This is a genomic window from Limnohabitans sp. (genome assembly GCF_046052765.1).
GTDB lineage: Bacteria > Pseudomonadota > Gammaproteobacteria > Burkholderiales > Burkholderiaceae_C > Limnohabitans.
The window spans coordinates 1-53,348 of record NZ_JAVLFQ010000031.1 but is presented as its reverse complement, the minus strand read 5'-3'; the positions used below and the strand labels follow the sequence as shown (position 1 = coordinate 53,348).

The 53,348-nt window shown below is 53.0% G+C and carries 55 protein-coding genes; 24 read left to right on the top strand and 31 right to left on the bottom strand.

Translation table 11 applies throughout. The features are described from left to right. Both AC9UG7_RS03915 and glnK read right to left on the bottom strand, forming a co-directional pair. Positions 1-1,451, bottom strand: a 1,451-nt coding sequence (locus tag AC9UG7_RS03915; protein WP_509584426.1) for an ammonium transporter, incomplete at its 3' end; no start/stop codon positions are given. Between the two features lie 22 nt (positions 1,452-1,473). After that, complete coding sequence (gene glnK / locus AC9UG7_RS03910) at positions 1,474-1,812, bottom strand: P-II family nitrogen regulator (RefSeq protein ID WP_509584423.1); 339 nt, start codon at positions 1,810-1,812, stop codon at positions 1,474-1,476. A 225-nt stretch (positions 1,813-2,037) separates the two neighbouring features. Here glnK and AC9UG7_RS03905 point away from each other — a divergent pair, with 225 nt between their 5' ends. The 3 genes from AC9UG7_RS03905 to AC9UG7_RS03895 all read left to right on the top strand — a co-directional run bounded on the left by AC9UG7_RS03905 (position 2,038) and on the right by AC9UG7_RS03895 (position 6,121). Next, positions 2,038-3,576 carry a YifB family Mg chelatase-like AAA ATPase gene (locus AC9UG7_RS03905; protein ID WP_509584420.1) on the top strand — a complete coding sequence of 513 codons (1,539 nt, stop codon included), beginning with the start codon at positions 2,038-2,040 and terminating at the stop codon, positions 3,574-3,576. A gap of 103 nt (positions 3,577-3,679) precedes the next feature. After that, the gene (locus AC9UG7_RS03900) at positions 3,680-4,774 is read left to right on the top strand and encodes a tartrate dehydrogenase (RefSeq protein ID WP_509584417.1); all 1,095 of its coding nucleotides are present in this window, start codon (positions 3,680-3,682) and stop codon (positions 4,772-4,774) included. A 168-nt stretch (positions 4,775-4,942) separates the two neighbouring features. Continuing rightward, positions 4,943-6,121 (top strand): glycosyltransferase, encoded by a 1,179-nt coding sequence (locus AC9UG7_RS03895; RefSeq protein WP_509584414.1) that lies wholly within the window; start codon positions 4,943-4,945, stop codon positions 6,119-6,121. 33 nt (positions 6,122-6,154) lie between these two features. Here AC9UG7_RS03895 and ssb read toward each other — a convergent pair whose 3' ends face one another. Both ssb and AC9UG7_RS03885 read right to left on the bottom strand, forming a co-directional pair. Further along, positions 6,155-6,628 (bottom strand): single-stranded DNA-binding protein, encoded by a 474-nt coding sequence (ssb, locus tag AC9UG7_RS03890; protein ID WP_509584411.1) that lies wholly within the window; start codon positions 6,626-6,628, stop codon positions 6,155-6,157. Positions 6,629-6,698: 70 nt separating this feature from the next. Then, entirely contained in the window at positions 6,699-7,898 is a 1,200-nt protein-coding gene (locus tag AC9UG7_RS03885) for an MFS transporter (protein WP_509584431.1), read from the bottom strand. 117 nt (positions 7,899-8,015) lie between these two features. Here AC9UG7_RS03885 and radA point away from each other — a divergent pair, with 117 nt between their 5' ends. The 6 genes from radA to waaF all read left to right on the top strand — a co-directional run bounded on the left by radA (position 8,016) and on the right by waaF (position 12,712). Continuing rightward, a complete protein-coding gene (gene radA / locus AC9UG7_RS03880; protein WP_509584408.1) occupies positions 8,016-9,392 on the top strand; it encodes a DNA repair protein RadA in 1,377 nt (458 codons plus the stop codon). Positions 9,393-9,546: 154 nt separating this feature from the next. Beyond that, complete coding sequence (locus tag AC9UG7_RS03875) at positions 9,547-10,020, top strand: diheme cytochrome c (RefSeq protein ID WP_509584405.1); 474 nt, start codon at positions 9,547-9,549, stop codon at positions 10,018-10,020. A 33-nt stretch (positions 10,021-10,053) separates the two neighbouring features. Further along, a complete protein-coding gene (locus AC9UG7_RS03870; protein WP_509584402.1) occupies positions 10,054-10,452 on the top strand; it encodes a glycerate kinase in 399 nt (132 codons plus the stop codon). Positions 10,453-10,512: 60 nt separating this feature from the next. Next, entirely contained in the window at positions 10,513-11,451 is a 939-nt protein-coding gene (locus AC9UG7_RS03865; protein WP_509584399.1) for a branched-chain amino acid transaminase, read from the top strand. 4 nt (positions 11,452-11,455) lie between these two features. Beyond that, a complete protein-coding gene (locus tag AC9UG7_RS03860) occupies positions 11,456-11,665 on the top strand; it encodes a zinc-finger domain-containing protein (RefSeq protein WP_509584396.1) in 210 nt (69 codons plus the stop codon). Positions 11,666-11,704: 39 nt separating this feature from the next. Beyond that, positions 11,705-12,712: a lipopolysaccharide heptosyltransferase II gene (waaF, locus tag AC9UG7_RS03855; protein WP_509584393.1), complete on the top strand. Its 1,008-nt coding sequence runs from the start codon at positions 11,705-11,707 to the stop codon at positions 12,710-12,712. 30 nt (positions 12,713-12,742) lie between these two features. On the opposite strand, the gene rfaD is transcribed toward waaF, so the two are convergent. After that, complete coding sequence (gene rfaD / locus AC9UG7_RS03850) at positions 12,743-13,705, bottom strand: ADP-glyceromanno-heptose 6-epimerase (RefSeq protein ID WP_509584390.1); 963 nt, start codon at positions 13,703-13,705, stop codon at positions 12,743-12,745. Positions 13,706-13,886: 181 nt separating this feature from the next. Here rfaD and AC9UG7_RS03845 point away from each other — a divergent pair, with 181 nt between their 5' ends. From AC9UG7_RS03845 to AC9UG7_RS03825, 5 genes are read left to right on the top strand one after another with little or no spacing between them, the layout of a single operon-like run. Next, entirely contained in the window at positions 13,887-14,459 is a 573-nt protein-coding gene (locus AC9UG7_RS03845) for a D-sedoheptulose-7-phosphate isomerase (protein WP_509584387.1), read from the top strand. 14 nt (positions 14,460-14,473) lie between these two features. Further along, positions 14,474-15,916 carry a bifunctional D-glycero-beta-D-manno-heptose-7-phosphate kinase/D-glycero-beta-D-manno-heptose 1-phosphate adenylyltransferase HldE gene (gene hldE, locus AC9UG7_RS03840; RefSeq protein ID WP_509584384.1) on the top strand — a complete coding sequence of 481 codons (1,443 nt, stop codon included), beginning with the start codon at positions 14,474-14,476 and terminating at the stop codon, positions 15,914-15,916. A 2-nt stretch (positions 15,917-15,918) separates the two neighbouring features. Beyond that, a complete protein-coding gene (locus AC9UG7_RS03835; protein ID WP_509584381.1) occupies positions 15,919-16,665 on the top strand; it encodes a glycosyltransferase family 25 protein in 747 nt (248 codons plus the stop codon). Positions 16,666-16,672: 7 nt separating this feature from the next. Continuing rightward, positions 16,673-17,893, top strand: coding sequence for an O-antigen ligase family protein (locus AC9UG7_RS03830; RefSeq protein ID WP_509584378.1), 1,221 nt, complete (start codon positions 16,673-16,675; stop codon positions 17,891-17,893). After that, entirely contained in the window at positions 17,890-18,957 is a 1,068-nt protein-coding gene (locus AC9UG7_RS03825) for a glycosyltransferase family 9 protein (protein ID WP_509584375.1), read from the top strand. Before AC9UG7_RS03830 ends, AC9UG7_RS03825 begins: the two co-directional genes overlap by 4 nt. Here AC9UG7_RS03825 and AC9UG7_RS03820 read toward each other — a convergent pair. The 3 genes from AC9UG7_RS03820 to AC9UG7_RS03810 are packed head-to-tail and all read right to left on the bottom strand — an operon-like array spanning position 18,931 to position 21,403. After that, entirely contained in the window at positions 18,931-19,698 is a 768-nt protein-coding gene (locus tag AC9UG7_RS03820) for a glycosyltransferase family 2 protein (RefSeq protein WP_509584372.1), read from the bottom strand. The two genes, AC9UG7_RS03825 and AC9UG7_RS03820, sit on opposite strands and share 27 nt — an antisense overlap. 1 nt (position 19,699) lies before the next feature. Next, positions 19,700-20,464 (bottom strand): glycosyltransferase family 2 protein, encoded by a 765-nt coding sequence (locus tag AC9UG7_RS03815; RefSeq protein WP_509584368.1) that lies wholly within the window; start codon positions 20,462-20,464, stop codon positions 19,700-19,702. Positions 20,465-20,500: 36 nt separating this feature from the next. Beyond that, positions 20,501-21,403: a DMT family transporter gene (locus AC9UG7_RS03810; RefSeq protein ID WP_509584365.1), complete on the bottom strand. Its 903-nt coding sequence runs from the start codon at positions 21,401-21,403 to the stop codon at positions 20,501-20,503. A 130-nt stretch (positions 21,404-21,533) separates the two neighbouring features. On the opposite strand from AC9UG7_RS03810, the gene uvrA reads away from it, so the two are divergent. Further along, on the top strand, positions 21,534-24,491 hold the full coding sequence (gene uvrA / locus AC9UG7_RS03805; protein ID WP_509584428.1) for an excinuclease ABC subunit UvrA: 2,958 nt from the start codon (positions 21,534-21,536) through the stop codon (positions 24,489-24,491). On the opposite strand, the gene AC9UG7_RS03800 is transcribed toward uvrA, so the two are convergent. From AC9UG7_RS03800 to AC9UG7_RS03775, 6 genes are all read right to left on the bottom strand, one after another. Continuing rightward, positions 24,488-24,844 carry a hypothetical protein gene (locus AC9UG7_RS03800; RefSeq protein ID WP_509584362.1) on the bottom strand — a complete coding sequence of 119 codons (357 nt, stop codon included), beginning with the start codon at positions 24,842-24,844 and terminating at the stop codon, positions 24,488-24,490. The genes uvrA and AC9UG7_RS03800 overlap by 4 nt on opposite strands. Before the next feature lie 131 nt (positions 24,845-24,975). Beyond that, positions 24,976-25,824 carry an orotidine-5'-phosphate decarboxylase gene (pyrF, locus tag AC9UG7_RS03795; protein ID WP_509584359.1) on the bottom strand — a complete coding sequence of 283 codons (849 nt, stop codon included), beginning with the start codon at positions 25,822-25,824 and terminating at the stop codon, positions 24,976-24,978. Between the two features lie 55 nt (positions 25,825-25,879). Further along, on the bottom strand, positions 25,880-26,761 hold the full coding sequence (locus AC9UG7_RS03790) for a uracil-DNA glycosylase (protein WP_509584356.1): 882 nt from the start codon (positions 26,759-26,761) through the stop codon (positions 25,880-25,882). A 24-nt stretch (positions 26,762-26,785) separates the two neighbouring features. After that, a complete protein-coding gene (rimI, locus tag AC9UG7_RS03785; RefSeq protein WP_509584353.1) occupies positions 26,786-27,289 on the bottom strand; it encodes a ribosomal protein S18-alanine N-acetyltransferase in 504 nt (167 codons plus the stop codon). Next, positions 27,286-27,990, bottom strand: a complete 705-nt coding sequence (gene tsaB / locus AC9UG7_RS03780; RefSeq protein ID WP_509584350.1) for a tRNA (adenosine(37)-N6)-threonylcarbamoyltransferase complex dimerization subunit type 1 TsaB — start codon at positions 27,988-27,990, stop codon at positions 27,286-27,288. Before tsaB ends, rimI begins: the two co-directional genes overlap by 4 nt. Beyond that, positions 27,987-28,961, bottom strand: a complete 975-nt coding sequence (locus tag AC9UG7_RS03775) for a DMT family transporter (RefSeq protein ID WP_509584347.1) — start codon at positions 28,959-28,961, stop codon at positions 27,987-27,989. The genes tsaB and AC9UG7_RS03775 overlap by 4 nt, the downstream gene beginning before the upstream one ends. Positions 28,962-28,971: 10 nt before the next feature. Between AC9UG7_RS03775 and dacB the strand changes: the two genes are divergently transcribed. Together dacB and AC9UG7_RS03765 are read left to right on the top strand one after the other, a co-directional pair. After that, positions 28,972-30,435, top strand: coding sequence for a D-alanyl-D-alanine carboxypeptidase/D-alanyl-D-alanine endopeptidase (gene dacB / locus AC9UG7_RS03770; RefSeq protein WP_509584344.1), 1,464 nt, complete (start codon positions 28,972-28,974; stop codon positions 30,433-30,435). A 75-nt stretch (positions 30,436-30,510) separates the two neighbouring features. Beyond that, entirely contained in the window at positions 30,511-30,975 is a 465-nt protein-coding gene (locus AC9UG7_RS03765) for a hypothetical protein (protein ID WP_509584342.1), read from the top strand. Between the two features lie 37 nt (positions 30,976-31,012). Here AC9UG7_RS03765 and AC9UG7_RS03760 read toward each other — a convergent pair whose 3' ends face one another. From AC9UG7_RS03760 to purE, 3 genes are all read right to left on the bottom strand, one after another. Further along, positions 31,013-32,023 (bottom strand): L-threonylcarbamoyladenylate synthase, encoded by a 1,011-nt coding sequence (locus AC9UG7_RS03760; protein ID WP_509584339.1) that lies wholly within the window; start codon positions 32,021-32,023, stop codon positions 31,013-31,015. Between the two features lie 70 nt (positions 32,024-32,093). Next, entirely contained in the window at positions 32,094-33,290 is a 1,197-nt protein-coding gene (locus AC9UG7_RS03755) for a 5-(carboxyamino)imidazole ribonucleotide synthase (protein ID WP_509584336.1), read from the bottom strand. Further along, positions 33,287-33,781, bottom strand: coding sequence for a 5-(carboxyamino)imidazole ribonucleotide mutase (purE, locus tag AC9UG7_RS03750; protein ID WP_509584333.1), 495 nt, complete (start codon positions 33,779-33,781; stop codon positions 33,287-33,289). Before purE ends, AC9UG7_RS03755 begins: the two co-directional genes overlap by 4 nt. A 108-nt stretch (positions 33,782-33,889) precedes the next feature. Here purE and trxA point away from each other — a divergent pair, with 108 nt between their 5' ends. Then, the gene (gene trxA, locus AC9UG7_RS03745) at positions 33,890-34,846 is read left to right on the top strand and encodes a thioredoxin (RefSeq protein WP_509584330.1); all 957 of its coding nucleotides are present in this window, start codon (positions 33,890-33,892) and stop codon (positions 34,844-34,846) included. 67 nt (positions 34,847-34,913) lie between these two features. Then, positions 34,914-35,816, top strand: coding sequence for a response regulator (locus AC9UG7_RS03740; protein ID WP_509584327.1), 903 nt, complete (start codon positions 34,914-34,916; stop codon positions 35,814-35,816). Here the strand turns inward: AC9UG7_RS03740 and AC9UG7_RS03735 are convergent. Genes AC9UG7_RS03735 through pyk form a run of 3 tightly spaced genes read right to left on the bottom strand, consistent with a single transcriptional unit; the run spans position 35,776 to position 39,210 of the window. Next, positions 35,776-36,675 carry a phosphoribosylaminoimidazolesuccinocarboxamide synthase gene (locus AC9UG7_RS03735; RefSeq protein ID WP_509584324.1) on the bottom strand — a complete coding sequence of 300 codons (900 nt, stop codon included), beginning with the start codon at positions 36,673-36,675 and terminating at the stop codon, positions 35,776-35,778. The two genes, AC9UG7_RS03740 and AC9UG7_RS03735, sit on opposite strands and share 41 nt — an antisense overlap. Further along, positions 36,672-37,736: a class II fructose-bisphosphate aldolase gene (gene fba / locus AC9UG7_RS03730; protein WP_509584322.1), complete on the bottom strand. Its 1,065-nt coding sequence runs from the start codon at positions 37,734-37,736 to the stop codon at positions 36,672-36,674. The genes AC9UG7_RS03735 and fba overlap by 4 nt, the downstream gene beginning before the upstream one ends. Positions 37,737-37,776: 40 nt before the next feature. Further along, positions 37,777-39,210, bottom strand: coding sequence for a pyruvate kinase (gene pyk, locus AC9UG7_RS03725; protein ID WP_509584319.1), 1,434 nt, complete (start codon positions 39,208-39,210; stop codon positions 37,777-37,779). A gap of 166 nt (positions 39,211-39,376) precedes the next feature. Between pyk and AC9UG7_RS03720 the strand changes: the two genes are divergently transcribed. Next, complete coding sequence (locus tag AC9UG7_RS03720; RefSeq protein ID WP_509584317.1) at positions 39,377-40,045, top strand: Crp/Fnr family transcriptional regulator; 669 nt, start codon at positions 39,377-39,379, stop codon at positions 40,043-40,045. Between the two features lie 117 nt (positions 40,046-40,162). Beyond that, on the top strand, positions 40,163-41,248 hold the full coding sequence (locus AC9UG7_RS03715) for a fatty acid desaturase (RefSeq protein WP_509584315.1): 1,086 nt from the start codon (positions 40,163-40,165) through the stop codon (positions 41,246-41,248). A gap of 100 nt (positions 41,249-41,348) precedes the next feature. Here AC9UG7_RS03715 and AC9UG7_RS03710 read toward each other — a convergent pair whose 3' ends face one another. The 5 genes from AC9UG7_RS03710 to def form a co-directional block, all read right to left on the bottom strand. After that, positions 41,349-42,542: a phosphoglycerate kinase gene (locus AC9UG7_RS03710; RefSeq protein ID WP_509584312.1), complete on the bottom strand. Its 1,194-nt coding sequence runs from the start codon at positions 42,540-42,542 to the stop codon at positions 41,349-41,351. Positions 42,543-42,698: 156 nt separating this feature from the next. Then, positions 42,699-43,037, bottom strand: coding sequence for an AzlD domain-containing protein (locus AC9UG7_RS03705; RefSeq protein WP_509584309.1), 339 nt, complete (start codon positions 43,035-43,037; stop codon positions 42,699-42,701). Next, on the bottom strand, positions 43,037-43,771 hold the full coding sequence (locus AC9UG7_RS03700; protein WP_509584306.1) for an AzlC family ABC transporter permease: 735 nt from the start codon (positions 43,769-43,771) through the stop codon (positions 43,037-43,039). The genes AC9UG7_RS03705 and AC9UG7_RS03700 overlap by 1 nt, the downstream gene beginning before the upstream one ends. Positions 43,772-43,774: 3 nt before the next feature. Then, positions 43,775-44,734, bottom strand: coding sequence for a methionyl-tRNA formyltransferase (gene fmt / locus AC9UG7_RS03695; RefSeq protein WP_509584303.1), 960 nt, complete (start codon positions 44,732-44,734; stop codon positions 43,775-43,777). 3 nt (positions 44,735-44,737) lie between these two features. Then, on the bottom strand, positions 44,738-45,247 hold the full coding sequence (gene def / locus AC9UG7_RS03690; RefSeq protein WP_509584300.1) for a peptide deformylase: 510 nt from the start codon (positions 45,245-45,247) through the stop codon (positions 44,738-44,740). Between the two features lie 126 nt (positions 45,248-45,373). Between def and dprA the strand changes: the two genes are divergently transcribed. Further along, the gene (dprA, locus tag AC9UG7_RS03685) at positions 45,374-46,537 is read left to right on the top strand and encodes a DNA-processing protein DprA (RefSeq protein ID WP_509584298.1); all 1,164 of its coding nucleotides are present in this window, start codon (positions 45,374-45,376) and stop codon (positions 46,535-46,537) included. A gap of 90 nt (positions 46,538-46,627) precedes the next feature. Continuing rightward, entirely contained in the window at positions 46,628-47,116 is a 489-nt protein-coding gene (locus tag AC9UG7_RS03680; protein WP_509584295.1) for a Smg family protein, read from the top strand. A 61-nt stretch (positions 47,117-47,177) separates the two neighbouring features. On the opposite strand, the gene secF is transcribed toward AC9UG7_RS03680, so the two are convergent. The 3 genes from secF to yajC are packed head-to-tail and all read right to left on the bottom strand — an operon-like array spanning position 47,178 to position 50,434. Further along, positions 47,178-48,137, bottom strand: a complete 960-nt coding sequence (gene secF / locus AC9UG7_RS03675) for a protein translocase subunit SecF (protein ID WP_509584292.1) — start codon at positions 48,135-48,137, stop codon at positions 47,178-47,180. Between the two features lie 56 nt (positions 48,138-48,193). Further along, positions 48,194-50,092 (bottom strand): protein translocase subunit SecD, encoded by a 1,899-nt coding sequence (gene secD, locus AC9UG7_RS03670; protein WP_509584289.1) that lies wholly within the window; start codon positions 50,090-50,092, stop codon positions 48,194-48,196. A 9-nt stretch (positions 50,093-50,101) separates the two neighbouring features. Then, positions 50,102-50,434, bottom strand: a complete 333-nt coding sequence (gene yajC / locus AC9UG7_RS03665) for a preprotein translocase subunit YajC (RefSeq protein ID WP_509584286.1) — start codon at positions 50,432-50,434, stop codon at positions 50,102-50,104. Positions 50,435-50,590: 156 nt separating this feature from the next. Between yajC and AC9UG7_RS03660 the strand changes: the two genes are divergently transcribed. Then, a complete protein-coding gene (locus AC9UG7_RS03660; RefSeq protein ID WP_509584283.1) occupies positions 50,591-50,926 on the top strand; it encodes a PDDEXK nuclease domain-containing protein in 336 nt (111 codons plus the stop codon). A 115-nt stretch (positions 50,927-51,041) separates the two neighbouring features. On the opposite strand, the gene AC9UG7_RS03655 is transcribed toward AC9UG7_RS03660, so the two are convergent. From AC9UG7_RS03655 to AC9UG7_RS03645, 3 genes are all read right to left on the bottom strand, one after another. Then, a complete protein-coding gene (locus tag AC9UG7_RS03655) occupies positions 51,042-51,668 on the bottom strand; it encodes a mobile mystery protein B (protein ID WP_509584280.1) in 627 nt (208 codons plus the stop codon). Continuing rightward, a complete protein-coding gene (locus AC9UG7_RS03650; RefSeq protein ID WP_509584277.1) occupies positions 51,640-52,098 on the bottom strand; it encodes a mobile mystery protein A in 459 nt (152 codons plus the stop codon). The genes AC9UG7_RS03655 and AC9UG7_RS03650 overlap by 29 nt, the downstream gene beginning before the upstream one ends. Positions 52,099-52,387: 289 nt before the next feature. Continuing rightward, positions 52,388-53,348, bottom strand: a 961-nt coding sequence (locus AC9UG7_RS03645) for a topoisomerase C-terminal repeat-containing protein (protein WP_509584274.1), incomplete at its 5' end; no start/stop codon positions are given.

Genomic DNA, 53,348 nt, shown 5'->3' with positions numbered 1-53,348 from the left:
TAAGCGGTTTCGCCGTGACTGCTAATGTCCAAACCTTCGCGTTCTTCTTCTTCGCTGACGCGCAGACCCAGCACCAAGTCAACCAATTTGTAAGCAATCAAAGACACCACGCCAGACCAGATGATGGTGGTGATAACGGCTTGTAACTGGATCCAGACCTGACCACCAATGGAGTAATCTGGGCTGGCAGCGTTGGCCACATAGTCATAGATGCCTGTGCCGCCGAGTGATGGTGCAGCAAACACACCGGTTAACAACGCACCGACAATACCGCCCACACCATGTACACCGAACACGTCGAGTGTGTCGTCAGCACCCAGCATGCGTTTTAAGCCATTGACACCCCATAAACACAGGAAGCCGGCAACCAGACCAATGACGATGGCGCCCATGGGACCCACAAACCCGCAAGCAGGTGTGATGGCAACCAGTCCGGCGACCGCGCCAGAAGCTGCGCCCAACATTGAGGCTTTGCCTTTGCTCAGTGCTTCACCTGCCATCCATGCCAACGTGGCCATGGCAGTTGCTACCAATGTGTTCATGAAGGCCAGTGCGGCGACACCGTTGGCTTCCAAGTTGGAGCCAGCGTTGAAACCAAACCAACCCACCCACAACAGCGCAGCACCTACCATGGTCAATGTCAGGCTGTGCGGTGCCATGGATTCTTTGCCATAGCCGATGCGTTTACCCACCATGTAAGCACCGATCAAGCCAGCGACAGCTGCATTGATGTGAACCACGGTTCCGCCGGCGAAGTCGAGTGCGCCTTTGGCCCATAACCAACCGGCAGCGGCAGTGACTTTGTCGAGCGATGCGGCGTCTGTGATGGCGTCAGGACCGTCCCAATACCAGACCATGTGAGCGACCGGTAAATAGCTGAAGGTGAACCACAGCGCACAAAATAACAGCACGGCGGAGAATTTCATACGCTCTGCGAACGATCCCACGATCAACGCGCAGGTGATGGCAGCGAAAGTTGCTTGGAAAGCCACGAAGGTCAGTTCAGGAATGACCACACCTTTGCTAAAGGTAGCAGCGACCGAGTCGGGTGTGATGCCTTTGAGGAACAGCTTGTCCAGCGAACCGAAGAACGGGTTTGACGCCGAGAACGCCAGTGTGTAGCCGTACAAAGTCCACAACACATAAATCAGTGCGGAGACGACAAACACTTGCATCAGCACGGACAACATGTTTTTCGAACGAACCAAGCCGCCGTAAAACAATGCCAGACCAGGGATGGTCATCAGAATCACCAACACAGTCGCCACCGTCATCCAAGCGGTGTCGCCTTTGTTGGGCACAGGGGCTGGCGCAGCCTCAGCCGCAGGCGCTGCCGCTGGGGCCGCCGCCGCCGCCGTCGCCGGTTGGGCGGGCGCATCTTCGGCCATGGTAGCGCCTGAGGCGAAAACCAGACCCAAGCCTAAGGCCAGAGTGGCTAAGAATTTTTTCATGGTATGTGTCCTTGTTCGTGAATCAAATGGCCGCAGTGCCGGTCTCACCGGTGCGGATGCGCACAACCTGTTCCAGGCTGGTCACAAAAATCTTGCCGTCGCCGATCTTGCCGGTGCGCGCCGAGTGTTCAATGGCTTCAATCACTTGATCGACCAGACCGGCAGCCACTGCTGCTTCAATCTTGACCTTGGGTAAAAAGTCCACCACATATTCCGCACCCCGATAAAGCTCGGTGTGTCCTTTTTGTCGACCGAAGCCTTTGACTTCAGTAACGGTAATGCCTTGTACCCCGATGGCAGACAAGGCTTCGCGTACCTCGTCGAGCTTAAAGGGTTTGATGATGGCCGTGATCAATTTCATAGGTTCTCCTAGAGTCAAGGGTCTGCGCAGTTTGAAAGCAGGAAGCCCAAAAAAACGCAGTGCACGTAACCCTTAGCAGTCTCTGTGCCAAGCAGAATTCAGGAGCGGTTCGCCCTAAATAGGGGCTTGCCACCGAGCGAAACCGATAGCAAACACTGTTTTGGTGCGAAAAGCCAAGAGCGCGCGCACGCTTTTGGTGAAAAATAAGGAATGGAAGGAAATCAGATGGCCTATGCACAGGTACACAGTTGCACTGTATTGGGCATCAAAGCCCCGACTGTCACGGTAGAGGTGCATTTGGCCAATGGACTGCCCCAATTTGCCTTGGTGGGCTTGGCTGATACAGAGGTGCGCGAAGCCCGTGAGCGGGTACGTTCAGCCATTATCAACAGCGGCTTGGAATTCCCCACCAACAAACGCATCATCGTCAATTTAGCACCGGCAGACTTGCCCAAGGAATCTGGGCGGTTTGATTTAGCTATTGCTATCGGCATCTTGGTCGCCAGCGAACAACTGGACGCCAAAGCGGTACAGCAACATATATTTGCGGGTGAATTGTCCTTGTCGGGTGAATTGCGCCCAGTGCGCGGGGCCTTGGCCATGGCACTGGGCATGCAACAGCAGATGCCCGCTTTGGCTTGGGTGCTGCCTGCGCACAGTGCCGAGGAAGCAGCATTACTGCCGGATGCCAAGGTGTTTCGTGCACTGCATTTGAAAAATGTGGTGCAGGCGTTTGCATTGCCTTCACAAACCAAGGAACTGGCCCCGCCAGACGACGGATGGGTCAGATTGCAACCAGGTTGGCAGACCACGCAATCGCAGGCGCAGACAGGACCTGAATTACAGGATGTTCGTGGTCAAGCAGGACCCAAGCGAGCGCTGGAAATAGCCGCAGCCGGTGGTCACAGCTTATTGATGATTGGTCCACCTGGCAGTGGCAAATCCATGTTGGCGCAACGCATGGCCGGTTTGTTGCCGTTACTCAGCCAAGCGCAAGCCCTTGAATCTGCAGCCATGCTCAGCTTGGCAGGGCAATTTCATCCCAGTCGCTGGGCCAAGCCGGCGTACCGACATCCGCACCACAGTGCCACCATGGCTGCGCTGGTGGGAGGAGGCGCGCCGCCCAGACCGGGCGAAATATCGCTGGCCCATCACGGGCTGCTGTTTTTAGATGAATTGCCCGAATTTTCAAGGCTCGCGTTGGAGGCTTTAAGAGAGCCGTTGGAAAACGGGCACATCAGTTTGTCGCGTGCCAGGCACCAGGCAGAGTTTCCAGCGCGGTTCCAATTGATCGCTGCGATGAACCCATGCCCCTGCGGTTATTTGGGCTCTGTTCAACCGGCATGCCGCTGTGCGCCGGAACACGTGACTCGCTACCAAAGCAAACTGAGCGGCCCATTACTGGATCGCATGGATATGTGTGTCCATGTACCTGCCATACCCGCAGAGTTGTTGATGCAAGCCTGTGAGGGAGAAAGCAGTGCGGTGGTGCAACAGCGGTGCCAGCAGGCACATGACCGCGCCATCCAAACAAGAGGTGTCAGCAACCACCGCCTGTCTGCGGCGCAGTTACAAGACTTGACCATAGATACGGCGGCCGAGCGCGTGCTGCAACAGTATGCGGCCAGACAAGCTTGGTCTGCGCGTGCGGTGCATCGGGTGCTGCGTGTGGCGCAAACCATTGCCGATTTGGCGCAATCGCAGGAAATAGAAGTCACACATGTCATGCAGGCCATGCATTTCAGAATGGCGTTGAAACAATGAATGCAAAGGATCGTACCAACGTGCAAATTTCTGGGAAGATGCGAAATTCTGAAGTGCCTGGTTCACGTTTCAATCGGGCTTTGCAATGGAAGAAGGAACAATCATGGCCCGCAAACACCGCATTGCCGTTATCGCCGGAGACGGCATAGGCACCGAAGTCATGCCCGAAGGCTTGCTGGTCATGGATGCTGCAGCAAGAAAATTTGGCATCGACTTACAGTTTGACCATTTCGATTTTTCCAGCTGGGCATATTATGAAAAGCACGGCAAGATGCTGCCTGACGATTGGAAAGACCGCATCGGCGGACACGATGCCATCTTCTTTGGCGCAGTCGGTATGCCCGACAAAATCCCTGACCATGTTTCGTTGTGGGGCTCATTGTTGATGTTCAGGCGTGAGTTCGACCAGTACATCAACCTGCGCCCGGCACGGCTCATGCCCGGCATCATCGCGCCGGTGGTGCGACGAGACGGAACGCCACGGTTACCCGGTGAGATCGACATGTACATCGTGCGCGAAAACACCGAAGGCGAATACTCCAGCATCGGCGGGCGCATGTTTCAAGGGACAGCGCGTGAAATCGTCATGCAAGAAAGCGTGATGACGCGCATCGGCGTAGACCGTGTGTTGAAGTTTGCCTTTGAGTTGGCCATGGCGCGACCCCAAAAGCACTTGACCAGCGCCACCAAATCGAATGGTATTGCGATCACCATGCCTTACTGGGACGAGCGCGTGGCTGAAATGGCCAAGGCCTATCCAGACATTCGGTTGGACAAATTCCACATTGACATTCTCACTGCCCATTTTGTTCAACGACCGGATTTCTTTGACGTGGTGGTCGCCAGCAACCTGTTCGGTGACATCTTGAGTGACCTCGGACCTGCTTGTACCGGCACGATTGGCATTGCACCGAGCGCCAACCTCAACCCTGATCGTATGTTCCCGTCATTGTTCGAACCGGTGCATGGCTCGGCACCCGACATCGCTGGCAAAGGGATTGCCAACCCTATCGGACAAATTTGGTCCGGCGCCATGATGCTTGAATTTCTCGGTCACAAAGACGCACACGACGCTGTGCTGGCGGCGATTGAAAAGGTGCTGGACCCGACAAGCGGTGCACCTAAAACGCCGGACATAGGTGGTAATGCCAAAACCACGGATGTGGGCAAAGCGATTGCGGCGGTTTTATCCATCTAACGCACTGAGGCTGTCTGAATAGAGCGTCAATTGTTCAAGACATGGTTCTGGGTATGACGCTTTTCAACTCCACATATCGGCCAAGCACAGTGACTTGATCACAAAGGGCAGGGCCATCGGTATCATCTGGGCAAATGGATCAAAGGCGTTGCTTTGAGCGACTGAATAATGAAAATAATTTTTAACACGGGCGTGTTTGGAAAAAACGGCATAGAGCACGCGTTGGTCAACTTATTACTTGAACTCGACCAAACCCATCATCAATTCATACTTCATCAAATTTATGAATTGGATGAAGACAGTCTACTTTTAGACAAAATCAAACACATGGTTGTAAAAGACTGCAGCTTGCCCAGAACCAGCTTTTGGGGGCATACACACATGCATCGAAAAAAAAGTATTTTTTACAAACTACTTGATGCATTCGGTATATTGAATATTCACCGCTTGATTGCCAACCATATCAATCAACAGCAGGCGGATATGGTGGTTGACTATGATTTATCTTTATTAAGGTCAGCGCATTTAATCACAGCCCCCAAAATAGGCTTTTTCCACTTTAGACCCAAGCGATTTAGAAATGGTGGCGTCAAAAGATTACGCCGCATTGGCAAGAGACTGAAGCACTATCAAACCCTGGTGGTGTTGTGCGACGAAATGTACCAAGAAGCATGCGATGTGTGGCCACACCTGAAAGATAAGTTAATTGTTTTGCCAAACGCTATCAATATGGGCAGCTTAATTAAAAAATCCCAAGAAACAATTCACTTGCCACCCGGCATCAATTCAGGTTCATACTTCATCTCCATTGTCAGGTTAACGCATCAAAAAAACATTGAATTGCTGCTAGCCGCCTATCAAAGAGCCAAAAACCTGGGTTGCTCATGGCCTTTGCTGGTGATAGGAGATGGTGAAGACAAAGAAAAACTGATGCAATTAAGCATAGGATTAAATATTGAAGAAAGTGTTTTCTTTTTAGGCTACCAAACCAATCCTCACCCATACTTGGCACAAGCAGGCACACTCGTGATGAGCTCTCGAGAGGAGGGATTCCCTGTTAGCTTATTAGAAGCCCTGGCCCTTGGATGCCCCATCATTTCATTAGCCTGTCCGACGGGCCCCACAGACATACTTCAACACGGCGTATTGGGCAGACTGATCCCATTCACCGAAGACAATCCGGCGGAGTTAGGTTTGGCTATGTTTGAAATGAGTGAAAACAGTCTTCTTAGAAATGCTTACACACAAAAATACGCGACAGCAATTGAAAATTACGCGGCCGACGTCATCGCTCAGCGGTTCGTGGACATTTTGCGCAATACCGCATTTGCTCAGGGATCTGAATAAAGCGTGAGGAAGATGGGATGAACCCAATGGCATTTAAAACGGGATATCGTCATCCATGTCATCAAAACCTGACTTGGCTGGTGCCGGCGCTTTGGCCGCCGCAGCAGGTGTTGATGCGCGCGGTGCACTGCGTGCGCCGCCATCTTCACTGGCAGGAGCGCCCATGCCTTCGCGTCCGCCGAGCAACTGCAATTCAGTGGCAATGATGTCCACGGTGTTTTTTTCGACGCCGGTGGTTTTGTCGGTGTAGACGCCGTATTTCAAGCGGCCTTCCACATAAATGGGGCGGCCTTTTTTCACGTACTCGCCCGCGATTTCGGCCAGACGGTCATAAAAAGTGACCCGGTGCCATTGCGTGTCTTCCACAGTTTCGCCGCTGGTTTTGTCTTTGCGCTTGGTGCTGGTGGCGATGGATACATTGGCCACGGCTTGGCCGCTGGGCAAATAGCGGACTTCGGGGTCCCGGCCGCAATTGCCGAGCAGTATGACTTTGTTGACGGATGCCATGGTGTACCTCTTGTGTGACAGTGAATAAATGAAGTCTTGAGGTGGATTATGCGTCTTGCTGACAGGCCAATCAGTGCGCCGTGCCAGTTGTAGGTGGTGCGCTACGCACGTAGCGTGTGCCCCAGGACACCGCCAACCAAACCAGCATCAGCAGGCTACTGGCCAGAAACACCCCGTGAGCGCCAACGCGTTTGACCAGCCAGCCGCCGAACGCTCCGCCGGCAAAAATGCCCAGCGACTGCAAGGTGTTGTACACGCCCAGCGCCGCGCCGCGTGAGCCTGTAGGAGCGAGTCGCGAGGCGAGGCTGGGTTGGCTGGCTTCCAGCACATTGAAACCGCAGAAAAACACAAACAGCAACACTGCCATCAGCCAAAGCTGCGGCTGACCGGCCCAGGCCATCCAACCCCAGGCGGCTTGCACCGTCAGCACCAGCGCGATGCAAGCCAGAAACAGAGGCCGCAAATGGCCTTGGCGTTCCAGCGGAAACAAGGTCATGCCCATGAACACAAAGGACAGCAGCACGGCGGGCAAATACACGTAGCCGTGGTCGGTGCTGGCCACTCCGGCTTGCACCAACAGTGCGGGAATGGCGACCCAGGAGGCAAGTTGCACCGCATACAAAGCGAACACGCCAAAATTCAATCGAATCAAATCCGTATGCACCAGCAAGCCCCACAGGCTGTGTTTTGATGTTGTGTGGTGTTGCAAAGGCATTTCAACCGGCGTCCACCAGCGAACAATCACCATACCGCCCAGCGCCAACAACAACGTCACGCCGAAGATGGCTGACAAGCCGCCCCAACCCGAGAGCACCGGCCCGAGCAACAGGGACAGCGCAAACATTAAACCGATGCTGCCGCCGACCAGCGCCATTCCCTTTGTGCGAACCGCGTCGCGGGTCTGATCGGCTAACAAAGCCGTGACCGCCGCCGAAATCGCGCCGCTGCCCTGCAGCGCACGGCCCCAGGCCAAGCCGTTGACGCTGGTGGCCATGGCGCCGATGACGCTGCCCAGCGCCAGCAAGGCCAATCCCAAGTAGATGACTCGTTTGCGGCCCCAGCGGTCAGCCGCCAAGCCGAAAGGGATTTGTAACGATGCTTGCACCAAGCCGTAAATGCCCATGGCAAAGCCCACGGCGGTCGCATCCTGTCCACCGTCGTACTGGCGCGCTTCGATCATGAAAACTGGCAGCACCATGAACAAGCCCAGCATGCGCAATGCGTAAATACTGGAGAGTGAAAACGCCGAGCGCTTTTCGGCCGGCGTCATGCGCGCGTCGGCAGGGGTGTCTGAAGAGGGAAGTGAGGACAAGAGCGGGTTACCTGTGAGAAAACCAAAGTGAACAACACACATTGTCGCCCATGACCCGCCCGTATCATGCAAGCCATGGCCAAAGACAAAACCCTCTTCAGTTGCAGCGAATGCGGCGGCACCAGCCCTAAATGGCTGGGCAAATGCCCGCATTGCGAGGCTTGGAATACCTTGGTGGAAAGCCGCGTCAGCGAGAACGCCGCAAGCAAAAACCGTTACAGCGAACGCTCCGGTTTGGCGCCTGCCTCACCAGTCATGGCGCTCAGCGACATCGAAGCGCAAGAAGTCGATCGCACACCGACCGGCCAGGACGAACTTGACAGGGTGCTGGGTGGCGGCATGGTCGAAGGCGGCGTGGTGTTGATCGGCGGTGATCCGGGTATTGGCAAATCCACTTTGTTGTTGCAGGCGCTGGATGGTTTGCAGCGCAGCGGTCAAAGCACTTTGTATGTGACCGGCGAAGAATCCGGTGCGCAAGTGGCTTTGCGTGCGCGCAGGCTGGGTTTAGACAACAGCAGGGTGAACGTGTTGGCTGAAACCCAGTTGGAAAAAATCATCAGCACTTTGCAATCGCAAGCACCGCATATCGCGGTCATCGATTCGATTCAAACGGTGTATTCAGATCAACTCACCAGCGCCCCGGGTTCGGTGGCGCAAGTACGCGAATGCGCCGCGCATTTGACGCGCTTGGCCAAGTCCAGCGGTACCGCCATTGTGCTGGTCGGTCATGTCACCAAAGAAGGTGCCTTGGCAGGCCCGCGTGTGCTCGAGCACATGGTCGACACGGTGCTGTATTTTGAAGGTGACACGCATTCCAGTTTCCGACTGGTACGCGCCATCAAAAATCGGTTTGGTGCGGTGAATGAAATCGGCGTGTTCGCCATGACCGAAAAAGGCCTCAAAGGCGTCAGTAACCCAAGTGCGATTTTTCTCAGCCAACACGCCGAACCGGTGCCAGGCAGCTGCGTCATGGTGACCTTGGAAGGTACGCGTCCGCTGTTGGTGGAAATACAGGCGCTGGTCGACAGTGGCGGGCCGTCACCGAGGCGTTTGTCCGTAGGCTTAGACCGCGACCGCCTCGCCATGTTGCTGGCAGTGTTGCACCGCCATGCGGGCGTGGCTTGCATGGACCAGGATGTGTTTGTCAATGCGGTGGGAGGCGTGCGCATCAGCGAACCGGCGGCGGATTTGGCGGTGTTACTGGCCATACAAAGCAGTTTGCGCGGCAAGCCGCTGCCTAAAGGCTTTTTGGCGTTTGGCGAAATCGGCCTGGCCGGTGAAGTGCGGCCCGCGCCGCGCGGCCAGGAGCGCTTGAAAGAAGCCGCCAAGCTGGGCTTTAGCGTGGCACTGATTCCTAAAGCGAATGCGCCTAAAAAACCCATAGAAGGCATGACAGTGCATGCGGTAGAGCGGGTTGATCAGGCGATAGCGGTGTTGCGACAGTTGGATTGAGACGGTCTACTGCGGGGTGTCATGCCGCGTACCCCAAGCATCAGCGGGCGACAGGGCCGGACAAGGCCGACAACCCATTGGTTTCTTGCGATGTATCAACATCACATGAGTATTTCATCTTGACAATGGACTTTTGTTTTGCAGAAAAGTCAAAATGTCACCTTTCCCAAAAATCGCAATACTGGCTGTTTGTCAGAGTGGCTTGATCTTGGCGCAAGCGCAGGTCAGTGTGCCTATGCCGACATTCACACCATACACGCAGCAATGCACGGTGTGCCACATCGCTTATCCGCCGGGCATGTTGTCAGACCAGGCTTGGCAGAAATTGATGGCTGACATGCCTGCACATTTTGGCGGCAGCGTCATGGTGAATGTAGACACACAACTAGAAATTTCTGATTGGTTACAAAAAAATGCGGGGACTTATGCGCCAGCACACACGCAAGACCCGCCGCAACACCGCATCACCCAATCAGACTGGTGGCAAAACATTCACCGCAGAAGTAAAAAAATCCCGGCCAGTTTCTGGAAACCCCCGGTGCGCTTAAGTGCATCCCATTGTGCGGCTTGCCACAGCCAAGCCGCATCGGGTGAATTCAGCAGCAAAACAGCCAAACTGCCTAAATAAATGAGCCAAGGCTGATTGCGTCAAAATCAGCGCATGAACTGGCGAAATATTTTTTTACCTGCTGGCCTGGCCGGCCTCTTGTATCTTTCCTTCCGCGCATGGGGCTGGTGGGGTTTTTCGCTTGTCTCTAGCGGCATCATTTTTTGGCTGTTGCAACACGTGACCCGTTTGATGAAAACCATGGAAAGCGCGGCTGAGCGCCCAACGGGTTCGTTAGACAATGCGGTGATGTTTCATGCGCAGTTGCACAAGGGACAACGCTTGCTCAAGGTCATCGGTATGGCGCAAAGTTTGGGTAATTTACAAACCGCGCAAGGCGAACAACCCGAAATTTTCGCCTGGCAAGACGCGTCTGGAGACCGGGTCGAATGCACCTTTCAAGAGGGCCGTTTGACCCATTGGAACTTGCAACGGATGGCTCATACACCCTAGCCCTTTGCGGGACGTAAAATCGTCTGCTTTGACTGCTGAACTGCCACCGAAAGGATATTCATGAGCGCCCTGCCACCCCCGATGCACGACCGAGACGGCAAAATTTGGATGGATGGCGAATTGGTTGAATGGCGTGACGCCAAAATCCACGTGCTGTCTCACACCTTGCATTACGGCTGCGGTGCTTTTGAAGGCGTACGTGCTTACGAAACCGTCAACGGTACCGCCATCTTCCGTTTGCAAGAGCACACCGAACGGTTGTTTAACAGCGCCAAAATTCTGCGCATGAAAATCCCGTTTACCCAAGACGAAGTGAACGAAGTGCAGCGTACCGTCGTGCGGGCTAACAACTTGAAAAGCGGTTATGTCCGTCCGTTGACTTGGATAGGCTCACAAAAACTCGGTGTCAGCCCCAAAGGTAACCGCATACACCTGATGGTGGCGGCTTGGACCTGGGGCGCTTACCTCGGTGAAGACGGCATGAAGCGCGGCATCCGTGTCAAGACCAGTAGCTACACACGCCACCATGTGAATATCACCATGACGCAGGCCAAAGCCGTCAGCAATTACACCAACTCCATATTGGCCAACATGGAAGCGCTGGACGATGGTTATGACGAAGCCTTGCTATTGGATGCTTCGGGTTTTGTTTCTGAAGGCGCTGGCGAGAATCTGTTCATCATCAAAGGCGGTGTCATTTATACGCCCGATTTGTCGGCCGGTGCGTTGAACGGTATTACCCGCAACACGGTGTTTCATATTGCCAAGGACTTGGGCTTGGAGATCGTGCAAAAGCGCATCACACGCGACGAAATCTATATCGCGGACGAGGCTTTTTTCACCGGCACAGCAGCTGAAGTCACCCCCATACGCGAACTCGACCGCATCGAGATCGGTATCGGCAGCCGTGGCCCGATCACAGAAAAAATCCAAAGCGCGTTCTTTGACATCGTCAACGGCCGCAACCCCAAGTACGCCCATTGGCTGACAGCCGTTTGATCACGTGAACGCCAACACCCTACCTATCGAACTCAAGGCGGCCGACTTGAACAGCCACGGCGGCGTGTTTTGCCCCAGTCCGCTGGCGCACATGAAAACCTGGAACACCCATCCCAAGGTATTTCTTGACGTGGCCCGCACTGGCGAGGCCAAGTGCCCTTATTGCTCCACGGTTTACCGCTTGAAAGACGGTGAACATGCGCACGCGCATTGAATTAAATGTTGTTGACCTAGGTGGGCGTATGGCCAAGCCATGACCCGAACATTGTTTATTGCCCCGCAATGGATTGGTGACGCGGTCATGACCGAACCGCTGCTGCGTGAATTACACCGCAGGGGCGAACAAATCACCGTTGCCGCTTTGTCCTGGGTAGCGCCTGTCTATGAGCATATGGCGTCGGTCTCTGAGGTAGTGACCTTGCCGTTCAAGCATGGCCAATTGCAATGGTCTGAACGCAGGGCTTTGGCGCGGCAATGGCGCGGTAAATTTGACAAGGCCTATGTCGCCCCCAATTCTTTCAAAAGCGCATTGATCCCATGGATGGCAGGCATTCCTGAGCGTATCGGCTACCACGGAGAGTCACGCTATGGCGTATTGACAAAGCGCTTAGCTAACCCCGACCCCAAGCAACTTGCGCCAATGGTGGCTTTTTACTTTGGCTTGGCCAGTGGCAAAGCAGAAGGTGGCAGTGGCTGGCGCCCGGTGTTGCAACGACCGACCGAAGCCGTGCGACACACACTGCAAACCTTTGCTTTGCATGCGGGAGGGTATACCGTGATAGCACCCGGTGCAGAGTATGGACCCGCCAAAATGTGGCCAGCCCATCACGTGGCCCGATTGTGTCAATTGACAAACAACCCGGTCGTGCTGCTGGCTTCCGCCAAAGAGCGTGACCTGTGTGTTTCTATTGCGGATAAAGCGGTTGGTGCTCAGGTTCAAAACCTGGCCGGCATCACCAGTTTGAGTCAAGCGCTTGATCTGATTTCTGCTGCGCATGACATGGTGAGTAACGATTCAGGATTGATGCACGTGGCCGCGGCACTCGGTGTGCCGCAGGTGGCTGTGTTTGGTTCAAGCAGTCCAAAGCATACCCCGCCGTTGAGTGATAAAGCACAGGTGGTCTGGTTGGCAGATGACCCTAATTACTCACCCGCATTGGACTGTGCACCGTGTTTTGAGCGTATTTGCCCATTAGGCCATACCCGTTGTTTGAATGATGTGAAGCCCGATCGGGTCGCGCAACTGCTACAGGCTATGTGACAACGCATCAAGCGCGTGACGACAAAATTTTCAGACGCGATTTAACCAGTCGAGATAAGCGCTGACGCCCTCGTCAACTGTCATGAATCGCTCGCCATAACCCGCTTGTCGCAATGCAGATATGTCTGCTTGCGTATAGCTTTGGTAAGCGCCTTTCAAATGGGCAGGAAACGGAATGTATTCGATGCGGTTGTCGGTTTGCCGGTGTTGCTTGTGCCAAGCGATAACAGCGTTTGCCACCTGATTGAAACTGTGAGCTTGACCGGTTCCTAAATTGAATATTCCGCTGACATGGGCATGGTCCATGAACCAAAGATTGACTTTGGCACAGTCGGCGACATAAACAAAGTCCCTCAACTGTTCTCCGTTGGCATAACCATCAGTGCCTTCAAACAAGCGGCATATTCCATCGTTTTGCAATTGTCGATTGAAATGAAAAGCAGTCGATGACATGCTGCCTTTGTGCGCTTCACGCGGTCCATACACATTGAAATAGCGCAGGCCCACCACCTGATGCCGCAAGCGCCCTTGCAGACTTCGTACATATTGATCGAATTGAAACTTCGAGTAAGCGTACATATTGATCGGCAGTTCGCAATGGCGTTGCTCAGAAAAGCCATGCTTACCCAGTCCATACACTGAGGCTGAAGACGCATAAATATAAGAGGCATTGACACGCTGGCACCAGTCCAGCAGTTGTTTGCTGTATTCAAAATTGTTGCGCATCATGAATTGCCCGTCCCATTCGGTGGTGGCGGAACACGCGCCTAAATGGAACACCGCACTCACATGACCCAAGTCTTGGTTGGCCTGAATTTTCGCCATGAAATCATCACGGTCTAGGTAATCACGGATGTGCAGATCGGCCAAGTTATGCATTTTTTGGCCGTTTTTTAAATGGTCAACAACCAGTATGTCGGTATGACCGCGCAGGTTGAGTTGCTCGATCAGGTTACTGCCGATAAGGCCGGCGCCGCCAGTGACGATGATCATCGTAGATAGGGTTCGTTAACAGGTTGAAAGAAGACATTTTGAACAACCAGCAACCAATGCAATTATTTGATGGGGTTGACAAATGACGCGTTGTAAACAAACCCTGACAGTATAATGCGATGCGAATTTAAAGAATACAAACCCATCACAATTCGACAAAAAACAAATAACAATTATTTTTATGAACCAATCAATGTTTTTGCAGCATGTGACAGAACATCAAGCCATTTGTGAGTGGGTCAAAAGCCTGGAGGACGACGTCAATCGGGTATCTCAAGTCATCTCAGCCGCGGTTAAAGACGGTGGAAAAATCATGTTGTGTGGCAACGGAGGATCAGCCGCTGACAGCCAACACATTGCTGCCGAGTTCATAGGCAGATTTACACAGGACAGAGAACCCATAGCCGCCTTGGCATTAACCACTGACACATCCGTATTAACCTGTGTTGGAAATGACTATGCGTTTGATCAGATCTTCGCCAGACAGGTTAAAGGCCTGGGGCGTCAGGGTGATGTTTTGATGGCTATTTCCACTTCAGGCCATTCGGCCAATGTCATAAATGCAGTCAAGCAAGCCAAGCTGCTGGGAATTACGACCATTGGACTCTTGGGAAAAGATGGCGGACAACTTGCCAAAGATTGCGACTTGTCGTTGGTTATTGCGCACCAGCAAACAGCGCGAATTCAGGAAATGCATATTCTCATAGGACACATTATTTGTCACAGTGTTGAAACCCAATTAGGCTTGGTCTGATTTCACCATCCATCATGATTGACCCCAACAAAGCAAGTTCTTCAGGACCCTACGACTTTTCTAAGGTCAGGGTATTGGTAGTGGGCGATGTCATGCTGGACCGCTATTGGTATGGCCAATCCAACAGAATCTCTCCAGAAGCGCCAGTTGTGGTGGTCAATATCAACCAAGAGGAAACTCGACTGGGTGGGGCTGGTAACGTGGCGGCCAATGTCGCCTCTCTCGGCGCGAATGCATTGTTAATGGGCTTGATGGGCGACGATCAGGCAGGTGTGCAATTGGAAACATTGCTGAGCCAAAAAAATATCATCTCGCATTTATTCAAGTTGCCCAACAAAACCACCATTGTGAAAAACCGGGTGATGTCAAGGCAGCAGCAAATGATCCGGCTTGATTTTGAAATGCCATATGGTGATTGGCCGCAAGATACATTTCTTGCTGAATACCAAAAGTTGCTCTCATCAGTAGACGCTGTCATATTGTCTGACTATGCAAAGGGCACGTTGGCAGACTTGAACCAACTGATTTCATTGGCTCGTCAAAAAGAAAAACCTGTTCTGATAGACACCAAGGGAAAAGATTTTGAAAAATACAAAAACGCTTCGGTCATCACGCCAAATTTAAGCGAATTTGAAACAGTAGTCGGTGTGTGTTCAAACTTATCGGAGATTGAAAGCAAGGGCGAGAAATTAAGAGAGGCATTAGGACTTGAAGCCGTATTGGTCACACGAAGCGAAAAGGGCATGAGTCTGATTTCCAAAGAGCAAATTCCTTTACATATCCCCACCGAAGCCAAAGAAGTCTTTGATGTCACAGGGGCCGGTGACACGGTGATCGCCACTTTGTCGGTGGCGATGGCATATGGTTTTCCTTTGAAACAAGCCGCGGTTCTGGCCAACAAAGCTGCAGGCGTGGTAGTTTCTAAATTGGGAACCGCCGTCATTCACATTGATGAATTGAACGAGCAAACACAATCTCATACCCAATCTGATCCTATTTACACAGCATCGCAACTGAAACTAATCATCCATAAAGCCCAGTCTGAGTCATTGTCCGTCGTGATGACTAACGGTTGCTTTGATATTTTGCATCCAGGGCATATAGATTATTTAGAAAAAGCCCGCGCCCTTGGTGACATGTTGTTTGTTGCTGTGAATGATGATGAATCTGTGAAACGTTTGAAGGGCGAAAAAAGACCCATCAATTCGTTGGCTTCGCGAATGAAAATGTTGAGTTCACTGGCTTGCGTCACAGGCGTGGTTGCATTTTCAGAAGACACCCCGGAATCGCTTTACTGTGATTTGTTGCCAGACGTGTTGGTCAAAGGGGGAGACTACAGCATTGATCAAATTGCTGGCGCAGATTGTGTATTGAAAAACAACGGCAAAGTCATGGCGCTCGACTTTGTAGATGGTTATTCGTCTTCACAGATCATCAACAAAATTAAAAACAGCTAGCCATGGAGAAACTATCAATAGATGCTGTTTTTATTTTATCGGTGAGAACGTTTGAGGACAGAATACATCATGTCAAACAACAAATGGCATTGCATGATCTTTCTTACCAATTTATCTTTGAATTTGATATACCAGTTTTACAGTCAGAAATATTAATCAATACCTTTGAGACCGAGGATGTTCTTGAAAAGCCACAGCAATCGCTGGTTTTGAAACACATACATGCTTGGCGATTGTGTGTTGAAAAAAATTATAAAAACATACTGGTATTCGAAGATGATGTCATTCTGAAAGAAAACTTCGTCACTAGACTCAATGACGCAGTCATAAATTTAGAACATAAACAGAATGCCTACTTGCTTTTTTTGGGAGGTGCAGATACGAAGGTGCCCGATGCATTTTTATTGAGTAACGATGCCATTGTGGAGCAACCCATTGCCACTGCTGAGGCTTACGTCACCAACTTATCGGCCTGCAAAAAAAGAATAGATTGGTTGGGTCAACATAAAGTCAACTTACCGGCAGATTTTTTGCTGAGGGCCATGGATCCTTTGTGTGGAATCACGCAGTATTGGCTGAAAGAGCATCTTGCCGAGCAAGGAAGTGTGACAGGCATATTTGCATCTAGCCTTGACAAACAAAGACAAAAGCATTCTTTGTTATTTAACTATCTTCGCTACCAGTGGCAAAAGATAAACAGAAAAAAACTTAGAAAATACTACGCCATTATCAAAAGCAAATTCAAATAAATAGCAAATGAAAATAGTTAAATTAGCACAATTACAATTTTTATTTACTGCGGTGATTGCGCTCAGCGTGGTTTCTCCGCCTTTGGCCAATTTATGTGAAGTGATTCTTTTTTTGGGCTTGTTTTTTTGTACTGCTGTCAATGAAAACTTGTTGCGTTATATAAAAACACCAGACTTTAAAATCCATGCCAGTTTTGTTGCGATGCTGATGGTAGGGGTGTTTTATCCCTTAGTAGATACGCAAACCTATTTGTCCAGCATTTTGAATTGGAGAAAATTTTTATTATTGCCTATAGGATTTATTTTATTTAACGAAAGTCAAAATCAAAATCAAAATCAAAAAGCACTTAAAGTAATTTTTTACTTGATACTGGCGCTGACGATTTTGAACGTAATTTATAAATCGCATCTGCTTTTCTTTTTTAATAAAGACGTCATTGCGTACCAGCTAGGAACCACATCATCTGAAGGTATGTTTGTTTCAGTTGCACTGGCAATTGTGCTGTCATCAATTTTGAAAAAACCTAAATTATGGGCGCCGCAAAACTTCATTGAAATAGTATGGGCCTGTTACTTGGTTTTATACATTGCAATATTCACAACCGGTAGAAGCGGGTATTTAGCGATGTTGGTTGTATTGATTTTTATGTCTATCAAATACATAAAAACACACGATCAAAAAATTGATATTCGGTCTTGGTTAGTGATGGCCGCAGTAGCTTTCTCGGCAATTTTTCTGCTCATCAGCAGTAAAACTTCATCGGATCGTATAGAACAAGCCGTGGTTGAATTGCAGCAATCTGAAAAAAACGCGAATAAAAATGTCGTGACTTCCATCGGACAAAGGGTCATATTTTGGAAAAATACTGTCGAAATGATCCCCCAATATTTTGTATTGGGCGCCGGAACCGGTGGATTTAAAGCGGCCTATACCAAGCAAGTGGCAGACAAAAGCGGATTAATTGCAGCAATCACGCAAGACCCACACAATCAATACTTGAAAATCTTGATAGAGCAGGGAATATTGGGTTTGATACTTTTCATCACAATGATCGTAAGGAGTTTGATGCAGACGCATAGCAAAGATGAAAATTACCTGTTAGGACCAGCTATTTTGTTTATATGGATACTGACCAGTTGCTTTAATGCGCACTTTTCGACGTTCATGGAAGGTACATTTATTTGGGGATGGATGGGTTTGATGAACAGGTTCGCGGCAAAGGTATGAAAATATTGGTCATTTGTATCCAAAGAATTGGCGACGTATTACTGACTACCCCTTTGATCCACTCGCTCAGGATGGCGTATTCACAAGCAGAAATAGATGTATTGGTGTGCCAAGATAGCGCACAAATTCTGCATGGCAATGAAGATATCAACCAGGTGATTGAGATTCAAAGAAATTCAAAAAAGTCAGAAAGACTGAAAGAAATCAAAAAACTTTGGAATCAGTATGACATGTCAATCACCACCATGCCATCTGACAGAGCCCGTATTTACGGTTGGGCAGCATCCAAGCTTCACTATGGAACCTACCTTGAAAGCGACAGTTTTCTTTTTAAAAAAATGATGTCGCATGCTGTCAAATTTGACAATACATCTATCCATACAGTTGAGATGAATTTAAAAATATGCGAGATGATTGGCATAGCAAAGCTTGAAACAGTTGTCACACCTCAATTACTCAATCACAACACTGTTCCTAAATTGGCTAAACCTTATGCGGTCATCCACCCTTACCCAAAATTTATATACAAGGAATGGCATAAAAGTGAATGGAAAAAACTCATCAAGCATTTGCTAGAGCAAGGCTTAAATATATACATCAGTGGTGGCAATGAAGCCAAAGAGATCGCATACTGTGAAGACCTTGTGCTGTCTGATAAGACCCTTAATTTGTCTGGGAAAGTCAGCTTTTCTGAGTTGGCAGAAATGATTAAAAATGCTGAAATTTACATAGGGGTGGATACATCAGTCACGCATTTGGCTGCAGCCACAGGTGTCAAAGTTATCGCTATATACGGCCCAACCAATCCTGTGAAATGGGGACCATGGCCATCGATCAGAGACGCACAAAGACCTGCGATTTGGTTGCGTCATGATCAAGTACCGCAACACCATTCAAATATCACGCTGATACAAGGCCAGCAAAGTTGCGTCCCTTGTGCCGAAGAAGGGTGTGAAAAACACATAGATAGCGAGAGCAAATGCTTGACATCACTGACAGGTGCATATGTGATCCAAGAAGTGGATAAATATTTAAGATCAAGCCGCGCGGCGTATGCGCTCTAGCAATTTGGATTTATTTTGCTCGGCCTGCGAACGGTTATTTTCGGGATGGTACAAATGCAATACCTCTGTGGCAAATGAGCCAGATTTGCGTTTTATGCCCGCAGAATGTAGGCGAAAAACCATGTCTGCGTCTTCATGGCCCCATCCTTCAAAAGTTTCGTCATAGCCGCCCACAAACTCAAAATCCTGACGCCAACAGGCAAAATTACAACCCTTGATCCCACGCCATTTAAATCCTGAATAGTAACGAACAGAAGATTGACAAAACTTGATATAAAAAGCTAAAAATTTATTGACAGATCCGTTTAAGCGTTTCCATAACAAATGGCGGCGAAAGCCAGAAATATCCCAGACTTGTTGTGCAATCAGTGATTGTGTGAATTTCTCATTCAACAGCACGCGACTGCCAGTCACCATATGCGCATCTTCGCTTAAGCAACGGTGTCTTGCGATAAAGTCAGGTTGAACAATACAGTCACCGTCTAAAAAAATAAAATACGAACCACGGCAATGCTTGACAGCCAAGTTGCGAATAGCGGCAAGACGAAACCCCAGATCTTCATGCCAAACATGTGTCAGTGGTTGCGAGAAATTTTGAATCAAAGCATCTATCAGTTGACGGGTTTCATCTTTAGAACCATCATCTGCAACCACGATCTCGAAATTGGTGTCGGTTTGCTGATTTAAAGATTGCAAAACCAAACTTAAAGCATCAGGTCGGTTGTATGTGCTGACAATCACACTAATTAGCACGGTCCACCTTTTGGTTCAAAAGCCATAATTTCAAATACCGATAATAACTACCTTCCGCATTCGACATAGACAAAGCAAGTCCATGCGAGCCATCTAAAAACCCCAATTTGAAAATATATGTTCTGATAAATGCCCACACACCATGCAAAACTGCATTCAATACACTGCTTTTTTTGCCAGCTAAAAAAGCTTGTTGTGCAGAGTCGGTTGAATACCGATCTATCTTATTCAGTACTTGGCTGAAATTGATGACGCTGTAGTGAAACATAGGTGAGTGTAATTTTTGGGCTTGCGTGTTTGTCAATAGTTTTTCGTGCACCAGATGGTCAGAAAATCGAGCGGTTCCACGTTTAAATAAACGCGTGACGTAATCAGGATTCCAACCCGAATGGTTGATCAAACGCCCACAATAAAAAGAGCGGCGCGGTATGTCGTAACAGTCGCTTAAAGGATGAGAAATAACCGATTGAATTTCATCCCGCAGTTCTTTGGATAATCTTTCATCAGCGTCAATAGACAGCACCCAATCCTGAGTGGCCAAATTTAGCGCACGATTTTTCTGCGCGCCAAAACCAGGCCAATCAGTGGGCGAAGAAATCACCGCGTTGTATGACTTGGCAATAGATAAAGTTTCATCTGTACTCGATGAATCGACAATCACAATTTCATTGGCAATCTCGCGAACCGACGACAAGCAAGCATCCAAATTGGCTTGTTCATTGCGTGTGATGACGATGACAGAAAGTGTGTGCATTGAAAAAATATCCGATAAATCAGTGAGGGGTCGAAATCATTGACGACGCAAACCCAGAAAAATGACAGCAGCTACAACGATCAGCGCACCAATGATTTGAATGGGTTCTATGCTTTGCCCCAAGATGGACCAACCCAACACCAAAGCGAACACCGGCTCCACATTCATGATGGCAGTGTTGCCAGCCACGCCAAGTTTGGGCAGCACCGTGAACATGAGTGTAAAGCCGCTGCCATAGAAGCAGGTTAAACCCAGCAAACCCAGCCAGCCGGTATCCGTTTGCGGCCAATGTGGGCCACCTTGCCAGCCGATCACCGCCAGTGCAACGCAGGCAGCGAGTAGCAAACTGAACAAGGTGCGAACCCTGCCATCAAGCCCAGTCGTTTCGTGCTGTGTCCATACCAACACCATGCCAAAACTGGCTGCAGCGGCCATGGCATAAGCCACACCTTCACCCATGACGGCCCATTGCTGCTGTGCACCCAAGCCAGATGCGGCACCCGCCACATCCAGCGCCAATGACAAACCTAGCAAAATCACCGGCATGGTCAACAGCACTTGGCGTTCAGGCGGTTGACGGTAAATCAAAAAGTTCCACCAAGCTGCCCACAGCGGGTAGGTGTTGAATGCCAGCAAGGCCAATGCCACCGGTAAGCGAGAAACAGCACCATATAACAGCTGACTTTGGGTTCCTATCATCACACCAATCATCACTAAACCGCGGATATGTTGGCGCGATAAACGCAACGGCACTCGAGCTAACAGGACCAATAAACCGACTACCAATGCCGTGGAGCCACTGCGAACGGCGACAGCAGTGGCCACGTCCAAGCCGCTATTGAAAGCCAAACGAGCAGAAATGTGATTAGCTGCCATCAACCATGCAACCAGTAACAAACTGGCAAAGCCTTGCAAAGTCAATGCTTTTGGATTATTCAATGAAAACATCTCAAGTAATGCGATGGGAATCTCAGTTGGACATGCATCTGAAATAACAGAGTGGCTATGATCGCAGGTTGCCCAAAATAAAACAGAACACGTGAATTCTCCCTCAGATGCCAATTACTTATTGAACCATGTCGGCGGACGTGGTGCGTTTGGTCAAATCAGCATACGCGGTGCGCGCACCCACAATCTGAAAAACATTGACCTGGATATTCCACGCAACCAATTGGTGGTGATCACCGGCTTGTCTGGTTCAGGCAAATCCAGTCTGGCTTTTGATACCTTGTACGCAGAAGGTCAGCGTCGTTATGTGGAGAGTTTGTCGGCTTACGCCAGACAGTTTTTGCAGCGCATGGACAAGCCCGATGTCGACTTGATCGAAGGATTGTCACCGGCGATTGCCATTGAGCAAAAAGCCACCAGCCATAACCCGCGGTCCACGGTTGGCACTGTCACTGAAATTCACGATTACCTGCGCCTGTTGTTTGCACGCGCTGGCACACCGCATTGCCCAGAGCACGGCATACCATTGCAGGCTTCCAGCGTGGCACAAATGGTGGATGCGGTGCTGGCATTGCCAGCAGACACGCGCATTCTTTTAATGGCACCTGTCGCGCGTGAACGCAAAGGCGAGTTCACCGAGGTCTTCGCCCAGATGCAGGCCCAAGGCTTTGTGCGTTTTCGGGTGGACGGCAAAGTGGTCGAATTGGCCGATTTGCCCACGCTGGTGAAAAATGAAAAACACGATATCGATGTGGTGATTGACCGCTTAAAGGTACGCCCCGACATGATGCAACGCATCGCAGAAAGCATGGAGACAGCATTGCGCTTGGCGGAAGGTCGTGCCTTGGTGCTGGACTTGGACAAGGGCGTGGAGCATGCGTTCAATGCCAAATTCGCTTGCCCGCATTGCAGCTTCGCCATTGGCGAACTCGAGCCGCGTTTGTTTTCTTTCAATTCACCCATGGGCGCATGTCCGGACTGTGAAGGCTTGGGCGAACAAAGCTTTTTCGATCCCGCGCGTATTGTTGCGTTCCCAGACATCAGCCTGGCCAGCGGCGCCATCAAAGGCTGGGACAAGCGTAACGCCTACTACTTCGCCATGCTCGAGAGTCTGGCCAAGCACTATGGCTTCGATTTGGACACACCGTTTGAACGTTTGCCGGAGAACGTCAAACAAGTGCTGTTGTTCGGCTCTGGCGAGGAAGAGATCAAATTCAGTTATGTGCTGGAGTTGGGTGCCAAGGCGGGGCGCAAAACCAGCAAGTCGCATCCGTTTGAAGGCATCGTGCACAACATGAGCCGTCGTTACCGTGACACCGATTCTTCGCTGGTGCGCGAAGAACTCTCCCGTTACCGCGGACACCGCGCTTGTTTGGCCTGCGACGGCACCCGTTTACGGACAGAGGCGCGCCATGTGCGGCTTGGCAGTGGCTTGCAAGCGCGCACATTGCATGATGTCAGTCACACTACCTTGTCAGAATGTCAGACCTATTTTCAAAACCTCAAGTTAGATGGCAACAAAGCCGATATCGCCGACAAAGTGGTGAAAGAAATCGCTAACCGGTTAAAGTTTTTAAACGATGTGGGACTGACTTACCTGAGTTTGTCGCGCAGCGCAGACACCTTGTCCGGTGGAGAAGCGCAACGCATACGGCTGGCTTCACAAATCGGCTCAGGACTCACCGGCGTGATGTATGTGCTTGACGAGCCCAGTATTGGATTGCATCAGCGCGACAACGACCGTTTGATCGACACTTTGAAACATTTGCGCGACATCGGCAACAGCGTGCTGGTGGTCGAGCATGACGAAGACATGATCCGCGCAGCAGACTTTTGCATAGACATGGGCCCGGGCGCCGGCGTACACGGCGGGCGCGTGATGGCACAAGGCACGCCTGCGCAAATCGAGGCCAACCCCGCCTCGCTCACCGGTCGTTACATGAGTGGCGATTTGTCCATAGCCATCCCTGAAAAACGCAGAAATTGGCTGGTACAGCAAACGCAAGCAGCCAAAGCCGCACCTGCCAGCAATGTATTTGGTAACCCTTTGCCGCAAGCCGCCGTCAACAGCGCCAAACAGGCGCTGACTGTCGTTGGCGCCCGAGGCCACAACCTGCAAAACGTGACGGTTGAATTCCCTGTTGGATTGTTTACCTGTGTCAGCGGCGTTTCCGGTTCGGGCAAGTCCACTCTGGTGAACGACACGTTGTATGCGGCTGTCGCCAGACAGATTCACCGTGCGCACGAAGAACCGGCCGCGCATGATGACATTCTTGGCCTCTACCATTTCGATAAAGTCATCAACGTCGATCAGTCACCGATCGGCCGTACGCCACGTTCCAACCCTGCGACCTATACCGGCTTGTTCACACCGTTGCGTGAACTGATGGCCGAAGTGCCGATGGCGCGTGAAAGAGGTTATGGCCCTGGGCGGTTTTCGTTCAATGTGGACGGCGGGCGTTGCAGTGCTTGCCAAGGTGACGGCATGGTCAAAGTGGAAATGCATTTTTTGCCAGACGTTTACGTGCCATGCGATGTATGTGTGGGACAGCGTTACAACCGCGAAACCTTGGCCGTGCAATACAAAGGCAAAAACATTGCTCAGATATTGAATATGACAGTGGAAGATGCGCTGGCCTTTTTCAAGGCAGTGCCGACGCTGGCGCGTAAATTGAACACCTTGATGGAAGTGGGCTTAGGCTACATCCGATTGGGACAGTCTGCTACGACCTTGTCTGGTGGCGAAGCGCAGCGGGTCAAGCTGGCGCTGGAACTCAGCAAGCGCGATACAGGCAGAACGCTTTATATTTTGGATGAGCCGACCACAGGTTTGCATTTTGCCGATATCAATTTGTTACTCAAAGTGCTGCGACAGTTGGTTGACGCGGGCAACACCATGGTCGTGATTGAACACAACTTGGACGTGATCAAAACCGCCGATTGGGTGATAGACATGGGGCCGCTTGGGGGCAGTGGTGGCGGGCAGGTGGTAGCTGTCGGTACCCCTGAGCAAATTGCACACAACCCTGACAGCGTGACAGGGCGTTATTTGCAGCGTTTATTGCACAAAGAGCTTTAACTCAGGCTAGCCGAATAAATCTTTGCAGCAGCATCGGCCAACGAATCTGCATAGTTCAATGCAGTAGATGTAGGAATCAGGTATTTCGTGCGCCGGTTCGTGCCTTCATACACCAGTTCGAGCAGACCTAATTGCAATAAATCATTGATCTTGCGATACAGCATGGCAGGTGAGCCTATGCTTTTCATGTTCATTGCTTGGGTGACGTTCAGGGGTTGTTTTTTTCCATGGGCAATCAATACTTGCATCAACAGAATTTGTGCATCTAAGTCGGGTAATTTGTCTTGATGTTGATGCTGAATGAGACTGACAGTTTCTAAAAAAGAAAAAAAAGGAGATCGGTTCGATGTCATATACACATTATTTTTTTAATAGCGTAACCATATCGCATAATTCGAAAACACACATTAACCTATTGATTTGAATTACTTTTTTATGAAAATAATGATTAAAAAAACAAATACGATCAATAAGCCATCCTAAATTAAGAAATAACTTCTGTGGCCAAAGCCAAGGTGTTTCTGGCTTCCATCGCTGCATGTCTGGCGGCTTGGGCAAACGTTGAATCCGCGGATGCGTACAAAATGGCGCGTGATGAATTGACGATGATGGGGCCTGTGATTTGCTTGCCTTGCTGACGCAGTCCGGCCCGCACGGTTGAAACGGGGTCGCCCCCTTGTGCACCTATACCGGGAATCAATAGCGGTAAGGTGGGTGCAAGTTCGCGAACACGTGCAATGTCTTGAGGGTAGGTGGCGCCCACCACCAAGCCCAGTTGCCCGTTGGTGTTCCACGGGCCCTGGGCCAGTAGCGCAATATGTTCAAACAAACGCGGCTCACCCGCCACATCTGCCAAGCGTTGGGTTTGCAAGTCATCACCGCCAGGGTTGGATGTGCGACACAGCAAAAAAGCACCTTTGCCATGGCGTTTTACATAGGGCTCAACAGAATCAAAACCCATGAAGGGAGACAAGGTCACCGCGTCGGCGCCGTAACGCTCGAACGCTTCAATCGCATATTGTTCGGCGGTGCTGCCGATGTCACCGCGCTTGGCATCCAAAATCACTGGCACCGCTGGCGCCACTTGGCGTATGTGAGCGATCAATTGTTCAAGTTGTGGTTCAGCACGGTGGGCTGCAAAGTAAGCGATTTGAGGTTTGAATGCACAGACCAGGTCGTGCGTGGCGTCCACAATCTGAGCGCAAAAATCAAAAATATGCGAGGACTGATGGTGAAAATGTGCGGGAAATTGAGAGGGCTCGGGGTCTAGGCCGACACACAACATAGACGCATGTGCAATGCTGGCTTGGTGTAGTTGTTCGATGAAAGTCATGGCCTTGATTGTAGGCAGTCAGCTTGTGTAGCAAGCTGACTTGTTAAACGCAGCTTCAATGGTTAGAGCCACGTAAGCGGTCCATGGCTAGGCATAAATCATTCCAGGTCTTTGCTTTGTCTGCAGGTGTTCTGAGCAGAGACGAGGGGTGGTAGGTCACCATCACCGCATGGCCGTAGGCTTGGTGAAACTGCCCGCGCAATTTGCCCAGCGGTATCTGGCTGACAGCTTCCACACTGTCATGCAGCACGGACTGAGCAGCCAATCGACCTAACACCAGAATCATGCGAGGTTGTAGCAACTCGATCTGCCTTTTCAAATAATGTCGGCATTGGGACAATTCGAAGTCGGAAGGATGGTGATGCGCTGCCGGCCGGCATTTCATGGCATTCACCAACACCACCGTTTCGTTGGCCGCTCCCATTTGTTGGCGTTTCAAACCCATGGCGTGCAGCATGGCATCAAGCAGCACACCCTCGGGACCGCTGAAAGGAATACCGCTGGCATCTTCAGCGTCATTGGGCGCATCTCCAATCACCAACCAGTCGGTCTCGCGGTTGTCACTGGCAGGCATGCCATCAGAAAACACACTTCGCTGGCGGCTATGGCAGACATCACAAGCGGTGCATTGAGCCGCAGCAGTTTGTAAATCCTGCCAACCCATTTGGGCCAGACCTGGGGGCAGCGGTTGGGCGCTTGGGCTGGCAGCAACCGCAATGGGTTCATCGCTTACCGGTTGCGATACCACCGTCTTGGGTCGGCTTGGAGGCATACGGACAGCGGGCGATGGGGTCGCTTCAAAAGCGGGTTTTGACTGCAAACGCTGCGAGTCGTTGGCTTCGGAGCTATCAGGCAAGCTTGGCGCAACAGGTTGCCAGACACGCACGCCGATTTCTGCCAGCATGGCGCGTTGTCGGGAATCTAAAAGAAGTGTCATGGTGCGTAAGTTACCACTGATGCTTCACCAATTCAGCGACATGACCACCGCGTCTTCGCGTTTCCCGTGATGGGCGGGGTAATAGCCATGGCGCACACCATCATGGACAAAGCCGAAAGCTGTGTAAATGGCGATGGCACGCTGATTACTTTGACGCACCTCTAGCCAAATGCTGTGCAAGCCTTGTGCCGAACCCCATTCACGCAAATGCGTCAGCATGGCATGCGCCAAGCCCTGGCGTTGGTAATTCGGTGAAACGGTGAAATTGAGCAGGTGTGCTTCGTCTGCGCCGCGCATGGCAACCAAATAACAGCGCAATGTCTGGTCTTGAAACCATGCGGGCATGTAATAACCGCTGATGATGGAGTCGACAAAATTTCCATGGCTCCAAGGGTGTGAATAAGCGCTTTGTTCAATACCTATCACTTGATCCAACATGTCATGTGTCATGTTGCAAGGTATGCCTGGCCCGTTGGCTGCTGCGCCATTCTCTCGGTCTTTAAATGACGGTTTGTGAAACAGATTCATGGTCTGTTTAATTTATCAGCCAAACGTTGCACTGTGGTGCGAGCAACTTCATCGCGGACATACAGTGGCGCCGCATCATGCGCAGACACCCAGTCGCCACGATCCCACGCGGCACCAGCCAAGCGCAACATGGCGCTGGCATCCGGCCATAGTTCTTGGCTGGTGTGAGGCGGCAAAAGTAAGTGCTGCAAGTCTGCCTGCAGACTGGTGACTGCATTACCGGCCAACAACGCAGAGCTGGACTGCCAATGTGAGGGCCAAGTCAGTTCATCGGGGCGGCTTAGTTGCGCTGGATACAAGCCAGTCCAACCACGCGTCGAGTATTCATAAGCAGCGTGGTACACCTGTCCCATGCGGGCATCCAATACAGCAAGCACCCGCTTATGTTCAGGTCGCGTGGCTTCTGCCATACACATCAAGGTATCAACAGGTAACAACGGAATACCCAAACCCAAGGCCAAACCCTGAGACACCGAGCAAGCGGTACGCAAACCAGTGAAAGCGCCTGGGCCACGGCCAAAAGCAATGGCTTGCAAACTGTCCAAAGACAGATGGGCTTGTTTCAATACATCCAACACCGCTTGAATCAAGCCTGCGGAGGCTTGTGCACCTGCAGCGCCTTGATGGGTGGCTATGCGTTGTCCATTTTGCGCGGCCAGCGACAACCGTTCGGTGCTGGTGTCGATAGCCAATAACTTCATGCAGGCACTTTCAACACCGAAGCGCGGGACGATTGCACACCGAATACGATGCCTAAAGTCACCAAGGACAAGCCAATCAAGACTTGCCAATTTAACGGCTCCTTTAAAAACAGCACGGCACCTAGCGCTGACAGCCCGGGCACCAGCGAGGTCAGCATGGTAGAGCGCACCGGTCCATAGGCACGGATCATTAAGTTAAAACTGATGCCAGAAAGTACCACGGAGCCACCACCTTGGAACAAGGCTTGCCAAAGCACTTCGCTCCACGGCGCGGTCCATAAATGTGTGGGTAACACACCGAACGCACACAGCAAAAGATAGGCAGGCACAAAGCTAAAAAAAGCAAAGCAGGTGATGGCGGTGGTGGCATACACCGGCTCGAGTTGGTAGCGGCGGCTGAGCACGCTGTAAGTAGACCAACAAAAACTTGCACACATGAACAAAATATCGCCCACCCAAACGGTGCCGCCGTCAAACGCATGCAGCAAGCTGCTGCCACCGACCAACAAGTCGCCGCCAATGATCATGGCCAGCCCGATCAATCGGTAGCCATGCAAGCGTTCTCCCAAAATAAAGACAGCCAGCACACTGGTCCATAGAGGCAGGCTGCCCGGCATAAGCACAGAGCCATGCGCAGCAGGCGCATAAAAGAAACCGCTGTAGGCAAACACGGCATACGCAAACCCGCCGAAAAACCCCGTGATGACCGTGATGCGCCATGGCAATGGCGACAAGCCCCCAAACGACCCCCTGTCGGGCTGGCTCAAGCGCACTTGTCGCATGTTCCACCAGGACCAAGGCAACAACAAGGCGCTTGCTCCCATGATGCGTGCCCAAGTGATATCCAACGGCAGCAATTGATGCTGTGCTGAAGCACGCGCGATGATGATGAAGGCGGTCCAAATCGATACCGTGACCACGGCAGCCCATAAACCGCTGCGGCGTGAGGCGCCACTGAGCAGTTGCTTCATGAAAGTTTGCATGGCCTCATTATCTGTGCTGCATACACAAGGGTTTGATAATGAGGGGATGAATTTCCGCCCATTGAGAAACATCTTCATCGCTGTTGCCTACAGCTTGCTTTGTGTGACCGCCTGGTCACAAGTGGCTGTAGGTTTGCCCGCGGGGGTTCAAGAGGCCCTGAAAGCCGCCCGTTTACCAGCGGATGCGTTAAGCGTGGTGGTGTTGCCGGTACAAGCGGGAAGCGCCCGCTTGCAGCACTTGGCAACGCAACCGCGCAACCCGGCCTCGCTGATGAAACTGCTCACCACCACGGCTGCCTTGGACATGCTGGGCATACCCTTTACATGGCGCACCTATGTATACATGGATGGTCCGATCCGGGACGGTGTTTTGCTGGGCAATCTTTATGTGCAAGGCAGTGGCGACCCGCGTTTGGGCGTGGAACAGCTGTGGTTGTTGATGCGCCGGCTGCAGGGGTTAGGGCTGCGTCATATCCAAGGCCAAATCGTGCTTGATCGCACCGTTTTCAATCTGCCGGCGCAAGACCCCGGTGGTTTTGACGGTGAGCCCCTGCGCCCCTACAACGCAGCGCCTGATGGCTTGCTCATCAATTTCAAATCTTTGTTGTTGCAATTCACCCCAGATCCTGTCCGTAAAGTAGCCCATGTGCATGTCGAGCCGCCGTTGGCCGGCGTCAAAGTACAAACCTCTGTGCCCTTGTCTACGGCCGAATGCGGGGATTACCGCAGCGGCTTGAAAGCGGATTTTCAAAACCCATTGAACATGGTGTTTGCAGGCAGTTATCCCTTGTCATGCGGAGAAAAAACCTGGCCCTTGGCCTACACCGACCCCGACCGATTTGCAGCACGCGCGATCCACGGTATGTGGTTACATCTGGGCGGACAACTCACCGGCAGCGTGCGTGACGGTTTGGTGCCTCAGGGTTTAAAGCCAGTCTTGTTCCATGAGTCACCGACCTTGGCCGAAGTGGTTCGTGACATCAACAAGTTCAGCAACAACGTGATGGCCGAGCAATTGTTTTTGACCTTGGCCGTGCAAAAACGCAACAGCGGCACGCCAGCCATGGCGGTGGAGGTGTTGCAAGACTGGTGGCGAGATCGCATACAAGCAGATATCCCGCAACTTGACAAAGGCTCTGGTCTGAGCCGTGAGTCGCGCATCAGTGCACAAGCCTTGGCCGCATTGTTGCAATGGGCATGGACGCAGCCGTTCATGCCGGAATTGTTGGCTTCGTTACCGCTGACAGGACAAGACGGCACGTTGAAACGCAGCAAAAGCAGTGCGGCGGCGCATTTGAAAACCGGAAGCCTGCGCGATGTCATGGGGATTGCGGGGTATGTGGATGCAGCTAACGGCCAACGCTATGTGTTGGTCGCTATGGTTAACCATGCCAACGCCTCTCAGGCGCGACCCGTCATGGAAGCCTTGATCGACTGGACTGCAGGCAAAGACAACCGCTGATACACCTGTCAAAGAAAAAAATTGAAAAATTAATCGACAAAATCGCTATGTTCGATATTACTAATGAGAAATTGAATGAATTTGATCGCTTTAAACGCCAAGCGGGTGGCCCTTACAGTGCTGCTGTGTCTGATGGGTTGTTCGGCCGTGAAAACGCCTATCAGCAGTGAGTACACGGTGGACCCTAACACTGTCTGGCAAACCGTTGAATTGACACCCGAAGGCACCCATTACGGCGTGGATTTGGACGGCGTATCTCGCAACGGACCCTTTCGCACGGTGTGGCTACAAATTCGCTCAGCCAACCATCCCTACTTGTACGATAAATTGCAAATCAATTTCAACTGTGTTGAAAAACGTTTCATGCTGATGCTGCGTACCGTGATCAAAGACAACCAAGTGATCGCTGTTCAATACGACCTGCCATTGGCCTATGTGCTTGAGCCGTCCTTGCGACCGCCATTTTTGCAATGGCGAGATGTCGAGGCCGGCAGCAGGGAAGACAAAATCATGGCCAAGGCGTGTCTGTTGGCGCAATGACGCAGCGGTGCTTGTGTGTGCTTAGTGCTTTCGAGTGTCAAGCGCTGGCGCGAAGCAAACGGTCGCGCACGCCTTCCCATTCGTCGCCCGTCGGCGGGGTTTCAACCCAGATCTGATCCACCCCCAGCGTATCAAGCGCACGCAAGGTGGCAAACAAGTCATGCGCACAAGCTGCCGCGTTGTCCGGCATGGCACCCACATGGATATGCGATGGCAAACGCGAACGGGTGCGCGCCCAGACAGCCATCGAGCCCATCCATTGGGATGCATGTTGCTCAATGTCTGATGCTGTACCCAAACAAACTTTGGCACGCGGTGCGTAGTGCGACTGCAGCATGCCGGGGGCGGCTGGTGCTGCGGCAGAAACACGTAAACCGCCATTCGAGTTAGTAGCTGAAACCGGCTCACGTTCCACCGGTTGACCGCAAGCGGCACTGAGTTGCGCGGCGCTCAACATGCCGGGGCGCAACAGCACGGGCTTAGCGCGACTGGCATCGACAATGGTGGATTCAATACCAACATCACAAGGGCCGCCATCTAACACCGCCAAATCTGGAAAGGCTTCGCGTACATGCATGGCGGTGGTGGGGCTGACGCGACCGAACACATTGGCGCTGGGTGCAGCAACTCCGGCGACGCCCAGCGCCAGCGCTTGTTTCAATACTTGTTGCGCCAACGGGTGTGACGGACTGCGCAAGGCAATCGTGTCATGCCCCCCTGCCGTCGCCTCCGCCACCCCGGCGCGGCGCTGGAGAATCAATGTCAGCGGACCGGGCCAAAAAGCATGCATCAAGGCGTAGGCAAAGGCAGGCACATCGGTGGCGAACAGTGGCACTTGCGCTGAAGAAACCAGATGGACGATCAAAGGGTGGTCTGCGGGCCGCCCCTTTGCTTGGTAGATGCCGGCCACGGCTCGTGGGTTGAGCGCATCTGCCGCCAGTCCGTAGACGGTCTCGGTAGGCAGTCCCAGCAACTCACCGCTGGCCAGCATGCGCGCAGCCAATGCAATATCTGTCGCAGCACCGGTCAAAAAGCAGGTGGCGCTCATGGGGTCATGGTCTGACATGGAAATGCGCGGCTTGAGGGGAGAAGCGCCGACATGCAATCGCCACCAAGCTTCACCATGGCGCAATGCCTAGCGAGGCTGCCGCTTCTAAGGCACGCTGACGCGCCAGCGCTATGCTGGTCGCCGTGACGCTCAGGTGTCCCATTTTGCGGCCTTTGCGAGCTTGGGTTTTGCCGTACAAATGCAAGTGTGTGCCGGGTATGCGCAGCACTTGCTGCCAATCTGGTTCCATCGATGCTTCTCCTTGGCGCAGCCACAGGTCGCCAAGCAGGTTCAACATCACGCAAGCGCTGTGCAAACGTGGCGGCAACAGGGGCAATCCAGCCATGCAGCGTACTTGCAATTCAAACTGGGAAATGTCACAACTGTTGATGCTGTGGTGTCCACTGTTGTGTGGACGCGGAGCGATTTCATTGACCACCAACGGGCCGCTCAGCTGGCTTTGCGCACCCGGTTGCAATACAAAAAATTCAACGCATAAAACCCCGTGGTAATCGAGTTCGCGTGCAATGCTGTAAGCCGAATCGATAGCCAAGCGAGCAATGTCTTGCGGCAGTGCGTCTTCATACACTTCGGTCACAGCCAGAATGCCGTCACGGTGTAAATTGCTTTGCAGGGGCAAATGCACTGTTTGGCCGTCAAAACCGCGTGCCAGCACCACCGAACATTCGCCCGCCAAGGGCAAGCGTTTTTCCAATAGACATACCACCGGCGTGGCGCCGGTTTGCAGTTGCGCAAAAGCCTGACTCAATTCGTCACGGTTGTTGACCGCGCATTGACCTTTGCCGTCATAACCCCATCGCGTGGTCTTCAAAATACCTGGCAGCAAATCGTCAGCCACTGAAGCCAGATCAGCCGCAGTGTGCAGCACGCAATGGGGTGCAACAGGAACGCCGCATTGCACAAAATGGGCTTTTTCCAACGCCCGGTCTTGGGCAATATGTACGCTTGCAGGGCCTGGGGCGCAAGCCATGTGATGTTGCAATTGCGCCAGTGCTTGGGCCGGTACGTTTTCAAATTCGGTCGTGACGGCTTGGCATTGCGCCGCCATCTGCGTCAACCCTGCGGCGTCAAGGTAGTCGCTGCGCACATGCACATGGCTGACCAGCCCGGCAGGGCTGTCTGGGTCAGGGTCCAACACGGCCGTTCGGTAGCCCAGACTTTGGGCCGCGTGCGACCACATGCGCCCCAGTTGTCCACCGCCCAACACACCCAACATCGCGCCGGGTTTCAAAGGCAATGCATTCATGCGATGGGCGGCAAAGTCATTTGTCGTGCAGCCTCGGTTTGGCGACGGCGAAATTGCTCTAGCGCCTCTTGCAAATCAGGACGATGCAAGGCCAGCATGGCAATCGCGAACAAAGCTGCATTGGCGGCGCCCGCTGCACCGATGGCAAAGGTGGCCACCGGTATCCCTTTGGGCATTTGCACCATGCTGTGCAGTGAATCCACGCCTTGTAAATGTTTGCTGGCTACCGGCACACCAAGCACAGGTACCGTGGTTTTGGCGGCCAGCATGCCAGGCAAATGGGCGGCTCCACCAGCGCCTGCGATGATGATTTGCAGCCCGCGTGACAGCGCTGATGCCGCGTAGGCGAACATGTCGTCCGGCATGCGGTGGGCAGACAATACCTGGGCATGGTGGGCGATACCGAACTCATCTAAGATTTGCGCGGCATGTTGCATGGTGTCCCAGTCGGAGCTGGAACCCATGACAACACCGACTTGAACTGAGGCCATGGTGTGGGGCAGTTGAACTGCGGGTAAGCTTACGGTTAATGAAGAGCCGGGCAAACACGACGCCCCGCCCAGAGATGTGTAGATTTTATTACTGTGGATCCAAGACCGATGATAGATGTGACTGTTGAGAATTTTGAAGCTGAAGTTATCTTGGCTTCCACCCAAACGCCAGTTTTGTTGGATTTTTGGGCGCCTTGGTGCGGCCCGTGCAAATCACTCGGGCCGGTGCTGGAAAAGCTGGAGACCGAGTATGCAGGACGATTCAAGTTGGTGAAGATCAACTCGGATGACGAGCAGCAACTCTCGCAAGCTTTTGGTATTCGCAGCATACCAACTTGTGTGCTGATGATGGACGGCAAACCCGCCGATGGGTTCATGGGCGCTTTGCCTGAGGGCAAAGTCAGAGAATTTTTGGACAAACATTTGCCAGGTGCGGATGAATTGCTGGCCGAAGAAGACTTGAATGCCGCCGAAGAACTGTTGGCCGAAGGCAATGCCGATGCAGCGCTGGCCAAATTGCAAGAAGCGCTGGCCATCAACCCGGCTAATGACGATGCCCGTTATGAGTATGTCAAGTTGTTGATGGCAACAGGTGAACTCGACAAAGCGCGAGCAGCGTTGGCGCCTGCGCTGGCACAAATCCCATTGCAATTGCGTTTTGAAGCGTTGAACCATTGGGGGCAAGCCCTGCATTTTGCCCAAACCGACGAGCGCGGTCATTGGCAAGTGGCGCAGTTCGATGCATTGATCGATAAGAACAAGCGCGACTTTGACACGCGGCTGGCAAAAGCGCGATGGTTGATGGCTGCAGCCGAGTGGACCGATGCCATGGACGAGTTGCTGGAAATCGTCATGCGCGACAAGACCTGGAACGAAGAGGCGGCGCGTAAAAACATCGTCGCTATTTTGGAATTATTGACACCGCCCAAAACCAAAGCGGAGCAACCAATTCCCGGTAAAAGTGCCGGTGGCATTGAGCTGACCGGTAAAGCCACGGCTTTAGATGACCCGCAAGCAGAACTGGTGTCGAAGTACCGCCGTAAATTGAGCATGGCATTGAACTGAGGCGCGCACCGGTTTTCGCCGGAAAAAAATGCGCGATAAAACGGTTACTCTTTGGTGTATGCCACCCATGGACCAACCGCTATTGAGACAGCATATGCACGCAGATCGCTTCATTCTTTGCATACAGCTATGTCTCACTTTGGCCTGTGTGTGGTTGGCAAGTTTGCGCCTGAGCTGGGGTATGGCTGCTTGGATGGTGGTGGTTGTGGGCTTGGGTATTGGGTGGCTTCAGCAAGCCAAGGCGGCGGCGCAGGCTTTACCAGCGCCAAGCCAACAATCAGAGGTAGCGCAGGTATCTGATCAGACCGATCTGAAGAGCCGCTTGCAAACAGAAGTGTTCGCCAAACTCAGCCATGACATTCGCACGCCCATGCACAGCATGTCTGGCGCTTTGGAATTGCTAAAACAAACCGAGTTGACCGAAAAACAGCGCAACTATGTGCAACTGGCGCAACACAGCAGCGATCAATTGCTGGCTATCCTGCAGCAAGCATCGGCCGTGCCGTGCGCCGACTCAGGTGACGCGCAACACCCGTTTTCAGGCAAAGAAGCTGGCAGCCAAGCGCTAAGCATCTTGTTGGCTGACGATCACCAGGTCAATCAAATGGTGACCCAATCGATGTTGACGCGACTCGGTCACTCGGTGGTAGTGGCGGACAACGGCCGTCAAGTGCTGGAACTGCTGGATCACGCCCACTTTGATGTTTTGATGCTGGATGTGACCATGCCGCAGATGGACGGATTGCAGGTTTTGTCAACCCTGCGCAAAGAACAAGCCCATACTGGCTTGCATCAGCGTATCGTGATGCTGACCGGACACGCCATGCCAGGCGATGAAGAGCGGTTGTTGGCGTTGGGTGCTGACGCCTATGTATCCAAACCTGTTGCTATGGCTGCGTTGAAACACACACTGCAGGCGCTGATGGCCGCTAAGCCGACTGAAGTCGAGACCAAGCCTCTTGGTATTTAGCGGCGGTCAAAGAAATCACCTCTGCGGGCAGCCCGGGCGCAGGCGCACTTTTGTTCCAATTGACACCATCGATTTGCGCTGTTTCCAGCCAATCGCGTAAGTACTGTTTGTCAAAACTCGGCGGGTTGGCACCTTCTCGGTAAGCATCTGCAGGCCAATAACGGGATGAATCGGGTGTCAGCACTTCGTCCATCAGCACCAAGGTGCCTTCGGGGCTCAGGCCGAACTCGAACTTGGTGTCGGCAATGATGATGCCTTTGGTGGCGGCAATGTCATATGCCGTTTCGTACAAAGCAATACTGACGCTGCGGATACGTTCTGCCAAATCCGCGCCGATCATTTCTGCGGTTTGCGCAAAGCTGATGTTTTCGTCATGTTCACCGACAGCAGCCTTGGCTGCGGGTGTGAAGATAGGTTCGGCTAGCCGTGAGGCATTGCGCAAACCTGCAGGCAGGGGCACACCACAGACAGAGCGGCTTTGTTGGTATTCCTTCCAGCCGCTGCCAGCCAAGTAACCACGCACCACGGCTTCCACCGGGATCGGTTGCAAGCGACGCACCAGCATCGAACGCTGAGTGACAAAAGGTCGCTCGGCATCCGTCACCACCGACTCTGGCGCATCACCGGTCAGGTGGTTGGGGCAGAGGTGGTGTAATTTGTCAAACCAAAACAAGGCCATTTGAGTGAGCAAAGCGCCTTTGCCCGGGATGGCATCGTTCATCACGACATCGAATGCGCTGATACGGTCAGACGCGACCATCAAAATGCGGTCTTCACCAACAGCATAGTTGTCACGCACTTTGCCGCGCGCCAGCAATGGCAATGAACCCAGGGTATGGGTGTGCAGCGCAATACTCAATGCACCACCTGTGCGAGCATGCCTTGCTGGTATTTGGCTGCCATCATTTGCAGCGGGGTTGGGTGGATTTTGCCGGCCTGACCTTCGCAGCCGAACTCGATATAGCGTTGTTTGCAAATGTGTTTGGCCGCCTCGCGTGCGGGCTTGAGCCATTCGCGTGCGTCGAATTTGTCCGGATTCTCAAACAAGAACTGGCGCACTGCTGCAGTCATGGCCAAACGGATATCTGTATCGATGTTGATTTTGCGCACGCCGAATTGGATGGCTTTTTGAATTTCTTCCACCGGAACACCATAGGTTTCTTTCATGTCGCCGCCGAATTGGCGAATCTTGGCCAATAAGTCTTGCGGCACGCTGGACGAACCATGCATCACCAAATGTGTGTTTGGAATGCGCTTATGGATGGCTTGGATGCGGTCGATGGCAAGAATATCGCCAGTGGGTTTGCGCGTGAATTTGTAGGCGCCGTGGCTGGTGCCGATGGCAATGGCCAATGCGTCAAGTTGGGTGCGGTTGACAAAGTCCGCGGCCTGCTCGGGATCGGTCAGCAATTGTTCGCGCGTCATGGTGGCATCGGTGCCGTGGCCGTCTTCTTTGTCACCCTTCATGGTTTCCAATGAACCCAGACAACCGAGTTCGCCTTCGACGGTGATACCCAACTTATGCGCCATTTTGACCACTTCACTGGTCACACTCACGTTGTAGTCATAGCTGGCAATGGTTTTGCCGTCGCCCTCCAAACTCCCGTCCATCATCACCGACGTAAAGCCCAAGTCGATCGCACCGCGGCACACCATCGGCGATTGCCCGTGGTCTTGGTGCATGACCAATGGCACATGCGGATACTCTTCGACGGCCGCTTGAATCAAATGTTTGATGAACGCTTCGCCGGCATATTTACGTGCACCTGCGCTGGCTTGCAAGATCACTGGTGCGCCAACTTCGTCAGCTGCCGACATCACAGCTTGTACTTGTTCCAAGTTGTTGACATTGAAAGCGGGAATGCCGTAGTTGTGGGCCGCAGCGTGGTCCAGCAGTTCGCGCATTGAGACTAAAGCCATGGTGATTTACTTTCCGGTGACAAAGAGTTAGAGCCGAAGATTATCCTACTTGGCAGATTTTCAACATATTTGTGCCGCCAGGCGATCCCATAGGCTCGCCGCAGGTGATGGCATACACATCGCCATGGTTGACAATGCCGCGCGACTTCAAGTGTTGTTCTGCTTGTTTCAGCGCAGTGTCGCGGTCGGTGCTGGTGTCCAGCAATAGCGCGTGCACGTTGCGGTAAAGCGCCATGCGGCGTTGCGTGTTTTCGCGCTTGGTCAATGCATAAATAGGGATATGGATGCGATGGCGGCTCATCCATAAAGGCGTTGAGCCCGAGTCTGTCAACGCGACGATGGCCTTGGCGCCGAGGTGGTGCGCGGTGAATAAGGCGCCCATGGCGATCGTCTGGTCTATATGGGTAAAAGTCTTGCCAGTGAAATCAGCATCTAGCGCCACTTCCTCTGCATCTTCTGCGGCGGAACAAATTTGCACCATTTGTTCCACTGTCTCCAGCGGGTATTTACCGACCGCGGTTTCGGCGCTCAGCATGACCGCGTCGGTGCCGTCGAGCACGGCATTGGCCACGTCGCTGACCTCGGCACGTGTAGGCACCGGGTTGGTGATCATGCTCTCCATCATTTGGGTAGCGGTAATAGCCACTTTGTCCATTTCACGCGCCATTTTGATCATGCGTTTTTGCAGTGCGGGCACGGCGGCGTTGCCGACTTCCACCGCCAAGTCGCCGCGTGCGACCATGATGCCGTCGGAGGCGCGCAAAATCTCCTCTAAATGGGGAATCGCCTCAAAGCGCTCGATCTTGGCGATCAAACCCGGCTTGTGTTTGAACGGTTCGGCAGCAACATTGCATAACTGCCGCGCCATTTCCATGTCGGTGGCATTTTTGGGAAAGCTAACGGCCACGTAATCGGCCTGAAAAGACATGGCAGTTTTGATGTCTTCCATGTCTTTTCCCGTCAATGCTGGCGCAGTCAGGCCCCCGCCTTGCTTGTTGATGCCTTTGTTGTTAGACAACTCGCCGCCCATTTTGACCGTGGTGAAAACCTGCTCAGCAACCACTTTGTTGACGGTCAAGACAATCAACCCGTCATTGAGCAACAGCAAATCACCCGATTTCACATCCCGAGGTAATTCTTTGTAATCCAGCCCAACGCCGTTGATATCGCCAGGTTCAGTGCGAGAGGCATCCAAAATGAAAGTCGCACCTGCTTGCAACATGACTTTGCCATCGGTGAATTTGCCCACCCTGATTTTCGGACCTTGCAAATCGGCCATGATGGCGACCACACAACCGGCGCGCTTGGCTGCTTCGCGAACCAGTTGGGCCCGCTCCACATGGTCCTGCGCTTTGCCATGGCTGAAGTTGAGCCGCACCACATTGACACCCGCTTTGATCATGGCCTCCAACATAGCAGGGTCGCTGGAAGCAGGACCCAAGGTGGCGACAATTTTGGTGGCGTGGTTTGACATGTGAGTTCCAAAAATAAGGTGAGCTATTGTCACATGTGGCATGTGCGGTCAATGTGACATTGACAAGACTGGCACTGAATTTCAAGCCACAGTTTCAAGTGATAGGCATCAATATTGTGAGTGCGGCTCACACGGTTCGCTCGCGTGTTTATCTACAGTGTGGCGGATGAACAAAAATCAGCCGACTGTCGATCATTTATGGAGCGAAACTGGCCAAGCGGGCTGGCTGGCACTGGCGCGGCAAGGGCAAGTTCGTCATTACCGCAAACATATGTTGTTGATGCAACAAGGCGACATGGGTCACCAGCTTTATTTGGTCATGGCTGGTCGTTTGCGAGAGTTCAGTGTGTCTAACGACAGCAAACCCAGGGAAATCACCTTGTCCCTGTATGGCCCTGGACAACTGGTTGGCACACCTGCCTTAGATGGTGGGCCGCATTGCGCTAGCGTCATGACTTTGACCCCGGCGGTTTGTGCCGTGGTGTCGCGCGAATCTGCCTTGGCGGTGATTCAGCACACACCATCCTTGACCATGGATTTGTTGAAAATAGCATTGCAACGGGTGCGCATGGCCACTGAAACCACACGTTTGGCCTTGTTCTCAGATGCTTACAGCCGCTTGAGTGCCTTATTGCAAGCGCAATCCGATGGCTGGAATGATCCGCATGGCCCCATGCGAAATTTACCTATGACCCATGCGCAAATCGCCCAGCAGATCGGTTGTAGCCGGGAAATGGTCAGCCGCATCATGAAAGAGCTGGTCACCGGTGGCTATGTGGTGCGTGAAACCGACCGTGTTTATCGGGTTTGTAAGCGCTTACCCGAGCGCTGGTAGGGGTAAGCGGGTTTTCAGGCTTGATTGGCTACAATATCAGGGAGAGCTGAGCAGACGCCATGAGGCCAGATGAGACTCAGTGCACTTGCCTTTTTTGGTGCCCTTTACCCTAGCCCTATGAACCCTACTGAACAACCGATTCCTCTGGAACAACCCATGCCCCACCGAAAGGTGATTCGCGAATGGTTGGTGCCGCTTTCTGAACGCGTGACTTTGCGGGCCATGCTGTTGCTGGTGATGGATTTCGCCATCTGGGCTGCCTTGCTGAGCGGCACCGTGTTGTTTGAGGCTTGGTGGGCCAAATTATTGTGCGCCGTTGCCATGGGATTCACCATTGGCCGTTTGTTCATCATTGGCCACGATGCCTGTCACCAAAGCCTGACGCCGCACCGCGGCCTCAATAAATGGATAGGCCGCATCGCCTTCTTGCCTTCACTCACCACGTTCAGCCTGTGGGATATTGGTCACAACGTAGTGCACCATGGTTACACCAATCTCAAAGGGTTTGACTTTGTCTGGGCGCCGTTGACCCGCGAAGAATTCTCCAAACTGTCGTTTGCAGGCCGCATGCTAGACCGTGCTTACCGCAGTGGATGGGCGCCCGGCCTGTATTACATGATTGAAATATGGTGGAAAAAAATGGTATTTCCTACTGCCAAGGAAATGCCGACCCGCCGCCCTATTTTCATCAAAGACAGTTGGCTGATCACTGGTTTTGCTGCGGTATGGGTGGGCGGCATGGTTGCGGCGGCTTTGGCGACAGGTCAAAACGTCGCATGGGTGTTGTTGTTTAGTGTGGCGATTCCATTTTTGTTCTGGTGCGCCATGATTGGTTTTGTGGTGTACGTCCACCATACGCATGTCAAAGTATCTTGGCATGATGACCGCAGCGCTTGGGCCAAAGCCCAGCCTTTTGTGTCCACCACCGTGCACCTGACTTTCCCGTTCAATATCGGTTCATTGATGCACCACATCATGGAGCACACTGCCCACCATGTGGACATGAGCATTCCTTTGTACCGCTTAAAGCAAGCGCAAGCTAAACTGGAAAATTTGTTGCCTGGTCGCATCATCGTGCAGCGTTTTTCATGGCGTTGGTACTTCCAGACGGCACGTTCATGCAAGCTGTACGACTTTACCCGCCAGTGCTGGACCGACTACAAAGGCCGCGCCACCAGTCAGCCTGTATTGATACCGGCTTGATGACCGGGTTGATTGCAGATGAAAAGCATGCGCTGCAATCAGATACCTACAGTGACGCACTTAAATTGGTGAAGTAGCCAACCAAAGACAACCCGACCAATCAGCCTGCAGCACGCTTCATCAATATCTCGAACGCGGGCAGGGTCTTGCCCTCGAGCACTTCCAAGAATGCGCCGCCGCCGGTAGAGATATAACCAATATCTTTGTCAATACCGTACTTGGCAATCGCCGCCAGCGTGTCGCCACCACCAGCAATGCTGAACGCCTGAGAAGTGGCAATCGCATGCGCCACCACCTTGGTGCCGTTCTCGAAAGCGGCGAACTCAAACACACCCATGGGGCCGTTCCACACAATGGTGCCGGCGGCTTTGAGTTGTGCGGCCAGGCGCGCGGCGGTGTCCGGGCCTATGTCCAAAATCAAATCATCGTCTGCCACTTCGTTGGCTGGCTTCACCGTGGCCACTGCGTCGGCGGCAAAGGTTTTGGCGCAGACCACATCGGTGGGAATCGGCACCTCGGCGCCACGCGCTTTCATGGCTTCGATCACCGCTTTGGCTTCGCCCACTAAATCGGGCTCGGCCAAGCTTTTGCCAATCTTCAAACCCGCGGCCAACATGAAGGTGTTGGCAATACCGCCGCCCACAATCAACTGGTCCACGTTGCGTGCCAGCGCTTGCAAGATGGTGAGTTTGGTGCTGACCTTGGAACCGGCGACGATGGCGGCCAGCGGGCGCTTCGGATCTGCCAGCGCTTGGCTGATAGCGTCGATTTCGGCTGACAACAAAGGACCGGCGCACGCCACAGGCGCGAACTGCGCGATGCCATATGTGGTGCCCTCGGCGCGGTGCGCGGTGCCGAAGGCGTCGTTAACATAAATGTCGCACAGCGCGGCCATTTGCTTAGCAAGTGCTTCGCTGTTTTTCTTTTCGCCGACATTGACCCGGCAGTTCTCCAGCATCACCACCTGACCGGGGGCGACAGAAACGCCGCCCAGCCAATCCGCCACCAACGGCACCTCGCGTCCCAGCAACTCGGCCAGACGTTGGGCTACCGGCGCCAGAGAGTCTTCGGGTTTGAACGCACCTTCGGTCGGGCGACCCAAGTGCGACGTGAGCATCACGGCGGCACCGGCGTCTATTGCCATTTGAATTGCGGGTAGGGATGCGCGAATGCGCGTGTCCTCGGAAATGCGGCCGTGGTCGTCAAAAGGCACGTTCAAGTCGGCGCGGATGAACACGCGTTTGCCACGGGCCAAGCCCTGTGCGCACAGATCGGCGAAGCGGATGATTTGCATGGGGTTTGTCTCCGTGTGAATGTTTTATGACATTTTAGGCAGGTGTCCTCCATCAGGTGGTCGCACATACAACAACATGATTTTGCTAAGGCATTGAAGATACAAGTTAATTGACGCTCGAGCGCAGTGCATAGTATCGAGCGCACTGAAAAAACCTCACCACCCCCAGCCGACATGCAGCGGCAAATACACCGCCATGCCCACGATGATGGTGCCCAGCACCGCCTGTCCTTTGCCACGCCTGTAAAAATAAAAGCCCGCACCTGCGGCCGCGCCAAACAGCCGTGCGTCTTGCCAAGTCGTCACCAAAGTACCTTGGCTCACCACAATCTCAGGCACAACCACCGCAGCCAGCGCGGCGATGGGTGCGTATTGCAAACCGCGTTGCGCCCAAGACGGAAACGGCAATGCACGATCGGAGATAAAGAAAAAACAGCGTGTGACCAGCGTGATCACGCCCAATCCAACGGCGGTGAAAATCTCAGACCATTCCATCAAGAGCTTGCCTCGTTGTTTGCGAGTGAGGTTTGCTCCATCACCAGGCATACAGCAACAGACGCCGCAATCGCCACCAAAATATTTAAGCGAAGCGGCAAACCGAAAGCCGCAACAGCGGCCGCGCCTGCGACTGCCAGCGAGACCACGCGCAAACGTGTGTGGCTTAGCGAACACAAAATACCGACCAGCGCCAACACACCAGCAAACCCCAGTCCCCATTGCAGCGGCACTTGCGCGGCCAGCACAATACCCAGCAGACCCGCGATTTGCCAGCCAATCCAGTTCAAAAAACAATTGCCGCTGAGGTAGGCCATTTCGCTGCGCTGCCCGTCGCTGTCTTCAGATGGTTGCGGGTAAGCATGGACAAATTGCACATAGTTCAAGTCTGCAATGAAATACCCGATAGACAAACGCTGCCAACGCGGCCAGACCATCATGTATTGGCGCAAATGCAAGCTGAAAACTGCGAAGCGCAAATTCACACAAAACGCCGTGGTCAATATCACCCACACGGGCGCGCCAGCGGCGAGCAGGGGAATGGCGGCCAGTTGAGCGCTGCCGCCATAAATGACCAAGGTCATCAAAGTGGCCATGGCCGGGCTCAAACCGGCTTGCACCATGGCCACGCCGGTCATCAAGCCCCAGGCCCAGATGCCGGGCGCGACTTTGAGGGTGTCGACCATGCCTTGGCGAAAAGCGGGATGGCGAAAATTGGCGGGGTCGAAAAACATGAATCAAGCCGCAGCCTGTCCCAATACCAAGCCAACCGTCAATGCCTGGCTGTGCAAAAACTCGGCGGCACTGATGCGCTTTCCGCCCGGGCGCTGCACTTGCGTGACGCGCAACACGCCCTCGCCTGTAGCGACATCGAACGCATCTTTGTGCATTTTCAAAACAGTGCCAGGTGCGGCGAGGCTTGTACCTTCAACAGACAAACCAGACCATAACTTCAGCACCTGTCCGTCGCATAAGGTGTGCGCGCCGGGAAACGGATCGAAAGCGCGTATGCGTTGCGACAAACGCAGCGCAGGCAAATGCCAATCGATCAGCGCTTCGTCTTTCAAAATTTTGGCGGCGTAAGTGACGCCTTCAGCGGCTTGCGTTTGAGCCTTGAGTTGCGGCAACGCAGACAGGGTGTTCTCAATGAGTCGCGAACCCAGTGCAGCGAGTTTGTCGTGCAAGCTGGCGCTGGTGTCGGTGTCGCTGATGGAGAGGCTTTCGCTCATCAACACCGCGCCGGTGTCCAGGCCCGCGTCCATTTGCATGATGCACACACCGGTGTGGTTATCACCGGCTTCGATGGCGCGTTGTATGGGCGCCGCACCACGCCAGCGCGGCAGCAAGGAAGCGTGGATATTCAAACAACCTCGGGGCACGCTGTGCAAAGCCCAGTCGGGCAACAGCAAACCGTAGGCGACAACCACCATCAATTCGGCGTTGGCGTTTGCGATGGCAAGTTGCGCTGCCAAAGCTTCATCGGGGTAGTTGCCGTCTAAACGCAAGCTGTGCGGCTGATACACGGGCATGCCATGCTCAAGTGCGTAGTGTTTAACGGCAGAGGATTGCAGTTTCATACCGCGACCAGCGGGGCGGTCGGGCTGGGTCAGTACCAATGCAATCTCGTGACCGGCGCTGTGAAGCGCAGTCAGTGCGGTACGTGCAAATTCCGGGGTGCCGGCGAACACAAGGCGCATGTATCAGCGCTCGAGTTCGCGTTGGGCTTTGAGCAATTTGCTTTTGATGCGCATGCGTTTGAGGGTCGAGAGGTATTCGACGAACACCTTGCCCATCAAATGGTCCATTTCGTGTTGAATGCATATGGCCATCAAACCTTCGGCTTCGATGGTGACGGCTTCGCCATGTTCATTCAGCGCTTGCACTTTGACGCGCTCAGGTCGCTCGACGCCATCAAAAATGCCTGGGACTGACAAACAACCTTCTTCGTTTTTGATGCGCTCTTTGCTGGCCCAAAGCAACTCAGGGTTGATCAGGACCATGGGCTGATTGTGCTCTTCGGATACATCCATCACCAACAGGCGCTCGTGCACATTGACTTGTGTGGCGGCCAAGCCGACGCCTTTGGAGTCGTACATGGTTTCGATCATGTCGGCGGCAAGCGCACGGATACGGTTGTCCACGACGGCCACGGGTTTGGCTATGGTGTGCAGGCGCGGATCAGGGTAAGAAAGAATGGGTAGTAAGGCCATGTCCGTATTGTCGCTTTTTTGTATTAACGGGGTAAAGACGCGCTTACAAAAACCCACGGTGTGACTTGACTTCATTTCAAGCCATGCAAATTACGCTGGCTGTGTGTAAATAACCATGGAAATACCATGCAAGCCTTGTCACTGACTGAGCCGGTCAACGCCACCACAGAAGACGCCATTTGGCATGACTGGTTACGTTTACAAATGACGCCCATGGTGGGACTGCAAACCCAGCATAAGCTGATCACCGTATTTGGCAGCCCAAGCGCTGTGTTCACGCAAACTGCGTCTGTGCTGCATTCCTACGTCAGCGAAGAACAAGCCCAGTCATTGTTGCGCATACCTGATGAATGGCATGCCGTTTGTGCGCGCACTCGCCAATGGCTTGAACAGTCGCTGCCAGGCATGGAGCAAGCGGTGTGGACCTGGGACCATCCCATGTACCCGTCCTCACTCAGAGACATTGATGATCCGCCGTTGGTATTGTTTGCGCAAGGACAGTTGCATCTGCCGTGCTTGCATGCGGTGGCTATTGTCGGTAGTCGCAACCCCACACCACAGGGCGCGCACAACGCCAAAAGGTTTGCCCATCAATTGCAGCAAATAGGGTGTTGCGTGGTGTCAGGACTGGCCATGGGAATAGATGCCGCAGCACACATGGGTGCGCTAGAACGCAGCTTGCCAGATCAGTGCGCCACAGTCGCTGTGGTGGGCACCGGCTTGGACCAGGTCTATCCGAGACAGCACCACGTCTTGGCTCGTCAAGTGGCCTTAAATGGTTGGTTACTCAGCGAACTGCCACCCGGCACACCGCCGCTGCCGCATCACTTCCCCAGACGCAATCGGTTGATTGCGGGATTGAGTCAAGGCGTGTTGGTGGTAGAGGCCGCTTTGAAGTCTGGCTCATTGATCACCGCAGACATGGCGTTGGCGCAGGGCAAAGAAGTGTTTGCGATTCCTGGCTCTATCCATTCTGTGTTGTCGCGCGGCTGTCATTTGCTATTGAGACAAGGCGCGAAGTTGGTGGAGAGCGTGCAAGATGTGCTCGAGGAGTTGCCGATGTTCAGCCATGCATCCATTCAGATTGACAACAAGCCAACATTGCCATTGAAAGACGTTCACCAACAAATTTTGTTGGATGCTTTAGGTCATGAACCTCACAATTTAGAGGTGTTGCTCATACGTACCGGTCTGTCTTTGGAGGCGGCCATGATGGGTATACAAGAACTGTCTGAAGCTGGAAAAATTGCGGTAATGCCCGGCGGTTTGTACCAGCAATTGTGTGATTGATATGTGCCCAAGACAACCAAAACCAGCCATGCAAAACCTTGGCATCCAAAGCAAAAATGAAGCGGTTGAAAAACAGGGTATATTGCACCCATGTTCGATGTCCTTGTTTACGTTTACGAACACTACTGGCGTGGTGACGTTTGTCCCGAATTGCCGTTACTGGGCCGCAAACTCAGTGCAGCAGGATTTGACGCCGACGAGATTGAGCAAGCTTTGTCTTGGCTGGCTGGCCTCAACAGCGCTGCACAGCATGCGGATTTGATACAAGTGCACCAACAACGCCTTCAGCCTGCCTATGTGCAGTCACCCTTGAGCATGCGCGTGTATTCCGACGCAGAGCAGCAGCATTTGGGCGCAACCTGTCTGGGCTTCATCACCTTCATGGAAAGTGCCGGCATCATGTCTGCGCAAATGCGCGAAATCGTGGTCGACCGCGCCATGGCGGTCACCGATCATCCGGTGGGTTTGGACGACTTGAAGATCATTGTGTTGATGGTGTATTGGAGCGCAGGCATTGAACCAGATGCCTTGGTGCTTGATGAATTGTGTGACGACAACGTCGGCCGCATTGCCCATTGATCAATAAGACGCAGGCATGAAAAAAGCAGCCCGCAGGCTGCTTTTTTGTTGTGCGCGTGGTTTAAACCACGGCACCTGCGTTCGGATCGTTCGGGTCTTCTTCGGGACCGTCTTTTTTCACATGCTTGATCAGGTCTTCACGCTTGATACCCAGCCACATGGCGATGGCAGCAGCCACGAACACCGATGAGTAAATGCCAAACAAAATACCAATCGTCAACGCCAGCGCAAAGTAATGCAGGGTGGCGCCACCGAACAACAGCATGGACAACACCATCAGCTGGGTACAACCGTGGGTGATGATGGTGCGGCTGATGGTGGAGGTGATGGCGTTATCAATAATTTCCACCGTGTTCATCTTGCGAAAGCGGCGGAAGTTTTCACGCACCCGGTCAAAAATCACCACCGATTCATTCACCGAATAACCGAGCACAGCCAAAATTGCGGCCAGCACAGGCAATGAAAATTCCCATTGGAAAAAAGCGAAGAAACCCAGAATGATGATGACGTCATGCAAGTTGGCGATGATGCCGGCCACGGCATATTTCCACTCAAAGCGCACGGCCAAGTAAATCATGATGCCGATCACCACAAAACCTAATGCTTTGAGGCCATCCATCGCCAATTCATCGCCGACTTGTGGTCCGACAAATTCGGTGCGCTTGAGCAAGGCTTGTGCGTCGGTTTCTTTCAATGCTGCCATCACGCGTGCGCTTTGTTCGGTCGCCGTAGCGCCTTTGGCTGCAGGCATGCGAATCAGCACATCACGTGCCGAACCGAAGTTTTGCACTTGCACATCGGTGTAGCCCAAGGCGGCAATACGCGCGCGCATCGGGTCGAGCGCCACTGGCTGCGAAAAGCCAACTTCCATTAGTGTGCCGCCGGTGAATTCCACCGATAAATGCAAGCCGCGACTGAAGAGAAAAAATACCGCTGCCAGAAAAGTGATGAACGACACTGCATTGAACACCAGCGCATGGCGCATAAAAGGTATGTCGCGTTTGATTTTGAAAAATTCCATGGAGTTCCTTGTGTGTCAGGGCTGCAACGGCAACGTCTTCAATGTCGTTGTGTCAATCAATCGGCTTTGGCGCGTGCAATCGCTTTGGCGGTCACATCATCAGGCCGCCAGACCGTGCCAATCGACACGGATTGCAAACGTTTTTGACGGCCATACCAAATATTGACCAAGCCGCGCGAGAAAAACACGGCCGAGAACATACTGGTGAGAATACCCAGGCAATGCACCACGGCAAAACCGCGCACAGGGCCTGAGCCGAAAGCCAGCAATGCCAGACCGGCAATCAGCGTGGTGACGTTGGAATCCAGAATGGTTGACCAGGCGCGGTCGTAGCCCATATGGATGGCGGATTGTGGCGCCGCACCGTTGCGCAGTTCCTCGCGCACGCGTTCATTGATCAGCACGTTGGCATCGATCGCCATGCCCAGCACAAGCGCCATGGCTGCCATGCCCGGCAAGGTCAGCGTGGCTTGCAGCATGGACAACACGGCCACCAGCAGCAGCAAATTGACTGCCAGCGCAATACTAGAGATCACGCCGAACAACATGTAATACACGCACATGAATGCGGTGACGGCGACAAAGCCCCAGGTGACGCTGTCAAAACCTTTGGCGATATTTTCTGCGCCAAGGGATGGTCCGATGGTGCGTTCTTCAATGATTTCCATTGGCGCGGCCAGTGAGCCGGCGCGCAACAACAGCGATGTGTCAGCCGCTTCGACAGTACTCATGCGACCGGAAATTTGCACCCGACCACCGCCGATTTCGGTACGTATAACCGGTGCGGTGACGACCTCGCCTTTGCCTTTTTCAAACAACAGAATCGCCATGCGCTTGCCCACGTTTTCACGCGTCACATCTTTGAAAATGCGTGCACCCTTGGCGTCCAAAGTGAGGTGTACGGCGGCTTCTTGCGTTTGGTTGTCAAAGCCGGGCTGGGCATCGGTCAGGTTCTCGCCAGTCAGCAGGACTTGTTTTTTCACAATCACGGCTTGGCCGTTGCGGTCCAGGTATTTTTCTGCACCAAAGGGCACCATGCCGCTGCCGATTTCGGCTTGACGGGCTTCGCTGCTTTCGTCGACCATGCGGATTTCAAGCGTGGCAGTGCGACCCAATATGTCTTTGGCCTTGGCGGTGTCTTGCACACCTGGCAACTGCACCACGATGCGGTCCACGCCTTGTTGTTGAATGACTGGTTCAGCCACGCCGAGTTCGTTGATGCGGTTGTGCAAGGTGGTGATGTTTTGTTTCAGTGCCTGCTCTTGCACCTTGAGTCCAGCCTGTGGTTTGAGCGAGGCCGTGAGCAAAATGTCGCCACCTGATGGCGCTGAGACTTGGGCGTTCAAATCTGTGAATTGGTCACGGATCAATACCGCGCTTGCATCTGCACTGGTCTGGTCTTTGAACACAATGTCAATCGATTGGCCATTGCGGTTGATGCCGCCGTGGCGAATGCTTTTTTCACGCATGGCAGAACGCAGCTCACCTGCCAGCGCTTCGGCTTTTTTGGTCAACGCAGCTTGCATATCCACTTGCAGCATGAAATGCACACCACCGCGTAAATCCAGACCTAAATACATGGGCGCGGCACGCAAGCTGCTGAGCCACAGCGGTGTGCGTGCAATCAGGTTGAGTGCAACCACATAGGACGGGTTGTCCGCTTGCGGGTTGAGTGCGTGTTGCACTGCATCTTTGGCCTTGAGTTGCTGGTCGGTGGATTCGAACCGCGCTTTCAAGGAGTTGTTCTCCAGTGTCAGCATGGAGGCACTGAGCCCAGCAGCCTTCAATGCCTCTTCGACTTTGCCTTGGGTATCTAGGTCAACCTTGACGCTGGCGCGTGCCGGCGAGATTTGCACTGCAGGTGCTTCGCCAAAAAAGTTGGGCAAGGTGTAGACGCTGCCCAGCAGCACGGCGATCAAAATGACCAGGTATTTCCAAACAGCGTAACGGTTCATGGCGATGATTTATTTGATAGAGCCTTTAGGCAGGACTTGCACCACGGCGCTGCGCTGCAGCTGCAACACCACACCATTGCCGACTTCCAAGCCGATCTGGCTGTCGCTCAATTGCGCGATCTTGCCCAGCATGCCGCCCGAGGTCACCACCTCGTCGCCCTTGGCCAGTGCGTCAAGCATGGCCTTGAGTTCTTTTTGCCGCTTCATTTGCGGGCGGATCATGACGAAATAGAGCACCACAAACATCAGCACCAGCGGCAGCATGCTCATGAGGGATGAAGATAAATCGCTGGCGGGCGAAGCAGCGGGGGCGGATTGGGCGTAAGCAGTCGATATCAGCACAGAATTTCTCCTCGTTCAGGCAACCGGCGATTGTATGCGGTTGGTTTTAGTGCGTCATAGTTGGGACAAATGCCTTGAGACATCCCTTGCTATTGAAAAAAATACACCAGACCGCCCAATCCCAGCCAAGCTTCATCCGACTTGCTTTGGAAGCGTATGGACGCGCGCATAGCGCCGAATCGACAAGCTTGGTTCATTCGGAGAGAGCAGCGCCTTGAATTGTCGTGGACGCACTACCGAAACCTGATCCGCATCGACAACCCACAAGCCCGCGACTGGTACGCCAAAGACGCCTCCTCTGACCCGCGCGACTTCATCCGCGACCCCTATGTGCTGGAGTTCTTGGGCGCACCCGCCGTGCCCGCCCTTTACGAAAAAGACCCGGAGCAAGGCCTCTTGGACCAGTTGCAGACCTTTTTGTTGGAGCTGGGCAAAGGCTTTGCGTTTGTCGCAGGCAGCTGCGTTCAGCCGCTACCCATCAAAGGCGTCTGAAGCAGGTCGTCCGCAGTCGACATTGCGTTAGTAGGAGGCGAGGCCGAGCCTGCTTTAGGCGCGGAGACAGGCTTTAATCACAAATGAACGTAAGTGTTTGGACGGAGAAACTCCATCAACTTCTCGCAAACGCCAACAAGTCTCCCATGTGTCCTTGATCCGCCGCACGCAATCCTGCAATGTATTGCTCGCGCAGTTGGCCCGCAGAAAAAGTGGCTGATGAATTTGAGCCCCAACTCAGTCGGGGGCGACCAAGCCGCATGGCTAGCAGATCCGACATCAAGCGTGCATGTCGACCGTTGCCGTTTGGAAACACATGAATCCAAACTAATTGATGGTGAAACCGAATAGCTATTTCATCAGCTTCAAAGACTGCGCGATCAATTTGATAGCGGGTGTTGTCTAACAACTCCCGCAGTTTCACAGACAGTTGAGTCCAATCGACACCGATGTTTTTGTTACTGCTTCGAAAAGTTCCCGCCCATCGCCAGGTCATGTTAAACATCTGGCGGTGCAAGTCGCGAACAAAGCCTTCATCCAGCAGTTCGCGCTTGGTTTGGCGTGCAGCCCAACGATCACCTTGCACAATATTCAACTGTTCCCAAGCGTTCAGGTCCCCTTGGGTGGTGATGTGTATGGGTATCAGCCCGGCAGCTTCATCCGGATCAAGCGGTGTTGCCCCTGGCGGGTAAACAAAGTCCATGTGTGACAACTCACCAGAGTTCGCGGCGTGAACCTTCAAGCAATGACTTGGTGGCCATTGCCAGTTGAAGCTTGTGCAGTGATGCCTCCACCGCCTGGTCTTCCAGCGCCATCGAATGTGCAATCGGTTGCATACGCTCATGCGCAACCGTTTCAGCTTGGCTTTGAAGCATGTTTTTCAAACTGGTGCGGGGTACCAAGGCGTATTGCAGTTCGCAATCCAAAGCCTCGGCCAGTTTGCGCAGACTGCCCAGAGTGATTGCGTCCGAAGCCTCAGAACTTTCTAATTTGCGAACCCCCGCGTGCGACATACCGAGCCGACGTGCAAATGCTGCCGCTGTCATGCCCAATGACTCTCGTATGGCGCGTACCCAACCCGAGCCGGGGCGAGGGCTCAAGCGGGCCGCTTTCCAAGTGGCCAATTGGTCGTGGATTTGCTGGAGTTGCAGGTCACGGAAAGGCGTATTCATGGTACTCACAGGTAATATTTCAATTCAATAAATATAACCTATGAGAATCATTAATACAACTCAAATAATACTTATAAGTATTATTAAATCAACATGATGCTCATAGAAACTGTGGGTTGAGGGCAAAAGCGCCTGAAGCAGGTCGGCCGTAGCCGACGAAGCGCTAGCGTGGAGGCGAGGCCGAGCCTGCTCAGGCGCCGTTGGTGAGGTTGCTTCGTCGCTTTGCTCCTCGCAAAGACGGCAGATTGCTTCGCTTCGCTCGCAATGACGCGTGCGAAAAATAACAGATTCAACTCAAATGCGCCCCAATCAACCCCGCCAGCTCAAACATCCCCACCGAATCCTTGCCAAACACAGTTTTCAGTTTCGCGTCGCACTGAATCGTGCGTTTGTCTTTCGGGTCTTGTAGGTTGTTGGCCTTGATGTAGTCCCAAAGCTTTTTCATCACCTCGGTGCGAGCTACAGCATCGGGTCCGATGACCGCTGCCAAAGCCGCGCTAGGTGCTTTGCCTGCCGCTGGTTTGCGCGGGGCTTTGGGCTTGGCGTCTTTGACCGCTTTGGTCGCCGCTTTCTTGGTGGCAGGCGTTTTCTTGCCGGGCAGGGTTTTGCCCGCCGCTTTGGCCAAGGCGCGGGTGGTGGGTGCGCCGCCTTTTTTCGGGTACTTGCTGGGCTCGAAGGCAAAGCTCACCTTGCCGGCCTCGGCGTCGTAGGTCAGGTAGGCCTTGAAAGCGCGGCGGGTGCGCATGGAGACAAACTTCTCCAGCAAATCGGTTTTGCCTTCGGTCAAAAGCTTGCGCACCTGTTCCAACTCAATCGGCTGCTGCAAGATGACCCGCCCTGTTTTGAAGTCGCAGCTGGGCGTGGGCTGGGCGTTGGTGGGCACGGATTTGCTGCACACATAGTTGGCGCCGTGCTCATGCACCGCAGAGCCGCACTTGGGGCAAGCGCCCAAATTCTCGGCATCGCCAAACGCCACGATCTCGCCGCTCTCGGCGTTCTTGTCGTCGCCAAAGTCAAACTCCAGCTTCCAGTTTTTTTCTTCTTCGTTGAACTTGAGCGCAATTTCGGCGGTGAAAGGCCAGCCCGCTTTGGAGCGGAAACCTTCCAAGGGGCCAATCTTTTTGTCGTGCAAAAACTGCTCTACTTCGGCAGGCTCAAAGGTGCGCCCGGCCGGGGTTTTGCCAAACGAGAAGCCGCAGCCTGGGCCTTCGATCTCCCCGTCGGCGTTGGTGGTGGCCACCGCACTGGCC

Bases quoted from the DNA above. Each gene is read 5' to 3' on its own strand.
- secD (WP_509584289.1), bottom strand. From the start codon at position 50,092: ATGAACCGTTACGCTGTTTGGAAATACCTGGTCATTTTGATCGCCGTG.
- def (WP_509584300.1), bottom strand. From the start codon at position 45,247: ATGGCCTTACTACCCATTCTTTCTTACCCTGATCCGCGCCTGCACACC.
- pyrF (WP_509584359.1), bottom strand. From the start codon at position 25,824: ATGACTTTCATCGAACAACTACACCAAGCCAGCATTGCACATGCGTCT.
- AC9UG7_RS03875 (WP_509584405.1), top strand. From the start codon at position 9,547: ATGTCACCTTTCCCAAAAATCGCAATACTGGCTGTTTGTCAGAGTGGC.
- AC9UG7_RS03755 (WP_509584336.1), bottom strand. From the start codon at position 33,290: ATGAATGCATTGCCTTTGAAACCCGGCGCGATGTTGGGTGTGTTGGGC.
- AC9UG7_RS03740 (WP_509584327.1), top strand. From the start codon at position 34,914: ATGGACCAACCGCTATTGAGACAGCATATGCACGCAGATCGCTTCATT.
- AC9UG7_RS03650 (WP_509584277.1), bottom strand. From the start codon at position 52,098: ATGAATACGCCTTTCCGTGACCTGCAACTCCAGCAAATCCACGACCAA.
- AC9UG7_RS03905 (WP_509584420.1), top strand. From the start codon at position 2,038: ATGGCCTATGCACAGGTACACAGTTGCACTGTATTGGGCATCAAAGCC.
- AC9UG7_RS03660 (WP_509584283.1), top strand. From the start codon at position 50,591: ATGGACGCGCGCATAGCGCCGAATCGACAAGCTTGGTTCATTCGGAGA.
- purE (WP_509584333.1), bottom strand. From the start codon at position 33,781: ATGGCCTCAGTTCAAGTCGGTGTTGTCATGGGTTCCAGCTCCGACTGG.
- AC9UG7_RS03895 (WP_509584414.1), top strand. From the start codon at position 4,943: ATGAAAATAATTTTTAACACGGGCGTGTTTGGAAAAAACGGCATAGAG.
- AC9UG7_RS03710 (WP_509584312.1), bottom strand. From the start codon at position 42,542: ATGCAAATCATCCGCTTCGCCGATCTGTGCGCACAGGGCTTGGCCCGT.
- AC9UG7_RS03700 (WP_509584306.1), bottom strand. From the start codon at position 43,771: ATGTTTTTCGACCCCGCCAATTTTCGCCATCCCGCTTTTCGCCAAGGC.
- AC9UG7_RS03825 (WP_509584375.1), top strand. From the start codon at position 17,890: ATGAAAATATTGGTCATTTGTATCCAAAGAATTGGCGACGTATTACTG.
- dprA (WP_509584298.1), top strand. From the start codon at position 45,374: ATGCAAGCCTTGTCACTGACTGAGCCGGTCAACGCCACCACAGAAGAC.
- AC9UG7_RS03760 (WP_509584339.1), bottom strand. From the start codon at position 32,023: ATGAGCGCCACCTGCTTTTTGACCGGTGCTGCGACAGATATTGCATTG.
- AC9UG7_RS03720 (WP_509584317.1), top strand. From the start codon at position 39,377: ATGAACAAAAATCAGCCGACTGTCGATCATTTATGGAGCGAAACTGGC.
- AC9UG7_RS03900 (WP_509584417.1), top strand. From the start codon at position 3,680: ATGGCCCGCAAACACCGCATTGCCGTTATCGCCGGAGACGGCATAGGC.
- fba (WP_509584322.1), bottom strand. From the start codon at position 37,736: ATGGCTTTAGTCTCAATGCGCGAACTGCTGGACCACGCTGCGGCCCAC.
- AC9UG7_RS03800 (WP_509584362.1), bottom strand. From the start codon at position 24,844: ATGACATCGAACCGATCTCCTTTTTTTTCTTTTTTAGAAACTGTCAGT.
- fmt (WP_509584303.1), bottom strand. From the start codon at position 44,734: ATGCGCCTTGTGTTCGCCGGCACCCCGGAATTTGCACGTACCGCACTG.
- AC9UG7_RS03865 (WP_509584399.1), top strand. From the start codon at position 10,513: ATGAGCGCCCTGCCACCCCCGATGCACGACCGAGACGGCAAAATTTGG.
- pyk (WP_509584319.1), bottom strand. From the start codon at position 39,210: ATGTCAAACCACGCCACCAAAATTGTCGCCACCTTGGGTCCTGCTTCC.
- AC9UG7_RS03815 (WP_509584368.1), bottom strand. From the start codon at position 20,464: ATGCACACACTTTCTGTCATCGTCATCACACGCAATGAACAAGCCAAT.
- rimI (WP_509584353.1), bottom strand. From the start codon at position 27,289: ATGAATCTGTTTCACAAACCGTCATTTAAAGACCGAGAGAATGGCGCA.
- glnK (WP_509584423.1), bottom strand. From the start codon at position 1,812: ATGAAATTGATCACGGCCATCATCAAACCCTTTAAGCTCGACGAGGTA.
- AC9UG7_RS03790 (WP_509584356.1), bottom strand. From the start codon at position 26,761: ATGACACTTCTTTTAGATTCCCGACAACGCGCCATGCTGGCAGAAATC.
- AC9UG7_RS03830 (WP_509584378.1), top strand. From the start codon at position 16,673: ATGAAAATAGTTAAATTAGCACAATTACAATTTTTATTTACTGCGGTG.
- hldE (WP_509584384.1), top strand. From the start codon at position 14,474: ATGATTGACCCCAACAAAGCAAGTTCTTCAGGACCCTACGACTTTTCT.
- dacB (WP_509584344.1), top strand. From the start codon at position 28,972: ATGGCCTCATTATCTGTGCTGCATACACAAGGGTTTGATAATGAGGGG.
- AC9UG7_RS03870 (WP_509584402.1), top strand. From the start codon at position 10,054: ATGAACTGGCGAAATATTTTTTTACCTGCTGGCCTGGCCGGCCTCTTG.
- tsaB (WP_509584350.1), bottom strand. From the start codon at position 27,990: ATGAAGTTATTGGCTATCGACACCAGCACCGAACGGTTGTCGCTGGCC.
- secF (WP_509584292.1), bottom strand. From the start codon at position 48,137: ATGGAATTTTTCAAAATCAAACGCGACATACCTTTTATGCGCCATGCG.
- AC9UG7_RS03715 (WP_509584315.1), top strand. From the start codon at position 40,163: ATGAACCCTACTGAACAACCGATTCCTCTGGAACAACCCATGCCCCAC.
- AC9UG7_RS03705 (WP_509584309.1), bottom strand. From the start codon at position 43,037: ATGGAATGGTCTGAGATTTTCACCGCCGTTGGATTGGGCGTGATCACG.
- radA (WP_509584408.1), top strand. From the start codon at position 8,016: ATGGCCAAAGACAAAACCCTCTTCAGTTGCAGCGAATGCGGCGGCACC.
- waaF (WP_509584393.1), top strand. From the start codon at position 11,705: ATGACCCGAACATTGTTTATTGCCCCGCAATGGATTGGTGACGCGGTC.
- AC9UG7_RS03845 (WP_509584387.1), top strand. From the start codon at position 13,887: ATGAACCAATCAATGTTTTTGCAGCATGTGACAGAACATCAAGCCATT.
- AC9UG7_RS03775 (WP_509584347.1), bottom strand. From the start codon at position 28,961: ATGAAGCAACTGCTCAGTGGCGCCTCACGCCGCAGCGGTTTATGGGCT.
- AC9UG7_RS03885 (WP_509584431.1), bottom strand. From the start codon at position 7,898: ATGACGCCGGCCGAAAAGCGCTCGGCGTTTTCACTCTCCAGTATTTAC.
- AC9UG7_RS03765 (WP_509584342.1), top strand. From the start codon at position 30,511: ATGAATTTGATCGCTTTAAACGCCAAGCGGGTGGCCCTTACAGTGCTG.
- rfaD (WP_509584390.1), bottom strand. From the start codon at position 13,705: ATGATCATCGTCACTGGCGGCGCCGGCCTTATCGGCAGTAACCTGATC.
- trxA (WP_509584330.1), top strand. From the start codon at position 33,890: ATGATAGATGTGACTGTTGAGAATTTTGAAGCTGAAGTTATCTTGGCT.
- AC9UG7_RS03835 (WP_509584381.1), top strand. From the start codon at position 15,919: ATGGAGAAACTATCAATAGATGCTGTTTTTATTTTATCGGTGAGAACG.
- ssb (WP_509584411.1), bottom strand. From the start codon at position 6,628: ATGGCATCCGTCAACAAAGTCATACTGCTCGGCAATTGCGGCCGGGAC.
- AC9UG7_RS03680 (WP_509584295.1), top strand. From the start codon at position 46,628: ATGTTCGATGTCCTTGTTTACGTTTACGAACACTACTGGCGTGGTGAC.